Below are 54,586 nucleotides of genomic sequence, written 5' to 3' on the forward strand. Positions count from 1 at the left end.
CGAACGCTTCAGACGAGGAGTGGGAAGACCACGAGCAGGCCTACGAGGAACACATCCAGGATTATGAAGACCACCGGAAGAAGTTCGAAGACCACCGCACTGAATTCGAGGACCACGTAGCCGAGTACGACGACGCGGCGTTCCACGAGGACGACTTCCAGTTCTACGACGACCGCGAGGCGGAACACGACACCCTCGAAGACGAACACGAAGAGCAAGAAGAGAAACACGACGACGGCTTCTTTTTCGACGTGGCAATGGCGCGTCCCGCGCTGGGCTAACCCCGCTGGCTGACGGGTTGCTTATAATTCTGCGCTCGTCCCATACGATATGGGACTCGACGAGGACGCACTCGACTACCACCGCACCGACCCCCCCGGTAAACTCGAGATTTCGACGACAAAGCCAACGAACACCCAACGCGACCTGAGCCTCGCGTACTCGCCCGGGGTGGCCGCACCGTGTCTCGAAATCGAGAAAAATCCCGACGACGCCTACACCTACACCGCCAAAGGAAACCTCGTCGGCGTCGTCTCCAATGGCTCTGCGGTGCTTGGCCTTGGGGACATCGGCGCACAGGCCTCGAAACCGGTGATGGAGGGCAAGGGCGTCCTGTTCAAGCGGTTCGCCGACATCGACGTCTTCGACGTGGAACTGGACACCGACGACCCGGCGAAGATGATCGACTCGGTGGCGATGATGGAACCGACGTTCGGGGGCATCAACTTAGAGGACATCAGGGCCCCCGAGTGCTTCGAAATCGAGTCAAAACTCAGAGCGCGAATGTCGATTCCCGTGTTCCACGACGACCAGCACGGGACGGCCATCATCTCCGGAGCCGCCCTCTTGAATGCCCTCGAAATCGCGGAGAAGGATATCGAGGACGTGAACATCGTCTTCTCGGGTGCGGGTGCAGCAGCCACCGCCACGGCCAAGTTCTACGTCTCCCTCGGCGCGAAACGCGAGAACATTACGATGGTCGATATCGGCGGCATCCTCACCGAGAAACGCGCGGAAGCGGGGGAGTTGAACGAGCACAACGAACCGTTCGCAAAGGACCTGCCAGACGGCGGGCTTGAAGACGCAATCGAGGGCGCAGACGTGCTCGTTGGCCTCTCAGTAGGCGGTATCGTGAGCCAGGAGATGGTACGGTCGATGGCCGCAGACCCCATCATCTTCGCGATGGCGAACCCCGACCCAGAAATCACCTACGAAGCGGCGAAATCGGCCCGCGACGACCACGTCATCATGGCGACGGGGCGCTCTGACTACCCGAATCAGGTAAACAACGTTCTCGGGTTCCCCTTCATCTTCCGGGGCGCACTCGACGTTCGGGCGACCGAAATCAACGAGGAGATGAAAGTCGCCGCCGCCGCTGCCCTCGCCGACCTCGCGAAGGAAGACGTCCCCGACGCCGTGGTGAAGGCGTACGGTGACGACCCACTCCAGTTCGGCCCCGACTACATCATCCCGAAACCGCTCGACTCTCGTGTCCTGTTCGAGGTCTCGTCTGCGGTCGCCGAGGCCGCGATGGAAAGCGGCGTGGCGAGAACGCACATCGACCTCGACGCCTATCGCGAGCGCCTCGAAGCGCGCCTTGGGAAGTCTCGCGAGATGATGCGCGTCGTCCTCAACAAAGCCCAGAGCGACCCGAAACGCGTCGTCTTCGCGGAAGGAGGCGACGACAAGGTCATTCGGGCGGGGGCACAGCTCGTCGAACAGGGTATCGCGGAGCCAATTCTCATCGGCGACCAACGCCACATCTGGGCGCGGATGGCCGAACTCGGCCTCGACTACGAGCCAGAAATCGTCGACCCGGACGATGATTCCCTCGACGCCTACGCAGACCGTCTGCACCAGCTTCGCGCCAGAAAGGGCGTCACTCGGCGTGAGGCGGACGAACTCATCACGGACGGCAACTACCTCGGCAGCGTGATGGTCGAAATGGGCGACGCCGACGCGATGCTCACCGGCCTCACCCACCACTATCCCTCCGCGCTCCGACCGCCCCTGCAAGTTGTCGGCACGGCAGAAGATGCGAACTTCGCCGCCGGGGTGTACATGCTCACGTTCAAAGACCGGGTCGTCTTCTGCGTGGACACGACCGTCAATCTGGACCCCGACGAGGCCGTCCTCGCCGAGATTACGAAGCACACGGCGACGCTCGCCCGGAAGTTCAACGTCGAACCGCGCGCGGCGCTGCTCTCGTACTCCGATTTCGGCTCGGTGGACAACGACGGGACGCGAAAACCCCGGCGGGCCGCCCAACTCCTCCGCGCCGACCCGACGGTCGATTTCCCGGTCGATGGGGAGATGCAGGCAGACACCGCCGTCGTCGAGGAGATGCTGAACGGCACCTACGACTTCGCGAACCTCGACGAACCGGCGAACATTCTGGTGTTCCCAAATCTGGAGGCGGGGAACATCGCGTACAAACTACTGCAGCGCCTCGGCGGCGCGGAGGCCATCGGGCCGATGCTCGTCGGCATGAACAAACCCGTCCACGTCCTCCAGCGCGGCGACGAGGTCAAGGATGTGGTGAACCTCGCCTCGGTTGCTGTCGTGGACGCACAGGAGGACGCGTAACCTTCTCGACAGACTGTTTCACCACTTTGTATTCCGGTAGGTTGTCATAAACGCGGCATCGTCGTGCGGTTTCTCGCCCAATCGTTCTGTTGATGGTGTTGATTGTAATCGGAATCTAACAGTCGTGTTAATTGGTGTATCCGGTCTGTAACAATGTCCGTTAGTCGCGAAAATCTGGTCATGGCGATTCCAATTCGACCATCTGGCGCCGTGGTGGGAGCCGTCGTGCTCCTCATCATCGTCAGTTTCACCGTCGGCCTCACCGGTTTCGGTGGTCCAGATGCCACGCCGGACCAGGACCTCGTGTTCGACGACGTTGACACCCAGACGCCCACGCCAGTACCGACGACCAGACCGCAGACCACAACGGAAACCACCACGTCGACCCAGACGACCACGGAACGGCCGACTGAGACGGTGACGCCGGTGGAGACCGAACGCCCGCCGGAACCGACCACCACGCAGACGTGGACGAAGACCGTCAAGAAGAACCCGGCGCGCGACACCACGACCGAACCGCCCGTGACGACGGCAGAACCGACGCCAACGCCAACGCCGACCCCGACGCCGACGCCTGAGGAGCCACGCTACGACGAGGATACCTCGTCTGGCCACTACCAGGCGTACCTCGTGACGGGTCGCCAGTACCAGTCTTTCAACGAGACCCGTGACTGGTCCTACATCGACAACGACCGCGTCATCTACATGCTCTACGGCAACACCCACACGGGTGACACGCAGGGTGCGCAGTCGACTGCCTGGCAGAGCGAATTCATCCAGGAGTGCATCGTGTTCAAGAGCGCCGAAGTGAACGAGACGACGGTGCGCATGGACTTCTACGTCGAAGAGGGCTGTCAACCCGACCACAGCTGGTACGCGCTCGCCGTCTACCAGCTGCCGTCCGGTGCGTACAGTTCTCCCGAGAACCCAGAAATGGTCATCGTGAGCGCGAAAGCGCGCTACTTCAGCGCCGGCCACCACTACATCGTCGTGGACCTGCCCGAGAACTGACCGAATCGCCACCATCGTTTTCACCTTTTTCACGCCTCAGAGCAGGCGCTCCGCCACACTCTGCCGGTTTGTGCATAGTTGCACTCTCGAACCGTCTGCAGTGTGTGACTGTAACTCATAACTAACCGTCACGACTCGTGATTCATCCGGTCTGTAACAATATCTGTCATTGACGAGCGTCATACTATGGCGATTCCAATTCGACCATCTGGCGCCGTGGTGGGAGCCGTCGTGCTCCTCATCATCGTCAGTTTCACCGTCGGCCTCACCGGTTTCGGTGGTCCAGATGCCACGCCGGACCAGGACCTCGTGTTCGACGACGTGGACATCCAGACGCCCACGCCAGTACCGACTACGACCGAACCGAGAACGACGCAACCAGCCCCCACGACGACGACCGTCGAGTCGCACACGACGACGTCCGTGGAGACCGAACGCCCGCCGGAACCGACCACCACGCAGACGTGGACGAAGACCGTCAAGAAGAATCCAGCGCGCAAGACGACCACCGAGACGCCGGCGACGACGACTCCGGTCGCCACACCGCCGGAGCTGACGACTGAACGACCGACCGTCACTGAAACGCCGCCTGCCGTCACACCGACACCGGACGAATCCGTATTCCCTTACCAGGTGTACCTCGCAACCGGCCGCGGAATTCAACAGTTCGACCACGACCGAGGACACACGTTCACCGACCAGCGTCGATTGGTCGCGGCATACCGGGGGAACACCCACGACGGTGTCACCCAGGCCGAATCTGACCCCGCCTGGCAGAGCGAGCACATTCGCGAGTGCGTGGTCGTAGACCGCGTCGAACAGGAGCGGAGAGATGGTCAGGAGTACGTTACCGTACGATTCCACATCGAACCCGGCTGTGAGCGAGTGTACTACTCGCTCACGCTGTATCAGTGGCCACACCTCGAAGCATTGCCAATGGAGTCTGAGGAACTGGAATTCAAAGACACCGACTACCGCAAATTCGGCCCGGGGCATCACATTCTCTCGGTGAAGGTGGACAAGCGTGTTCCACCTCGCCCACCCGAAGAAGAACCTGTGACTCACTGGCAGGTGTACGTGGCCACTGGCCCTGAGATCGAGCAGTTCGACCCAGATAACGGGGTGACGTACAGTGACCAGCGGAGAGTGATACAGTCCTTCCGCGGACAATCGCAGGAGGGGCTTGCACTCGACATCGACCCGATTCCCACTGAACCGGAGTGGCAGAGTGACTACATTCGCGAGTGCATCGTCATCGACAGAATCGTAGACGAAGGGCTCCCCGAAGAAGTCAACCTGTTCGTCTTCTTCACTATCCAAGACGGCTGTGCCCCGACAACCATCTCAATCTCCTACTACGAGATGCCTGACGGTGGTCCGGGACCGATGGAAGACGAAGAATTAGTGCTCGTTCGGGCCAATCCCACTGGTGGACTGGTGCTCGGACCCGGAAAACAAATCGTCCTCATTACCGTGGCAGAAACCTAGTTGGTTTCCGCCTTCTGCCCTTCTTCATCGAGAATCCGTGCTTCCGTGGCGTCCCGGTCTTCGGGATAGCCGATGTCCGCGCGCCAGCCCTCCATTCGAATGGCGTCGATGGTTCGCCCCGAGTGGATGAGCAGGTCGATAGCCTCGCTCAGTTCGTACTCGCCGCGATTCGAGGGTTGGACGAGGTGGCAGGCGTGGAAGATGGCCGGCGTGAACGTATAGAAGCCCGTCATGACCAGGTTCGACTCTGGCTCTTCGGGCTTCTCGACGACGGAAACGATTTCGCCGTAGGCGTTGGTCCGACAGACCCCGTAGCGGGAGGCTTCCTCCCACGGGACCTCTTCGATCAAGAAGGCGGCGTCTGCGCGCTCCTCTCGCTGGCGGGCGACGACGTCCCGGAGGTTCGCGCGGAAGATGTTGTCTCCGAGGATGAGCATGAAGTCGTCGGTGATGTACTCCTCCACCGTCAAGAGCGCGTGTGCCAGTCCGAGCGTCTCTCGCTGGTGGGCGTACGTTATTGGAATCCCCTGGAAATCGTCCCCGTAGTGGCGGATGATGTCCTCTTTCTTGTAGCCGACGACGACGTAGAACTCGGTCGCCCCGAGTTCGACGAGCTGTTCGAAACAGTGTGTGAGTATCGGTTTGCCCGCCACCTCCACCATCCCTTTGGGCCGGTCTTCTGTGAGTGGCCGCAACCGCTTGCCCTCCCCAGCCGCAAGCACAACTGCCTGCATCGCGTAGAACTTCGCTCTCGCAGATTAAATATCCCACTCCAAACATAACCGTGCCAGTGAGATACGTTGAAGGGTTTCGCTGTGATATTTTAGTAAAATGAGAGTTAGCATCGTGGGGAGTGGGTACGTGGGGACGACCATCGCCGCGTGTTTCGCGGAACTCGGACACGACGTGACGGCCATCGACATCGACGAATCGGTCGTCGCCAAACTGAACGCGGGCGAACCGCCGATTCACGAACCGGGGCTCGCCGACCGTCTCGCCGAGTACGCCGGGTCGTCACTGCGCGCGACGACCGACTACACCGCCGTTCTCGACACGGACGTGACGTTTCTCGCGCTCACGACGCCCTCGAATCCCGACGGCTCTATCGACCTCTCGATCATGAAAGCCGGGACGGAATCGCTTGGTGAGGTGCTCGCCGAAAAAGACGGCTACCACCTCGTCGTCGTGAAGAGCACGGTCATTCCCGGTACGACGGGCGACGTGATTCGTCCGCTACTCGAAGCCGCCTCCGGGAAGACGGCCGGCGAGGACTTCGGCGTCGCGATGAATCCTGAGTTCCTCCGCGAGGGCTCTGCGGTGTCCGACTTTCTGAACCCGGACAAAATCGTCTTCGGCGCGGAGTCAGACCGCGACCGCGCGCTGCTCGCCGACCTCTACGACCCGCTCGTGGCACGGACGGACGCGCCAATCGTGGAGACGGGCCTGCGCGAAGCGGAGATGATAAAGTACGCCAACAACGCCTTCCTCGCGGCGAAGGTGAGCCTCATCAACGAACTCGGGAACATCTGCAAGGAGTACGGCGTCGATGCCTACGAAGTCGCAGACGCCATCGGCTTGGACGAGCGCATCGGCCCGCATTTCCTACGCAGTGGAGTCGGCTGGGGCGGTTCGTGTTTCCCGAAGGACGTGGCCGCGCTCATCGCCGCCGCGCGGGAGACGGGCTACGAACCGCAACTACTCCAGGCGGCGGTTGACGTAAACGACCGTCAGCCCGGTCGAATGCTCGCGTTGCTCGACGACCACGTCGACGTTTCAGGAAAGCGGGTCGCCGTACTCGGCCTCGCGTTCAAGCCCGGCACGGACGACGTTCGCGAGTCGCGGGCAATTCCCGCAATCGAAGGGCTGCTCGAACGCGGAGCCGACGTCGTCGCCTACGACCCGGTGGCCACAGAGAATATGCGCGAGCGGTTTCCAGACATCGAGTACGCCGCGTCTGCCGCGGACGCGCTCTCAGGCGCGCACGGAGCACTCGTCGTCACCGACTGGGACGAATTCGCCGCCCTCGACACAGAGTTCGACGCGATGGCCACGCCCGTTGTCATCGACGGTCGGCGTATCGTCTCTCCGCGCGAGGGCATCACCTACGAAGGGTTGACCTGGTAGCGAGGCGACAGAAATCCGTCTCCGTCCATTCAGGCAGCAACCGTTTCGCCCTGTTCTACTGCCGATTCTGAGACTGTCACCGTGGTTCCGTTCACCGAATAGTCACCCGCGTAGGGGACCGTGACGCGGTAGGACCCGTCCGCTGCAGTTTCGACGGTTCGTTCGTACTCGAACGTCGCGCCGGGTATCGAGACGGATGTGGTGACCGTAACTTGCGAATCGGACGCTGCACCGCCCGTTATCGTCGCGCCCGGCACGAGTCTGAACGCTTTCGTGTCGCCGCTTTCGGTACTGAAAATCGCCTGATAGTGGGCAACACCGGGGGCGGCCTCAGTCTGGGAGCCAAAGTGGTCGTGAAGCCGGCTCTGCATCGTTCCCGGCGGATAGTCCCGGTCTTCGGTCACGACGAACCCGACGCGGTTGCTGAGTTTGCCGTACCACTCGCTGGCGTTCGACCCGCGCACGAACGGCGTGTAGGTGGACTGGGCGTAGCCGTAGGAGCGCGACTCGCCGTTCACGAAGTAGTTGTACGCCCGATTCGTGCCCCACCGGGACAACACGAAGTTCTGTGGATACGCCATTCCCTCTTCTTCGGCGTAGGTGTCGATAGCCTGGGCCGTCTCGAACAGGTCTCCGTCTGCGGTTACCTGGTTCATCTTCACCGGCACCTGGACGAGGCTCAGGCTGGCGACGATGAGAAAGAGCGCGACCAACGAGGCGACGCCCCGCGAGTCCGGAATCTCGACTGACTCGGGGACGCTCGGTTTCGAGTCGCGGAAGGGGACGGGACGGCGCGCCAGGTCGACGCGCTCTGCGAGGTGGACGAAGCCGAGTCCGGCGAACACGGCGGTCACCGCCGCCATCTCGCCGACGAACCGAATCTGGAAGCCGGCGAGCACGAAGAAGTAGCCTGCGTACACGGCGGGGGCGACCCACTCTGGGCGATGCTTTCGATAACTCGCGAGCGCGGCCCACCCGACGTACGGGAGGGCGAGTGCAAGGATGAAGCCGAACAACAGGAGAAAGCCCATCGAGTCGCCGCTGAACAGCGATTCGGTCTCGACGATGTCCCGCGGGGCGACGAACAGGGCCAGCTCACTCACGAGTTTCGCCCAGTAATCGGGCAGTAGCGCCCGGAAGGCGAGGACGCCGACCACGCCGCCGACCGCTTCGAGACCGGCGAGAGCCGTCGCTGGCAGGTCGGCGCGGAAGGTGAGTTCGGCGACGCTCAGGACGAAGAGGACGGCGACGAACAGGAGGGCGGGAGCGAAGGCTACCTGTTCAGAGTGCCAGCCGAAACTCGCGTGACCGGCAGCGGCAAGGAGCGCCCCGACCAGCAGGCCGACGACGAGACCGAGATTCGACGCGAGGGGCGACTGACCGGCGCGAACGTCAGAGAGCACCCGAAACGCAACGTACAGGCCGAGTGGGACGATGAGCAGCGGGCCGGCCTCCCACGCGAGCGTCTGGCCCGCGAGTGCGACGCCGAGGGCGAGCGTTGCGGCCCACGACTTCGGGGTTGATTTCAGGTCCGCGAGGCTTCCCCGGCGGGCGAGGACGACGACGGCGAGTATGGTGAGCGCCAGCCATGGGTAGTCGAAGGCGTGGTGGTCTGCGAATCCGAGGGCCGTCCGCAGAGCGTGGCCGGGGATGAGCGCGAGCAGGAGGACGCTCGCGAGGCCGACGCGCCGGTCGTCGGTCAGTTCGACGGCGAGCAGGTAGACGAGCGCGCCGGTGACGACGGCGCTGACGACGGGGTACCACGCCATGACGGGGCCGACGGCGTCCATCCCGCCGAACAGCGACGAGAGCCACCAGAGGGTGGCGACGAACAGCGGTTCCCCCATCGCGACGGTATCCGGCATTGCCGACAGCGCGGCGAAATCGAACAGACCGCCTGCATCGACGACCAGTTTCTCTACCCAGTAGCGGTAGAAGTAGGGGTCGTTCGCGCCGAGGACGACGTGGCCGTCGCGAAATACACGGGTGACAAACAACGAGCGAACGAGCGCGAGAAAACCGAGCGCCCCGACGAGCATGCCAACAGCGCGGCGTTCGACTGTCGGGAGCGAAAGTGAGATCGCAGGCGTCGTAGATGCGGGCGTCGATTCGCCGCGCAGGGCGGCTTCGACGGCCGTCGGGTCGGCGAGGCGGTACTCGCCGTCGTGTTTCTCGACGATGTTGCGGGAGACGACTTCGCCGAACGTGCCCGAGTCGAGGGGGATGTCCGCGAACGTCCACGTCTCGTGCTGTCTGTCGATAGCCAGCAGCTGCTCCAGTGACTCGGCCACCTCCGGCCGTGAGTCGAGGAGGTCGGCAGTCGCCTCGCGCACGTCGGTCATTAGCTCGAAAATACCGGGTAACTCGAATAAATGTGCCGGGAACGTTCGACGCACGTATGACGGTTCACGGACTTGTGTCCAGTAATGCGCCAGTTCATCATCCTCGGCCACGACGCGCCGACGACCCCTGATTTCTCGCTCGACGACCTCGCCGGCGGCGCGGGCCGCCTCGACGTGCTCTGTCGGTGCGTCAACTCGGCGTTCTTCCTGTCTCACGACATTCGAAAGGACGTCCGCGTCTACCTCGTCTTGCAGGACGAACTGACGATTCGCTTCGAGGGGAGCGAACTGCGCCGACTCAACCCCGACGAACGTTCGACAGCCGCACTCATCCGCAACGCCCTCGAAGAGAAGGAGAACGCCATCGGACACATGGAAGCCGAAGCCTCTCCCGGCGTCTATCTCTCGCGACGGGGCTTCGAGCCGATTCTCGAAACCGCCGCCCGCGACGGCACCGTGGTCGAACTACACGAAGCCGGCGACCCAATCGCCGACGCCGCCGTCCCCGAGAATCCCGTGTTCGTCCTCTCTGACCACCACGACTTCACCGACGAGGAGGCCGCTTTGCTCTCGGAAGCTGCAGCCCAGCGCGTTCGCATCGGCCCGGCGGTGCTCCACGCCGACCACACCATCACCGTCGTCCACAATTTCCTCGACACCGACGGCTACTCGAAATACTAATTTCCGGAAGGATTAACAACAGCGGCGGCTATTGAAATAGCAGCGGGCCAGTGGGGTAGCCTGGTATCCTTCGGCCTTCGGGTGGCCGTAACCGCAGTTCGAATCTGCGCTGGCCCATTTTCCAGTCGCGCCGCTCACTTTCGAGCGGCGCGTCTGAAACTGACGCCGAGCAGATTCGAATCAGGGAGCGAGCGCAGCGAGCGACCGTGGTTTGGAATCTACGATTCCAAAGCAGACCAGACGTGCTCGCTTCGCTGTGCACGTCTGGGCGTGGTTCGAATCTGCGCTGAGCGACCGGGGGGTGGAAGCGTACGCTTCCGAGCAACGAGTTGCGCGGGAATTCGAAGCTGCGCTGTCACCCAATCCAGACCCCTTTACTTCCACTCCACCCTTACCAATCCCTTTTACGCGAAAGCGCCCAACGCACACTCCATGGATGGAATCGACGAGGAAATCGCCAGTGCAGACGAGAGTGCGGTCCAGCGGGACGAACTCGTCGAGGCGGTGACCGAACACGCGGGGCGGATTGCGCGGGAACTCGCGCTGCTCAAGGGTGGCGATTACGGGCAAGAGACGTTCGAGACGAGCAGCGGGGACTGGACGGTGAAGTTCGAGGCGGGGGCGCTCGACTACCTGCGATTCTCGGGGAAGAAGGGCGACATCTACGTCGTTTCGACGAAGCAGCCGCCGTCGCCGGACGACCTGCGCCTGGCGATGGAGGACTACGGGGCGTTCGTCCGGGCGTTCAACGACCACGTCGCCTCGTTCGAGGGCATGCTGGACGACGTGCCGACGGACTTTCCCGAGGTCGCTTCGACGGCGACGGTCGTCGAGGAGCGAGACAGAGTCGTTGCGCGGATTCGAGAGACGGCGAACGCGATTGCGGCCCAACTCCACCGGTTCAACGGGACGGACTACGGGTCGTGGACGGCGCGCGTCGCCGGGAAACGCTGGGAGCTGAAGTGGGAGGGCGACCGGGCGTCGTACCTCCGCGTCGGCGGCGAGGGTGGGACGTATCTGGTGTCTCAGTACGAGCCGCCGTCGGCCCCGGACGTGAAGCGTCACGCGAAGGGCTTTCGTGAGTTCGTCGAGGCCTTCAACGACCACGTGGATGAACTCGACGCGAGCCTTTCGCACGTCGAACTGTAACGAACGAGCGTGGCAGAAAATCGCACGATAATGCGGGGTTGACGCATCACGATTCTGTCCTTACGTCGCCCATAATAATGGGTGTAGCCGGACTGCTCACAGGCAATGACTGCGTTCGCTCCGAGAGGGTCCCGTCTCTCCCCCCTGTCCCCCCTGCTGTCTTCGGTGCCGGCCCGAATCGAGGTGGCGCGATAGCCCATGTCGACGCCGCCCCGCTCGCGGACCCGTGATTCGCTGCTGCCGAGCTTTCGCCAGCACACGGTGACGTGGACCGACGTGAGGTGGCTCTCGCTCGCGGTGCTCGCCGCGGCGACCATCTACGCGTCCTACCTCGCGACCCACCAGTACCCGGCGTACGTCGGGGGCCTGTACATCGCGATTTCTGACCAAATCATCGCTCACGGCTACGCGCTGCCAGAGCGCATTCCCGGCTACACCGCCGATGGCGTCCCGTTCGCGTATCCGCCGTTCATGTTCTACGTCTACGCGGTGATTCGCGACCTGTTCGGCGTCGATGCCATCACGCTCACCCGCCTCATCCCCGGAGCCGTATTGACGTTCATGATCGTGCCGTACTACTTCCTCGCACGCCATCTGCTCGACTCGAAACGGCAGGCGGGGCTCGCTTCGGTCATCTTTGCGGGTGCGCCAGCCGTGCTTCGCTGGCACCTGTCGGCCGGTGGCATCGTCCGCGCTCCCGCGGTCACCATCGCGCTGCTCGGTGCGTACACCGGGATTCGGCTGTTCCAGACGGGCGACCGTCGCTGGATCGTTCCCGGGATGGCGCTGTTCGGTATCGAAGTGCTCACGCACCCGACCTACACCGTCTTTTTCGCCTTCACCTACCTGCTCGCCTACGCCGCCTTCGACCGGTCGATTCAGGGCCTCGTCTACGGCGCAATCGTCGCCGGCGGTGGTATCCTACTGGCCGCGCCGTGGTGGCTCCAGATTTTCGCCACGCACGGACCGGACATCTTCCTGCAGGCGTCGGGAACCCACACCGGTCTCTTCGGCGGGTGGCACCGCATCTATTGGCAGTTCGTCATCCCGCTCAAGGAGAAAGACATCACGTCGGTGTTCTACCTCGCCGTCTTCATCGCCTCGGCGTACGCGCTCTACCGGAAACGCTACTTCCTCGCCGTCTGGGCGATTGGCGCGAGTTATCTCCTCGGCAAAGACCGATTCCTGTTCATCGGCGGCGCGATGCTCATCGCGTTCCTCGTCTACGACGGCGTCCTGCCCGCTATCCAGACGTTCCTCAGCGAGCGTACGTCCCGGCCTGACCTGTATCGGGTCGTCTCGGTCGCCGTCGTCGCGCTCGTCATGCTCACCGCGGTCGGCACGGGCGTCGCCTTCGCGACGAGTACGCTGCAGACCGAGTACGACCACAGCGCGGCCCAGCCAGCGACGATGGACACCTACGACCGCGAGGCGATGGCGTGGATGGAGGCGAACACCGCGTCCGACTCGACGTTCGTCGTGATGGGTGACACCGCAGAGTGGGTGCCCTTATTCACCGACCGGACGATACTCATCGGGCCATGGGGGGTGGAGTGGACTACCTCCGCGAACTACTACTGGGAAGTGGAGTACTACAAGGCCATCTCCAACTGCGGGAGCGCGAGCTGCGTGACCCAGCTGCTCGCCTTCGGCGACCGCCACCCGGACTACATCTACGTGCCGAAAGACGACTACACCGTCCGAGGCAAGGAGCGCGAGACGACGACAAATATGGAGCACTCCCTGCTGGAGTCCCCGCGCTACGACCTGGCCTACGAGAACGAGGGCGTCCTCATCTTCGAGGTGTCTCGGTCTGCGACCCAGTCCTCCGGTGACGAGACCGACGCGACATCCTCGCCGGACGGCCCCGGCCGATAGTCAGATGCGTTTTTAGGGGTGGCTGTTGTCCACTGTGACGTGACAGCTACGTCTCCTGACGCCGACCGGGCACTGTCGGTCGCTCGCGAGGCGGCGATGGCGGGCGGAAACGTCGCACTTTCCGCCTTCCGGACGCCGCTTCGGATAACGCCGAAAGCGAGCAAAATGGACCCGGTGACGCAAGCCGATATCGACGCCCAGTCTCGTGTCGTCGAAGTTATCCACGACGCCTTCCCCGACCACACCATCGTCGGCGAGGAGGGCGACCAGTTGAAAGCCATCCCCGAGACGGGCCACGCCTGGGTAATCGACCCCATCGACGGGACGAACAACTTCACCCACGGCAACCGCATCTGGGCGACGTGTCTCGCCTACGTGGTGGATGGGACCCCACAGGTCGCCGTGACCCGCCTTCCCGCTTTCGGTGACGAGTACGTCGCGGCCTCGGAAACGCTCCGCGACAACGACCCCGTGCGCGTGAGCACCCGCGACGACCCCGAGTTCTGTACCGTCTCGCTCACGTTCGGTCTCCAGCGCGAGCACCGCCCCCTGTTCGGGGACGTCTCGCGTAATCTGCTCGAAACGTTCGGCGACCTCCGGCGGTTTGGCACCGGGCAGGTTTCGCTCGCGATGGTCGCGGCGGGCGAACTCGATGGGGCCGTCTCCGCGGTTCACCTCTCGCCATGGGACACCGTCGCCGGCGTCCATCTCGTCGAACAGGCGGGCGGGAAAGTGACCGACATCAACGGCAATCCGTGGCGCTGGGACGCAGACGGCCTCGTCGCCTCGAATGGCGAGATTCACGACGACCTGCTCTCGATTATCCCCTGATTTTTCACCCCGCTCGTCTTACTCCCGACGATGACCGACGACCCGCTCGAATGGGAAACGCTCGCCTCCGAAACGGCCTACACCTGTCCCGGCTTCGACGTCACCCACGAGGACGTCCGCTTGCCAGACGGCACGGAGACGGATTTCGATTTTCTCTCAGAACCGCCCGCCGTCGTTATTCTCCCGTTTACGCCGGAGGGCGACGTGGTGCTCATCGAGGAGTGGCGACAAGCCGTAAAGCGCGTGAACAGAGGGATTCCGGCGGGCACGATGGAGCCAGCAGACGACGACCCGGCGATGGCCGCCCACCGCGAACTCGAAGAGGAGACGGGCCACGAGGCAGCCCGCGTCGAACACCTCACGACGGTCGAACCGGCCAATGGTATCGCGAACGCGGTGCATCACTACTTCGTCGCGTACGACTGTCACCCCGCGAGCGAGCAGAAGCTGGACTTCAACGAATCGATTCGCGTCGTCACCGAATCCTACGACGACCTCCTCGCCGCGGTTGGCGCAGGTGAGATTCGAGACGGGCGGGCCGTCCTCGGGACGCTCTACTACGAGCAGTTCGCCTGACCGCCATCTCCGGAACGGAATTTGTATCCCTGCTCCGTCGAAGTTTCGGACAATGCGCGATATCTTCGAGGTCCGCGACACCGACGCCGCGGGCCGCATTGGGCGACTTTCGGTTCCCCGGGCGGGCGTCACGGTGGAGACACCGGCGCTCCTTCCGGTGGTGAATCCGAACCGCCAGACGGTCGCTCCGTCTCGACTCGAATCTGAGTTCGGTGCGGAGATTCTCATCACGAACAGCTACATCATCTACAAGAGCGACCCCGTCCGCGAGCAGGCCCTCGACGTTGGCCTCCACGAACTGCTCGATTTCGACGGTGCCATCATGACCGACTCTGGCTCGTTCCAACTCGCGGAATACGGCGAGATTAGCGTCGATACCGAGGAAATCCTCCAGTTCCAGCACGACATCGGCTCGGATATCGGGACACCCGTAGACATCCCCACGCCACCGGATGTAGCCCGCGAGCAGGCAGCAGAGGAACTCGCCATCACACAGGAACGCCTCGAATTCGCCGAAACCGTCGAAGTTGGCGACATGCTCGTGAACGCGCCGGTGCAGGGGTCTACGTACCCGGACCTGCGCAAAGCGGCCGCAGAACACGCCTACGGCACCTCTCTCGACGTGTTCCCGGTCGGGGCCGTCGTGCCGCTGATGAACGCCTACCGCTTCGACGACATGGTTGACGCCATCGCCGCCGCGAAGGAAGGACTCGGCGCTGACGCACCGGTTCACCTGTTCGGCGCGGGTCACCCGATGATGTTCGCCCTCGCCGTGGCGATGGGTTGTGACCTGTTCGACTCCGCCGCATACGCTCTCTACGCCCGCGACGGGCGCTATCTCACGGTTCGCGGGACCAAGCACTTCGACGAACTCGACTACTTCCCGTGTTCGTGTCCCGTCTGCACCGAGTACACGCCCGCAGACCTCGAACAGGTGTCGAACAAGGAACGCGAACGCCTGCTCGCCGAACACAACCTCCACGTCTCCTTCGAGGAGATTCGCACCATCAAACAGGCCATCCGCCGCGGGTCGCTCATGGAACTGGTCGAGATGCGTGCGCGCTCCCACCCGGCGATGCTCGACGGCTACCGGGCGATGCTCGCCCACGCAGACCTGCTCGAAGCGTCCGACCCGGCCACAAAGGACGCCTTCTTCTATCTCTCCTCGGAGAGCGCGTACCGGCCGGAGGTCGTGCGTCACCACAAGCGGCTCGCCCGACTATCACCAGAGGGCCACGTCCTGCTCACGGAAGCAGGCTCGTCCGACAACTACGACGAGTCGTGGCGACTGCTCCCGCCGTTCGGCCCGTTCCCGCTCGCCCTGCGCGAGACGTACCCGGTCACCGCTGAGGTGCCAGACCGCATCGACGACGAGGCCTACCGACAGGCCGTCGTCGGCATCCAGAAACTCGTCGCGGCGAACCCCAACACCGAGTTCACGGTCGCCCACAAGGGCTGGCCCGCAGACATCGTTGCGGGCGTCCCTCCGGGCGTCGACGTCGTAGACTTAGAATCGATGGACAAAAGCGGTGAGGAGACGGAGGATGACCAATGACCGAGTACTTCGAGGTCCACCACCGGGACGGCGCGGCCCGCATCGGTGAACTTCGTCTCGCCGAGTCGGTGACGACGCCGGCGCTCGCAGACGACGTCGTCGTCGATGCCGGGAGTCTCTGGCCCGAGACGCGCGACCTGCCCGAGGGCGACCCGTCGAAGGTGACGATTTTACCTCACCGCGGGCTTCCGGGCGGCACGGCGGACGAAGTCGCAGACTCCTTCGCGCCTGACTACCCCGACGTGGACTTCCCGAGCGCCGCCGTCGTCTCTCAGCGCTCCGTAGACGACTTCGGGGCAGATGTGTACATTCTCTCCGAGGCCCAGCGGGTCGTCGGCCACGCCGCGGCGTTCGTGGACGCCATCGTCGCGATGAAGGAAGCCACGCCGGGCGACACCGCACTCATGCTCTCGGGCGTCGCCACCCCCGCCAACGTCGCCACGCTCGTCTACGCCGGGGTGGACCTCGTGGACGCGACGCAGGCACGCATCAAGGGAACCCAGGGGTTCTACCTCACGACCGACGGCCAGCACTTCCTGGAGGATTTAGACGAACTCCCGTGTGCGTGTGCCGCCTGCCAGCAACCGCGTGAGGAGTTCACCCGTGCCGACTGCGCGGAACACAACGTGAACGCCCTGCACGCCCAACTCGGCATCGTCCGCCAGCGCATCCGCCGGGGTCGGCTCCGCGATTACATCGAGGGGCAGGCGCGCCACGAGGCGTGGCTCACCGCCGCTTTCCGCCGGTTCGACCAGGAGTACGCCTACATGGAAGAGCACACGCCGCTGTTCCGCCGGACGGAACTGCTCGCCGCCACCGAAGACTCACTCAAGCGCGTCGAGATTCAGCGATTCGCCGACCGCGTCACCTCGCGGTACACAAACCGGTTCGACAACCCGCTCGTCCTCGTTCCCTGCTCGGCCCGCAAGCCCTACAGCGAGTCCCAGAGCCACGGCCAGTACCACGACGCGATTCAGTTCCGCGCCCACCTCGTCTCGATGACCTCGCCGATTGGCGTGGTTCCACAGGAACTCGAAACGACGTATCCCGCCCAGCACTACGATTCGGTGGTCACGGGCAACTGGTCCGAAGACGAGAAGCAGTTTGTCGCCGAGGTCCTGAAACGATATCTCCAGCGCAACGAGTACCCGCGCATCATCGCCCACGTCCCGCCCGAGGGCTACCGCGACATCGTCGAGCGCGTCGAGGCGGATCTCGGATTGGACATCGAGTATACCGTAGAGGACCACCCGACGACGCCCGAATCCATCGGGAACCTCATGCAGACGCTCGACGGTGAGTCGAAGTACCTCAAAAGCGAGCGCCAGCACAACACGCTCCGGGCGCTCGCAGACTACCAGTTCGGCGACGGCGCGGGCGACGAACTGTTCCCCGAACTCTCGATTCAGGGTCGGTATCCGAAACTCCGCGCCCACAAGAAAGACGGGACCCAACTCGCGGCGATGGTTCCCCTCTACGGGACGCTCTCCTTTACGCTCGCTGGCGCACGCCACTGGCTCGAAAGCGACGTGCCGACAAAGACCGTCGAAATCGACAACTTCGTCCCGCAAGGCTCGGTGCTCGCCCCGGGCGTCGTCACCGCGAGCGAGGACATCCGCGTCGGAGACGACGTTGTGGTCCAGGGGCCACGCGCCTTCGCCGTCGGCGTCGCGGAGATGAGCGGCCGCGAGATGGAAACGAGCACGCGCGGCATCGCGGTGCAGATTCGCCACGTCGAAGAAGTCTAACCAACCCACTTTTCACTCGTCCGTGCTACCTTCAGGCATGGACGAGGTTTCACTCACGCTGCCAGCATCTATCGTCGAGTCGCTTCCAGAAGACGGGCAGACGGCCGCACAGGATATGCAGCGGGCCGTCGAGGGCTGGGAATCCAACATCAACCGGGCCATCGCGGAGGCAGAAGACGACGCCGAGGCCGCCCGGTTCGTCCTCGAAGCCATCGATCGAATGGAGGACCGACTGGAGAAGTACGACGACTTCGTCCCCGAACTCCGGGCGTGGGGCCAGTCGCCGATTTACGCCATCGCGTGGCGCAACCTGCAGGCGTCGCTCATCACGCAGTTGTACGAACACGAGGACCTCGCCGCGGAACTCGACCGCGAGCGCAACGCCCGACTGGTCGAAGACGGTATCAGATTCGGTGGCCGGTAGGTCGGGATTTATTGCCTTCGCGCCTCTGTCTCAGGATAATGCAGGTCGAATGCCGATTTTTCGCCAATTTCCGGGAGGCAGTGGGGTCGAAAACCATCGAACGCGAATTCGACAGCAACGTGACCGTCGGGGGCGTCCTCGAAGCACTCGAAGCCGAGTTCGAGGGCCTCCAGGGAAGCATCCTCGACGACGCAGGTGACATCCTGCCACAGCTAAGCGTTCTCAAGAACGGCCGGGAAGTCCTTCACATGGCGGGGACGGCCACTGAACTCGAAGACGGTGACCGAATCTCCGTGTTCCCGCCGGTGGCGGGTGGCTGATGCGCGTCGAAAAATCGTTCCGCGGCATCTCAGAACGACTCGCGAAACACTATCTCCAGAACCTCGGCGGGGAAGTCGAAGACGAGGAGGCAAACGAAGTGGTTGGCGACGACTGGACGGCCTCGGTCTCGAGTGAGAAGGTCAGCATCGGGCCGACGGTGGAGCTGACCGAGGTCACCGTCGTCTTCGAGGGCGAGGAGGAGACGCTCGACGAACTGGTCGAGCGTTTCTCCCAGAAGGCGATGCGGGCGGGTGGGTAGATGGCCAACGGCGACCCGATAGACGGGCAGGTGTTGCTGCTCGCGGGAGCCAAAGCCAGCGTCCCCGCGCCAAACCTCGCGCCGCTCGTCGACCGCGTGCAGGCCCAAATCGGGCCGAAACTCGACGAGTTCCGCGAACGCTTCGAACTCATCTTCGAGACCGACGAGGCGGCCTACTTCTTCGTCGGCCACGAGCAGTGGGCGGTCATCGCCCACCGCGTCGACTTGAACGACCGGGAGATGGATGCCGTCCGCCGGGCGCACAACGAGCAACTCCTGCGCATGGGTCGTCGCGAAGACCGCCAGTTCGAGTTCGACGCGGCCCTCGACATCCGCGACTGCATCGTCATCGGGAAAGCCGCCGAATCCTGACGGCGACCGGGACGGCGGGACGGAAAGAATTTTACTGCCCACATCTGTCAATCAGCTATGAAGCAGTCGACGATTAATTTCGCCCTCCTCTTCGTCGGTGCCTGCGTCGCGTTGGCCGGTGTTGGCATGTTCTTCCCGTTTGCGGACATGAACTACAACGTCGATCTCATTGATGTGAGCGAATCGCCGCCAGCCCACAAATCGACGGCGTACTACGAAGAGATGGATGCCGAAGAGAAGGAGATATTCGAGAAAGTAAAAGACGGAGGGGTGGTCACGAAAAAGGAATCCTTCGGCTATCCTGAAGTGGTTAAATACCAGGGCCAGTACTACCACATACGTTACTTCTCGACGTTCGACTGGTTGAATCCGTCTACGTTCGGTCCAGCGCTAATCGCGCTCGTCGGCTCTGCCATGGCAATCATGGCAATTCGCCGGGATATGCGAGAGCGAGTCGTCTACTGAACGCTCCAGAGCAGTCGCTCAGCGGGCGAAAAATTGGAGAAGCTTGGTTGCTCAGTCGTCTGCCGGGGCCGACCCGCCAGACGAACTGACGCCCGTGCCGGGGCCGATGTCGATGCCGAGGTCGTCGAGTTTCTCGTCTGGCACCACCCCGTCGACCCAGCCGCGAGCGGTGTAGTACTCGTCTTTCATCTGGTCGAGTTCGCAAAGTTCGCCTTCGGAGGCACCCTGGCCGGGGATGGCGTCGGGGCCTTCGACGAAGCGTCCGGGCAGCGAGTCGTCTTCGCCCTTGAAGCCTGCGAGGTTGTTGTAGTAGCGCTCTAAGTTGTAGATGCGCTCGCCGGTTTCGAGCAGTTCGTCTTCGGTCACGTCGAAGCCGGTCATGCCGTTGTACTGCAGGACGTACTCTTCGATGCCCTCTGCGAAGGCGTTGAACTTGCAGATGTCGAAGGAGTCGGAGATGGCGTGGAGGTCCTGGAACGCCATCGTCAGTTCACCCTTGCCCTCCCACGCGTACGGGTCTACCTTCTCGGGCAGGCCGAGAATTTCGGCAGACGGCGTGTACGCGCGCAGGTGGCAGGCCCCGCGGTTCGAAGTAGCGTAGGCGATGCCCATGCCCTTCATGCAGCGTGGGTCGTAGGCTGGAATCGTCTGACCCTTGACCGCGAGAGAGTTTTTGTGGGCGTCCATCTCCTCTGCGATGTGGTTTGCGCCGCCGGCGAGCAGGTCCGCGAGTTTCCCCTCGCGGCGGGCGATGGCCTCGATGAGGTCGATCATCTCGTCTGCGTCGCCCCATTCGATGCCGCCGAACTCGTCGTCGAACTTGCCTTCCTCGGTCATCTCCATCGCCATGGCAATCATGTTGCCAGTCTCGATGGTGTCCAAGCCGAGGTTGTTACACTGGTCGATCATGACGGCGACTTTGTCGCGGTCGTCGTTCATGGAGTTCGGGCCGAGCGTGAACGCCGATTCGTACTCGAAGGACTCCATGCGGACGTTCATCTCGTCGCCCTTGTGCATGACCTGCACCTCGACTTCCTTCTTACAGGCGACCGGACAGGAGTGACAGGTCGGTTCGTCGACGAGGATGTTCTCGCGGACGTTCTCGCCAGAAACCTTCTCGGCGTCGATGTTCGGTTCGTCGGGACTCTCGCGCGCTTCGCTCGCCGTACTCGTGTACTTCGCGTTGCGCGTCGGAAGTCCGTCCATCTCCTCTGTGAGGTTCATCAGGACGTTCGTCCCGTAGAGCGAGAGGCCCCCCTCGTTCGGGGCGGTCACGTCGGACTCCTGAATCACCTGCATGGCCTGCTGGTGGCCCTTCTTGAACGTGTCCGGGTCCTTCGCCTTCGGCATCTTCGTCGTGGATTTGACGACGATTGCCTTCAGGTTCTTCGAGCCCATGACGGCGCCCGTGCCACCGCGGCCGCTTGCCCGGTCGTCTTCGTTGACGATGCAGGCGTAGCGAACTTGGTTCTCGCCGCCGGGACCGATGGCCATGCAACTGAAGTTTTTGCCGCGCTGGCCGTCTACCTCCTCTTCGAGTTCGTCGATGGTGTCGTGGACGCCCCAGCCCCAGAGGTGCGAGGCGTCTTTGAGCGTCACTTCACCGTCTTCGACGACGGCGTAGACTGGGTCTTCTGCTTTCCCCTCGAACAGCAGGCCGTCGAAGCCGGCCCACTTCAGGCGTGCGCCGCTCCAGCCACCGTGGTGTGAGTCGGTGACCGTGTTCGTGAGCGGTGATTTCGTGACGACCGCGATGCGGCCACTCATCACGGTCTGTGTCCCCGTGAGCGGTCCGTTCATGAACGCGAGGAGGTTGTCTGGACCGAGTGGGTCCACGTCTGGCCCCTGCTCGAAGACGTACTTCACCCCGAGGCCGCGTGCCCCGATGTACTTGCGCGCGTCCTCCTCGTCGATACCCTCGTAGTCCACCGACCCCGATGATAGGTCCACCCTGGCTACGTTGTCTTGAAAGCCGCCAATATCACTCATGGTAACGTCTCACATTTACATAGGGGCTGAGATGTGTTGGAAGTTATTACGCGAACGTAACTATATTCGGTTAATCCTCACCATCGTTGTACAGAATTGCCGCTTTCGTGAAACTCGTCGGAATTTTGTAGGACCCTCGCCTCATCTCCGTCGATGGAGCCAGTCCGTGTCCGCATTGGTCGTGCCCGATACGCGATTCCACTTTTGGTTGCGACGGTCATTTTCGCTACGTCTGTCGTCACGCCGCCCAGCGGCGCGCTCTCGCCACTTGGCCCGTTCGGCCTCGTCGGGCAGGACAAGTGGCTTCACTGCCTCGCCTACGCGGGGCAGGCGGGCGTGCTCGCAGCGGTACTCGACCGTCACCGACACGGAAGGCTCGCGGCGTTCGTCCTCACCGTCGGCTACGGCATTTTCATCGAACTCGTCCAGTACCCGCTCCCCGCCCGCGCGTTCGACCTCAGCGACATCGCAGCCAACTCGCTCGGCGCGGCCCTCGGGGTGCTGGCGTGGGTGCTGGTTGGCCGGCGGCTACTCCGTCTCAAGTAACCGGAGGACGGTGTCGGCGATGACGTCGCGTGCCGTCTCCACCTCGGCGAAGTCGATGGTCTCGTCGGGGAAGTGCGCCTGGTCGATGGTCCCCGGCCCGAACACGACGGTCGGAATGCCCGCCTCGATGTAGTGGCGTGAGTCCGCGCCGTAGGTCTCCCCGAGTGGTTCGCGATTCGGGAGGCTCGCTGCCGCCATCGCGGCCTGCAACGCCTGGTGGACTGGCTCGGCTTCGTTGATTTCGCCGGGCTCGAACTGCACGGAGAACCGCTCAAACTGGGGCGGGTGCGCCGAGAGCCACTCGCTGTCGGCGACGACCTCTGCGAGTCGCGCCTCGTACTCGGCTTCGACCTCAGCGACGGTTTCGCCGGGCGCGACGCCGATGCGAACCTCAGCGGTCAGTTCCGAGGGAACCGTAGACGCCCACGTCCCCGCGTGGACCGTCCCGAACGAGGTCGGCCACGGATTCTCGAAGCGTTCGTAGAGTGGGTGGCGAATGCGCGTTGCCCGCTCCGATTCGAGGTCCTCGAACGCCCGCCGGATGGCCTCGAAGTGCGGCAACACGGACTCCCCGCGCCAGCGTCGGGCGGCGTGGGCAGAGCGCCCAGCGAGTTCGAGGCGCTTCATGACGCTGCCCTCGACGGCGAGGACGGGACGCAACTCGGTCGGTTCGGCGATGAGCGCCATGTCGCGGTCGAACGGATACGGGTTGTCGAGCGCAGCCGCCGCCGCGCCAACGCCGCCCTCCTCCTCGCCAACGACGCTTTCGACGACCATACGCCCGTTCAGGTCGTCAGTCTCCGCCTGCAGTTTGCGGGCGGCGAAGATGCACGCCGCGAGGCCGGATTTCATGTCCGCAGCGCCGCGTGCGGTCAGCTCGTCGCCGTCCCACGTCGGCATGAAGGGATTCGACGACCACTCCCCCTCGGCGGGAACCACGTCTACGTGCCCGTTCAGGACGACGGTCGGCCCCGCGTCGGGGTCGCCGAATTCGAGCACGCCGCCGACGCTCGGGCGGTTCGCCACGTCGATTTCGTTCGGGTCGTCGGGAAACGAGGGATGTTCTGCGAGGCGAGTCGCGTCAGCGGTCCACGTATAGGTCGTAAACCCCCAGCCCTGAAGGGTCTCTTCGACCCACTCCTGGGCTGGTTTCTCGTTCGGTGCCGTCGTTTCGAATCGCAAGAGTCGTTCGACGAACTGTCGGAGGTCCATGTCGAGGTCCGGCCCAGCGTTCATTGTGTGTAAATCTTGCCGAATCGAAGAAAAGGATTCGGGTGAGTCGCAGGCGAAGCCGATTTAGCCCCTGACCCGATATTCCGGGTAATGAGTAAGCCAAGTCCCGACGTGTACGAACAGGGGCGCGGGATGGACGCCCACAACAAGGTGATGCGCGAGATTCGCGCGAAGAAACAGCGTACCTACGACCCGCACGAGCCGACGCGCGTCTGGCTGGACGAGGACAACACGCCGGGTGGCGTCTACCAGTCGCTGACCATCATTCTGAACACCGGAGGCTGTCGCTGGGCACGCGCCGGCGGGTGTACGATGTGTGGCTACGTTGCGGAGTCGGTCGAAGGTGGCAGCGTCACCCACGAGCAGTTGATGGACCAGATTCAGGTCTGTCTCGACCACGAGGCCGAGAACGCAGACGAACCAGCGGAACTCATCAAAATCTACACCTCCGGCAGTTTCCTTGACGAGCGCGAAGTCCCCGCAGAGAGCCGCAAGGCCATCGCGGAGACGTTCGCAGACCGCGAGCGCATCGTCTTAGAGAGCCTGCCCGACTTCGTCGAAGAAGACCGCGTCGCAGACTTCGTCGACGCAGGTCTCGACACGGACATCGCTATCGGCCTCGAAACCGCCACCGACCGGGTGCGCCGCGACTGCGTGAACAAGTACTTCGCCTTCGAGGACTTCATCGCCGCGAGCGAGGCCGCAAACCGCGCTGGTGCGGGTATCAAGGCGTATCTGCTGTTCAAGCCGCCGTTCCTGTCGGAGCCGGAGGCCGTAGAAGACATGATTTCTTCCATCGAACGCTGTGCGGAGTACGCCCACACCGTCTCGATGAATCCGACCAACGTCCAGCGCTACACGATGGTCAACGAACTGTTCCACAACTCCGGCTACCGCCCGCCGTGGCTCTGGAGCGTCGCCCACATCCTGCGCGAGACGGCCGACGTAGACGCCATCGTCGTCTCCGACCCTGTCGGCCACGGGCAGGAGCGCGGGGCGCACAACTGCGGCGAGTGTGACGACCGCGTCCAGATGGCAATCAAGGACTTCGACCTCAGACAGGACCCTTCGGTGTTCGATCAGGTGTCCTGTGAATGTGAGGCGACCTGGGAGCTCGTTAGGGCTCACGAAACGAGCTTCAATATGCCGCTTACAAACTGACGTTTCGTCAGTAAGCCTGTCCTACCACTTTCGTAAACTGTCCTTACCAGGTGACAGGTGGCCTATAACAAAGCCCTCTATTGTCATCCACTGTCATACGGCACGACCGGAGAGAGGTCGTTGTTGACATGGGTAGGTCGCTGTCCTCTGTCGGCGTGCCGAGAGTGTGGGGAAAATGGGACAAGCTACGAAGCGGTACGAGTTGCTCGTCTGGTCGAATGGCTGGATTGAGATACGAGACGGTGAGAACTCTGACCAATGGATCGCCACGGACCGACCGATGGAGGTCCTGCCATAACGTTCCCTGGAGTGCGGGTGGCTGCCCCGCAGTCCGCTTAGTTGAAACCCAACAACACGCCCTGACCGTCGGTCGAGCCGATATCCGGCAGCGCCGCGCGTTCGGGGTGTGGCATGAGTACCGCAACCGTTGGCACGAGCCCAGTAACTCCTGCCACATTCGCTTTTGAACCGTTCGGATTTGCTTCGTCAGTTACGTTGCCGTCTGCGTCACAGTATCGAAACAGGATACGGTCGTCTGCTTCTAACGCGGCGAGTTCGTCGTCCGTAATCTCGAATCTGCCTTCACCGTGAGCGATTGGCAGTTCGATTACTTCGCCTTCTTCGTACGCCTGCGTCCACGGCGTGTCCGCATTCTCTACGCGCAGGTAGACGTGTTCACACTGGAAGCGGGCGCTCGCGTTGGTCGTGAACATGCCCGGCGTCAGTCCGGATTCACAGCCAATCTGTGCACCGTTGCACACGCCGAGGACGGGGACGCCGTTTTCCGCGGCCTCGCGAATCTCTGCCATGATGGGCGAGCGCGCCGCCATCGCCCCGGCTCGGAGGTAATCGCCGTAGGAGAAACCACCCGGGAGCAGCACGCCAGTCGTATCCTCGGGCAGGCCGTCTTCGTGCCAGACGAGTCGCGCATCCAGTCCGAGTTCGGTGAACGCCCGCAGCGCGTCCCGGTCGCAGTTACTGCCGCCGAACTGGACGATAGCGATCACCGTTCTTCCACCTCGACCGCGTAGTCGTGGATGGTGGGATTGGCGAGCAGGCGTTCTGCCATCTCAGTCGCCTGGTCTGCTGCACCGTCGGCGTCGGTCGCGTCGAGGTCGATTTCGTACCGTTCTGCAGACCGCAGGGCCTCCAGGTCGTACCCGAGGCGCTCTAAGGCGCGCTTGGTCGTTTCGGCTTCCGGGTCGAGTACACCCTGCTTCAGCCGGACGGTGACGGTCGCGGTGTAGGCAGTCATCGGTTGAGGGTGCGCGGTCATGCGCAAAAGACCTTTTGGAACGATTTGTGTATACACATTCGTGTATACATAGTCTCGTTTGTCGACCAATAGCCATATACTTCGGCGTTGTTGAGTGCATCCAATGAACGTCTGTATGTCGGAGGTGTGCCGATGACTGGCAAACTCACCGAACTCACTGTCGTCGGCGACGACAAGACGGGTCTCATCGCCCGCGTCACGTCGTTGCTGTTCGACCACGGCATCAACATCGAGGACCTAGACCAGGCCGTCCGGAAGGGCATCTTCCGCATGACGATGCACGTCGATGCGTCGGGGATGACCACGACGAAAGACGACCTGCGAGCCAAACTGGCCGCGCTCGGTGACGAACTCGACGTGGACGTGACCATTCGCTTCCCCGCCGACCGCGAGACCAAGCAGATTGCCGTCCTCGCCACGAAAGAGTCCCACTGTCTCGAAGCCCTCCTCGGTGCGTGGGCGAACGGCGACCTCGGCGCGGACATCTCGGTCATCATCGCGAACCACTCCGCGCTCAAACCGGTCGCAGAGTACTACGATATCCCATTCTACGATATCGGCGACGAGAAGGGGACGCCCGACGAGGACGCCATCCTCTCGCTGCTCGAAGATTACGACGCAGACCTCATCGTCCTCGCGCGGTACATCCGCATCCTCTCGCCGAACGTCGTGTTCCGCTACGAGGGGCGCATCATCAACGTCCACCCGTCGCTCCTACCTTCGTTCCCCGGCGCGTCGGCCTACCGACAGGCCATCGAGGAAGGCGTGCGCATCGCTGGCGTCACCGCCCACTACGTCACGACGGACTTAGACCAGGGGCCAATCATCACCCAACGAGCCTTCTCGGTTCCTGACGACGCCGAAGTCGAGGACTTACAGCGAAAGGGCCAGCCGCTCGAAGCCGACGCGCTGCTCGAAGCCGTGCGTCTCCACCTGAACGACGACGTGACGGTTCACTGGGGGCGGACGAACCTGCGCGATGGTGCGGAAGGATACCAACTCGGACTGCCAGAAGCAGCAGACGCCGCCAACCCGGACCGGCCCGTGGACGGGCTGGCCGACGTGCTCGCAGACGACTAACGTTCCGCCGTCGGCAACGATTTGCTGAGGGCGAGTTTCTCTGTCGGCTCTTTGCCGGTTACGAGGACGACCTTCCCGGTCTGTGCGGCCTTGATGTTGTTCACGTCAGAGAGCGACGCTTCCGCCCACGACTTGACGGCTTGCTCGCGCGCTTCGGCGGCCGATTCGCTCTCGAAGACGATGAGCCACTGGCCCGGACTCTCGGTCTTCTTGAACGTCCGTGAGATGCCCCAGCCAACCGCACCCGCAAAGGTTCCCTGTTCGGGGGCCGTCTCCTCGTGCGGTTGGTGAACCACCCCGGTGAGGAAGTGGCCGTTGTTGAGCCCCTCGGTGAGCGTCCCGAAGGCCTCACTCGCCGATTTGTACTGCTCGGCTTCGTCAGCGTGGGTCGTGATGACCGTCTGAAGTCGGTCGGCCGCAGAGTCGGTATCCCCATCGACGTAGACGATGGTCTCCTCTTTGAGACCAACCGCCGCCGACGTCTCCGTGTTTGCGTAGATGTCGAACCCATCGAGCGACGTTTGCTTCGAGAACTGCCGCCCCGTCAGCCGGTCTGCGAGCGTCTCGGTTTCGAGCGACGTGACGCCGACCTTGAATCCGGGGCCGATGGTAAATTCGCTCACGTCCTGGTGCTGCAAGTCGAGTAGCGACCGCAGCGAGGAGCCGTACTTCGTGACGTTCTCCCACGTCTCCACACGCATCGCGTCCTCGTACTGGACGAATTTCGTCGGGCTGACGCGGAAAAACTGATAGTCGTCCCCATCCGGGAGCGCGGCGGGAGCGGGCAGCCACCGCCGGTAGGACCCCTCGTCCGTCCCGGGCAGCGGCGTCACCTGGTCGATACAGCCCGCGAGGCCAGTCGCTGCACCTGCACACCCGTATCGCAGTACGTCGCGTCGTGAGAGCTCCATTGCTTGTGTGTGTCCTCCCACGGGCCAGTCAGGGCAAAAGTATTCTGGCAGCCTCACTCCCAGTGGAGCGCGTGGACGCCGTAGTCCTCGTCCAACTGCAGAACCGTCTCGCGCTCGTCTGCACCGAGTACGGCGATACCGACGACGTTCCCACCAGCGGCGGAGACGAGCGCCACGGCCGCAGCTAGCTGTGAACCGGTTTCCGTCCAGTCGTCTACTACCAGCACTCGCGCCCCGTTCGAAACGCTCGTCCGGTCCAGTTCGAGGGTCTTCTCCGTCCCCGTGTAATCGACCACCGTCTCGGTGAGTCGATTCTTGGAAGCGATGGGGAGTTTCCCACCTTTTCGTATCGGGCAGAATCCCACCCCCAGTTCGCGAGCGACCGCGGCCCCGAACAGGAAGCCAAGCGCGTCGATTCCTGCGACGGCGTCTACGGATTCGGCGGAGAACGGGGCTGCGAGGTCCGTGACCACCGCGTCGAATGTGTCGGGGTCAGTGGCGAGATTGCCCGTGTGATAGCGCCCGCCGGTTCCGGTGTCGATTTGCGCAACGATATCCGGCCACTCCATGCACTGAGCAGTCGGGCGGGCGAAAAAAGCGTTCCTCAGAGGTCGCGAACTGCGGTGACGGCCTCGTCCAGCGAGGGGGCCGCGAACAGGTCGTGGCCGGTGTACGCGTTCGTGCCGGCGGCGTACATGTCTCGGACCACTGTGATAACGTCTGCTGAGAGCGGTTCGGGGGACGCCTCACAGAGCGATTTCCAGTCTGCAACGTCCCGTCGCTTCGCCTCGGCTTTCGCCTCGCTCACGGCCTCGACCCAGTCGGGCTGGGTACGCTTGTGGTACTGGCGGACGACTTCCTTCGAGAGTTGCTGGCCGTCGAAACTGAAGCGGTTCTCGTCGAACGTGCCGACCACGTCCGCGACCCGAATTTCGCCGTCGAAGTAGAGACACTCGATTTTGCCGTCCTCGTGGGTGAGGCCTGCTTTCGCGGCCTGTTCGGTCACGAGTCGGTTCACGTCGCGGGCCACGTCGGCGATGTCAGCGAGGGAGGCGACGCCGGCGATTTCGGCCGCCTCCTCGTCATCGAGGTAGCGGTCGCCTTTCTCGTACTTCGTGGAGAATTCGACGATTGGCTCGTCCAGTTCGACGACGCCCTCTGGCCACTCGTCTGCGTCGAGGCCGTGGTCTGCCGGGTCGGTCCGGCGGCGGAGGCTCGAACCCACCGGCACCGTGTTTCGGAAGATGATTTCGAGCGGGATGAGGTAGTTCTCGCCCGCAGTCTCGTGGTAGGCGTCGTAGTCGTAGGTGCGCCCGTCGTTGGGCAGTTCGGGAACCTGTGTGAGGTCGATGGCCATCTCTCGGGGCGGTTCCGTGGCGTCTGCGAGGGGCACGACTTCGTCGTCGCTGACGACGCCCCTGTAGTGCGTCGGGATTCCCTCGGCTTCGAGCAGTTCGAAGTTGAACGCGCCCATCGCACAGAGGCTCGCGCCTTTGTCGGGAATCTGGTCGGGCATCTTCCCCCAGTCGAACACGGAGTAGTCGTCGGTGAAGTAGAACGCACCGCGGCCCAGTGATTCGGGAGTGGCCGCCTCCTCGATGCGGAACTCCTTGACGCTCGTCATACCAGTACGCGTGTGGCCCCGGGTAATGAAACTTTCACTCTCGTGCCCACCTTGTCCGATTTCCTCGACAAAGTATACACGAACGCGCACACACTTCTTGCCCTACCGCAATCCCCCGTCATTATACCCTCCGAGCGAAAAGCATCCGTCCATGGCAGACGCCTACCCCACGCGAACGAACGTCCCTCGCGGGCTCTTCGACTTCGACCACCGCCCCGAGACGGACCAGTCGTTCGAAAACGCGCTCGCAAAGGCGCGGGCAGGCGACCGACTCACCGTCGCCGACGGGGTGGAACTCATCACGACTGGAACGGAGACGGAAACCATCGACCCGGGGCGGATGGAACGCGTTCTCGAAGCTGCAGACCGCAGGCGCGCCGAGGTGTGCGGAGAGGACGTCACCTTCGTCGCGAACCTGAACAACAACGTCACGACGGCGTGTAACGTCGGCTGTCTGTTCTGTAACTTCAAGGACCCCGCCGGACAGTTCGAAGCCGAGTATCAGGGGGAGATGGGCGGCTTTACGAAAACGCCCGCAGAATCACGGGAAATCGTCCGCGACGCGGTGGAGATGGGCATCTACGAGGTCTGTTCGGTCTCAGGGTTGCACCCCGGGTTCGCCCTCAACGACGAACACCACGAGATTCTCGCCGCCGCCGAGGAACCGGTGAACTACAAACCGCCATCCGCGTACAAGACCTCCCCCGGAACCTACGTCGAGCAGATGCAGGCGATGAGCGTCGATGGCGTCCACCTCCACTCGATGACGCCCGAAGAAGCCTACCATGCAAGCCGCGGAACCGACTGGTCGTACGAGAAAATCTACGGCGAACTCAAGGCTGCGGGCCTCGACAGCGTGCCCGGAACCGCAGCAGAGATTCTCGTCGACGAAGTCCGCGAAGCAATCTGCCCCGGGAAAATCGACACGCAGGGCTGGCTCGACGCGATGGAAGCCGCCGCGAACGTCGGCCTCGACACCACCTCGACCATCATGTACGGGCACGTCGAAAACGAGATGCACCGCGTGCTGCATCTCGAACAGATTCGCGACCTGCAAGACCGTACGGGGAACATCACCGAGTTCGTCCCGCTCTCCTTTATCCATCAGAACACGCCGCTCAAAGAGAAGGGAATGGTCGACGCGGGGGCGAGTCGGGCCGAAGACTTGCTCATGATTGCCGTCTCACGCCTCTTCCTCGACAACGTCGAGAACATCCAGTCGTCGTGGGTCAAGTACGGCAACGAACACGGCCTCGCCATGCTCAACGCCGGGGCGAACGACTTCATGGGGACGATTCTCTCCGAAGAAATCACCAAACGCGCCGGGGGCCAGTACGGCGAAGTTCGAACTTTCGACGAGTACGTGGACATGATAACCTCGATTGGGCGCGTCCCCGTCGAACGCTCGACCGACTACCGGCAGAAACGTCGTATCGACCCCGACGTGCGCCCCGCCGGGCCGCTGTTAGGCCCGAAGGCAGACGGCACGCCGATGTTCACGAAGAAGTCGCCGAAGGCCGACTGAGTACCCGTCGATAGCGCTCCCCTGCCTCGCTCTCCTCGCGAATCGCCTCCGTAATCTGCGCCGAGAGCCAGTGGTTCGCCGTCTCGTCTTCGGCTGGGAGGAACCGCTCGTACACGGGGAGACGCTCGCGGAGTGGCACCCCCGCATCAGCCGCGATGGCCTCCAGTTCGCGCAGCGCCGGCCACTTGTAATCTGGATTGATGTAGTCGTCCGTGACCGGGGACACCCCGCCCAAGTCGTCGATGCCACAGTCGAGCAACTCGCGGACGGGCGCCAGATTCGGCGGCACTTGCACAGAAATCTCCTCGGGAAGACAGACGCGGGCCATCGCTACGACGCGGCGCATGGTTTCGAGGGATGGGCCGTCCTGCTTCCAGCGCTCGTTCGGACTCACGTTCTGGACGATGACCTCCTGAATGTGGCCGTAGCGTTCGTGCATCGCGCGGATGGCGAGCAGGCTCTCGGCGCGGTCGCGCCACGACTCGCCGATGCCGACGAGGATGCCAGTCGTGAACGGGACGCCGAGTTCTCCGGCGGTCCGCAGGGTGGCGAGGCGTTGGCCGGGCGACTTCGCCCGAGGGCCGCCGTGGGCCTGCACCTCGGCGGTGGTTTCGAGCATGACGCCCATGCTCGCATTTACGTCTGCGACGAGCTCCATCTGCTCGCGGGTCTGGTCGCCGGGGTTCGAGTGCGGGAGCAGACCCTCGCCGAGGGCGATTTCGCAGGCTTCCCGGAGATAGCTGTGAATCGAGTCGTGGCCCCACTCCTCCAGTTGCGCGTGAATCTCGGTGTAACGATCGTCGGGGTCGTCCCCGAAGGTGAACAGCGCCTCCGTACAGCCGGCGTCTGCGCCCATGCGACACTGTTCGCGAATCCGGTCGGGCGTCATGAGGCTCGCCTGTCCGGGCACGTCGTAGTAGGTGCAGTAGGTGCAGGTGTACCGGCAGGCGGTCGTGAGGGGCAGGAAGACGTTCTTCGCGAAACTCAGCTCCGGAGCCGGGTTCACGTCGGCGGGCGTCACCGCGAGCAGTCGCTCTACGTCCGCCTCATCCAGAGTGATGTCGATGTCGTACTCGCTGGCCCCGGGTAGCATCTGTCTTCGACTCGCCCGTGGAACACAAAAAGGCTGTCACTCCCGGCAGACGCCGACGCGCCCCTGCCCCGTGTCGAGGCGAATGCCCGCGTCCACGAGCCACTCGCGGGCGGCCCCGTCGCCGTGTAGGAGTAGTTCCGCGAGGTCGACCCGTTCGTCCACGTCCGTGGCGAGGCGGTAGGAATCGAGCACCGCCCATTCAGCACCGATACGTCGGGCGATTTCTCGGTGGTCACGAAACGACGCGCCGTGGTAATCGACGGAAAACTCCGGGTGGCGGGAGACGAGCGCGTTGGTTCCGCCGCCGATACCGGGGGCGACGACCACCTCGCCCTCGGCGGAAAACAGCCGAGAGAGCGCCGCAGGCGTCGCCAGTGCGAGGTCGGCCATCACGACGGCAGTGTTGGGTTCAAGGTGCGCGTTCACCGCCGCAGAGAGCGGCCGGTCGTCGACGACCACCGACGCGTCAACGTCGAGCGGTGCCGTGGCGAGCACGACGGGGGTTCGGCCGGTTCGACGAATCGATGCGAGCACGTCCCCGAGCATCAGCCGGGAGAACTCGCGGCGCTCAGTAGGCGAGAAAAGAGACGCGAGGCGCGTCTTCGGGTCTGTTTCGTCGTAGGGGACGAGGACACGCATTTGCAGTGTGTCCGCGTTCCGCCTACAAGCGACTATCGGAGTTTGTCGTAGGTGTCCTGCTGGGACCGCCAGTAGAAGACGCCGCCGACCACAGCGAGCAGTGCGACGACGCCGACTGCCCCGTAGAGGAGCAACTGGGTGCGCTCCTGGGACTGCTTTGAGTCTGTGGCCGACTGCTCTGCGTCCTGTGCGAGGTCCACGGCGTTCTCGAAGTTGCCGTTGTTGTACGAGGAGATGGCGCGGTTGACCTGTTGTTGGGCATCCTCGTCACCACCGGCCTGTTCGATGGCCGATTCGGCGCTCGAAATCGCCTCGCGGGCCTGCTTGCTCTGTTCGGTGTAGTGGTGGGTTTCCCACGATTCGAGCTGCTCTGTGTTCTCGCCCTGCTGGCGCGAGAGCGTGGCGAGCGTGAACGACTCAGCAGGGTCGTAGGTGAATTCTTCGACGGTCGGAACCGTACCAGTGACCGTCACCTCGACGCGAGTCACGTCGTCTGCGGCCTTCACGTCGGCCGAGAACGACTGGCCGCCGTAGGACTCTTTCGACAGTTGGCTGTCGTCTAGTCCGTACTTCGTGGCCGTCCACGAGACGTTCTCCAGTTCGGTTTCGCCGCCGAGCGTCCACTCGTTGCTGGACTCCTTGTAGAGTTCCGTGAGCGTGAACGTCGCAGACACCTCAGAACCGGCCTGCGCTTCCTGTGGAACGCCGCTCTCGGCGATGGACACGGCGGCGACGGGGGCCGCAAACAGGGAGAGTGCGAGCGATACGACGAGAAGTAGATTAAAAGAGTGGTTCGAGTTCATCAGAATCATCTTCGACGAGGGATTTGAGATTCGCTTCAGACTGTCGGCGGATATCTTCGATGTTGTCTTGGGCTTCGATTGCGACTTGCTGGAGTTCCTTGATGCGCGGGACGTTGGTCACCCCAGACAGGAGGATGACGCTCGCGACGTAGCGAGATTCGGAGACGGGGTAGTCGCCACCACGGACTTCCATGCTGCCGGTCTGCTCCTCTAACCACTTGCGGCCGCGCTCGATGCCTTTCCGATTTAAGTGCTCCGGCGGGCCGCTCATGACGAGCAACGCGCGCTCTGCGCCCTCGATTTCACACGGGAGCGTCAAGCGGCCCAGTGCGGCCTTGCGCACGAGGCTGGTGATTCGGTTTGTCGTGTGGGCCGTGTCTACGGGTTCGTCGTTGCCGCCTTTGAATCGGGAGAGAAGGCCGCCAGAGGACTTCTTCTCGACTTCTTCTGCGGCGTAGCCCACGGTGGAGACGCCGCCGCCCGCGAGCGTGTTGATGATTTCACTGGAGTCGACGACGCTCTCTGCGACTTCGCCGCCGGCTTTCACTTCGCCCGCCCCGAAGAGGATGCCAAAGCGACGGACGATTTCTTCGTTGATTTCGCTGTACCCGCTTTCCATCGACTCGCCGGTCTTGCGCCAGGAGTCGTTGTCGAACACGAGGAGGTTGTCCACCTCGCGGACGAACGTCTGGAAGCTACGTGCGGCGTTCAGCGTGTAGATGCCACCTTCGTCCGCCCCCGGCAGGATGCCCAGTCCGTACACGGGTTCGGTGTAGATGCGTTTCAGGTGCTTTGCGAGCACGGGCGCACCGCCGCTGCCGGTTCCGCCGCCCATCCCCGAGATGATGAGGAACGCGTCCACCTCGTGGACGGGGATGTTGTCTATCGCACCCTGAATTTCGTCGATATCTTCCTCTGCGACCTCCGCGCCGAGTTCGTTGTCGGCACCGACGCCGTGCCCCTTGACGCGGGCCTGGCCGATGAGGACGCGCTGTTCCTGTGGTATGTTCTTGAGTCCGAGCAGGTCGGCTTTGGCCGTGTTCACGGCGACGGCGGCGCGGACGATGCCGCTCCCCGTACGCTGGTCGTACTCGAGGAACTTGTCCACGATCTTCCCTCCTGCCTGTCCGAACCCTATCATCGCGAGTTTCATAATTTGCCCATTCGTTGCAGAGAATACTGTGCCAACAATAATATAAAGTTTGTGATGCGGAAAGTACTTGCAACAAGAATATCATACCCGAAACTCGCTTACATCAGGCGGTTTAGGACGGTCGTAACCGCGTCAGAATTGGGCTACAACTCGCTCATCACAGTTGATTTATTGGTTCTCGCGGAGGTATGTTCCGAGTGTTGTTAAGTCAGATTCACTAACACCAAACGCGTTGATGTCATTTTCTGAGGTAGTGTTGTCGAGTTTGAGCGAACGGGCCTGGTCAGGGCCGAATGGGATGAACGGGAGCGGGGCGGTTATTGTCGCGCCGACCTTGACGAGCGAGAGCGGAACGGGGACGACGGACACCGATTTCCCCTTCGACTGGTAAATGAGGCGCGTCACGTCACCGAGCGTCAGCACTTCGGGGCCGCCGATTTCGTAGACGTGTCCGACGTGTGCGTCGTCGTCGACGGCGTCTGCGAGCATCGGGACGAAGTCCCCAATCCAGATTGGCTGGAATTTCGCGGTGTTGGCCCCGGGAAGCGCTGTCACGACCGGCGTGGTGAGCGATTTCGTAAAGGAGATGAACTCGCCACCGTCGCCGAATATGATGGAGGGGCGGAAGATAACCCAGTCCAGGCCGGAGTCACGGACGACCTGTTCTGCCTGTCCCTTCGTCCGGATGTAGGCGGTGGGTCCGTTCGGGTCTGCGCCGAGGGCACTCTGCTGGACGATTTTGGAGACGCCGTGTTCCTTGGCCGCCTTCACGACGTTTCGCGTCCCGCCGAGGTGGACTTTCTCGTGGCTGAGGCCACCTTTCGGCTTGAACAGCGGCGAGAGGGCGACGAGGTTGACCACCGCGTCCTGTCCCTCGAACGCGCCTTCGATGGAGTCGTAGGCGGTGACGTTCCCACGGACGGTGTTGACACCCTCTGGAAGGGCGGCGTCGTCGGGAGACCGAGCGAGGGCGGTGACGTCGTGGCCACGCGCTGTGAGTTCTTTACACAGGGCCGAGCCGACGAAACCGGTTCCACCAGTAACGAGAACCTTCATGCTCGTTGATAGGCGGGATGGACTCAAAAGGATGGCCCCTAACGATGTCCTTCGACGCGATTCGCGAACTCTTTTCTCGAGGGCGAGCAATTGCCGCATATGCTCATCACGCTCGAAGGTCTGGACGGGAGTGGGAAGACGACGGTCTGGGAGGCCCTCCACGACACCGTCCCGGACGCCGTCTTCACCCGCGAGCCGACCGATTCGTGGTACGGCGACGCCGTCTATCGGTCGATTCGCGACGACGATGCCGACCCGGTCGCGGAACTCTTTCTCTACACCGCAGACCACGCAGACCACCTCTCGCGGGTCGTCCGGCCGGCCCTGGACAATGGCAAAGTCGTCATCTCGGACCGCTATTCTGACTCCCGCTACGCCTATCAGGGAGCGACGCTCGACGGAGTCGTGAAACGACCCGTCGAATACATCCGGGGCATCCACCTGCCGTTTACCCGCGAACCGGACGCGACAATCTACCTCGACGTGGACCCGGAGACGGGTGCCGAGCGAAGCGGCGCGACCAACAAATTCGAGCAGGCGGCGTACCTCTCGGCCGTCCAGCAGAACTACGAGCGCCTGATGGACGTCTACCCGGAGCGATTCTATCGCATCGACGCCATGCAACCGCCAGAGGACGTCCTCGACGAGGCCGAGGCAATCGTAGCCGAACTACTCGCCTAGCGCAGCGTGTCCGGAACCTCGATTTCGTCGGGTGACGGCATCCAGAAGTAATCGAACGCGACCCCGAGGGCGAATGGGAGGGCGACGGCGATGGCCATCACCGCACCGGGACTGCCGAGGTCGATGCCGAGTCGTGCGACCCCGCTCAGAACGATGGTGAGGGCGATGAGGACGAGCGGGATGAGGACGAGCGCGTAGAGGGCGGTTCCCCACGTCGTCGAGAGGCGGACGCGGAAAAAGCGCGTCATCAGCGCGGCGACCAGCGAGTTGACGCCCACGATGACGAGCAATCCCACGAGCCCCAGGGTCGAGACCATGCCCGAACTAGGGACTCCGGAGGCTTTGGCGTATCGGAACGGCTTTTGCCGAATCGTGTCATCTGTTTACTATGAACAGAATCGTCGGCGAGCGTCCGCTTGCAGAGACGCCGTTTTCGCCCGACGAGGCTCGGGCGATGCTCGAAGACATGGTCAGAGCGCGGCGGTTCGACGAGCGGGCCATTGCCCTCCAGCGTCGCGGGTGGATGAGCGGCTATCCGCCCCACGCCGGACAAGAAGCCTCGCAGGTCGGCGCGGCCCACGCAATGGCCGCGGACGACTGGCTGTTTCCCACCTACCGGTCGAACGCGATGCAACTCGCCCGTGGGGTTCCCACGAGCGACCTCCTCCTCTTTCGCCGTGGACACGCCGAGTTCCACTCCGGACACGACATTCCCATCTTCCCGCAGACGGTTCCAATCGCCACCCAGATACCACACGCGACGGGCGTCGGTATGGCGGCCAAACTCCGAGGCGCAACTCACGCTGTCGTCTGTTGCTTTGGTGATGGGGCGACCAGCGAGGGCGACTTCCACGAGGGACTCAACTTCGCGGGCGTGTTCGGGACGCCGACCGTCTTCTTCTGTGAGAACAACAACTGGGCCATCTCGATGCGCCGCGACAAACAGACGGCCGCCCCGATCATCGCCCAGAAGGCCGTCGCCTACGGTTTCGAAGGTGTGCAGGTAGATGGGAACGACCCACTCGCCGTCTGTGAGACGGTTCGTGACGCGCTCACTGCTGCCCGAGCTGGCACGCCCGTCCTCATTGAGAGTCTGACCTACCGTCAGGGAGCACACACCACCTCCGACGACCCTTCGGTCTACCGAGACGAGGACGAGGCGCTTCCGGAGTGGCGGACGGCGGACCCACTCGACCGATTCGAGGCGTACCTCGGAGAACAGGGCGTCATCGACGACTCGTTTGTCCCGGCGGCGACAGCGCGGGCGAACGAGGAACTCACCGCGGCCGTCGAGTACGCGGCCTCGATACCAACCCCCGCGCGGGACAACGTGTTCGACTACGTGTATGCACAGCTCACGCCTCGGTTGTCACGACAAAAATCGGCGCTCCGCGAGTTCACCGAACGACACGGCGTCTCGACTGAATAGCTATTCGAGGGAGATGTACGTTTTCGTGTCAGAGACGCCTTCCATCGCACGCAACCCGGAGGAGACGGTATGCATTACCTCGTACACCTCCGGGGCGTCCACCTCTGCGATGATGTCGTAGTTTCCGGCGACGATGTGCGCTTCCGCCACGTGTTCCATGTCGAGGATCGACGCTAACAGTTGCTCTGACTTCCCCGCGGCGGTTTTCATCATGATGAACGCGTGGACCATAACCGACGTGTGATACCACGGGTCAAGGTAAAAAGGTTTGTCCGCGACTCCGCTGTGGGGTGGGTAACATTATTCAACCACCTCGGCGTATGGGTGCGTATGCGCTTCGTTATCATTGGTGCTGGTCGTGTCGGTCTCCGGACGGCGCGTGTGCTGAGAGAGGAAGGCCACGACGTCACGCTCATCGAGGAAAACGAGACTGCCGTGGAGCGCGCCCGCAACATGGGATTCGAGGTGGTCCAGGGGGACGGTTCCGTAGAGGAGAACCTGGAGGCGGCCGGCATCGCGGAGGCAGATGCGCTCGGAGCGCTTTCGGGAGACCTCAACGTAAACTTCGTCGCCTGCATGATTGGCAAGCACCACGGCTGTCGGACCATCATGCGCATCGACGAGGACTACCGCGAAGACATCTACCGCAAGTACGCAGACGAAGTGGACGAAATCGTCTACCCCGAGCGCCTCGGAGCCATCGGCGCGAAAAACGCCCTCGTCGGCGGGAACATCCGCGCCATCGCCGACATCGCCCAGAATCTACAGGTGGTCGAGTTGACGATAACGGACGCCTCGCCCATGCTTGGCTACTCGATTAGCGAACTCGAACTCCCCGCCCACGCCCGTCTCATCGCGTTCGGCAAGGAGGACGGTCGGCTTCGACTGCCGCTTCCGGACGACTCGCTCGAACTGCACGACCGACTGGTCGTGCTCACTGACTTCGACGTGCTAGAGGACGTTCGGCGCATCATCGTGGGCGACGCCGCCCCCGCAGCCCCAGGAGGAAACTAACATGGTACGAGCATACGTGATGGTCAAAGCGACCACAGGCGAAGCAGACCGACTGAAACAGGCAATCGAAGACATCGAGGGCGTCACGAGCGCTTCCATCGTCGCGGGAGACGTCGACCTCATCGCGAAGGTGGACGTAGAGACGCCGGCACAGGTAAAAGACGTCGCCGCGACCCGGATTCAGTCCATCCGTGGTGTCGAAGACACGCAAACCTACATCGCGATGGACTGACCCGGTTCCGGGGTACGGCTACAGCGGCGATCCGCCGCTCGATTGGTGGGCGCGCGAGACCATGTCGGCGACCGGCGGGAGATACGTGTAACCCGGAATCACGCCCTCCATGTACGTCCCCTCAACGTAGTCGATGAGTGCGTGGGCGATTTCGGGCGCGTTTCCGGCGTTGCCGTACTCGAAGCCGAAGGTGACGATTGCGTCGCCGCCGCTTCGGCGCACCTCGAATTCGCCGAGTTCGATGTTCTGGACGACCGCGCCGGGGGCGTCTTCGAGCCGGAGCTCGAAGGTCTCGAACCAGCCGTCCTCGACGACTTCGTGGACGTCGTCTTCTGTCACCGAAGAGAGCAGCGGCGCGTGTACGGTAACGAGATAGTGGAGGTCCCAGTCGTCGGTTTCAGACACCGTTACGTGGGCGTCGAATTCGGTGGCCGTCGAGACGAATCGCGACCCGTCTGCAGTGAAATCTGCGTGCTCGTCGAACGCCCGAACAGCGCGGTCTGGAACGTCGTCAGTCATTGGTCGATGTATGTGACAGAGCGAGAAAAGGGCGTTGCGTCTGAATGCAGGCGACACCGAACTCTACAACTGCTCGACGCGCTCTGCGTACCAGCCGTTCGGGCGAATCTGAATCTCGCCGTCGCTGTAAATCGCGACTTCGTGCCCCTCGATGGAGAGATACAGCGGTCCGGCCTTGTAGTGGTCGCGGTCGGGCCGGGATTTGAACAGTCGGTCCAGCGCATCCGGGTCGACGTATTCTGAGAAGCGGGGGATGACCTCGTGTAACTCCATCCCCGTCACTTCGGCCATCGCTTTCGTGACCGTGAACGTCAGGCCGTCCTCGTCCATGTCGTGATAGGCGTAGTATATTCCGTCCTCTAGACCGAGGGAGACGGACTCAGGGGTGGCATCGAGTGGCTTTGACATCCTCTCACCGAGACTAATAGTGACATATTCCCCCATCCCCAAAAGTGTATTCCATTCGAACACGATTTTCTGTCTCTGCTTGGCTCACCAGACTCTCTGTAAACTCTGATAGTAACTATTTGATACTATTCAACAGAATCTGTCACGTGAACCGCGCAAAAATCGACACTCCCCAAAGACATTCCGCAATACGGTGGCGCGATAATTGCAACCGCCCGCAGATTCGCTCCTCACGGACTATCATGTCTAGATGTTTTTATGACGGAAGGTAAAGAGCGGTGCGTTCGAGAATCACAAAAATCTCGATATTTTAATTTCTTTGATACTACGAAAGAAACAAAACTCATAATATATTTGTTGTCCTTGTCATGTTCGCCTGAAAGTGGCGGTGTCTGAAAACCCGTGTCGGCGTCGTCACCTGTGTCGCACACTGGTGGCTCCTCCGCCCGACGTGCCCATGCGACACGTGAATCCCACTCCTGTCGGCAGACAGGGAGGTGGCAGCAAGTGCGCCGAGGGAGGGGACTGAGCAAACGCTTCGCGTTTGCGAAGCAGAGAGAGCCGGAGGCTTTCCAGTGTTTGAACGCCACTCGCTCACTGCGTTCGCTCGTTTGTTCGAACCTCCTCAGTATGAGTTCTGCTGCTCACCGATTAGTTCACAGCAAGAAATGCGAGGGAGGGGACTGAGCGAAAGCGCTGCTTTCGCGAGGGTCGATGCGGCTTCGCCGCATCGGGATTTGAACCCCGGTCGCAACTCTTCGAGTTGCTCCCTGCTTCAAATCTCCTCCAGTACGAGTTCTGCTGTTCACCGATTGGTTCACAGCAAGAAATGCGAGGGAAGGGATTTGAACTTCAGTCACTCCCTGACGGTCGTTCCCTATTCAAATCCCTCGTCCGATTCGCACGGCTCTCATGTCCATTCGAGCCGAGAGAATGCGAGGGAGGGGATTTGAACCCCCGAACTCCTTCGAGAGCGGATCTTAAGTCCGCCGCCTTTGGCCTGGCTCAGCCACCCTCGCGCGACCACACTCACTCTTGTCGGGTACGGTGAAAAATGGGTTTCGGTCTGTGGCTACCAATCGACCGACAACGAACCGTCGCCGTTGGGGTCGGGTGCAATCTCTTTGTTCGTCCGCCGGTCGACGATGTGGATGACGCCGCGGTCCTTCTTCGCGGGACACACCTCCGCGGCCTTGATGTTGTGCTCCAAGTCCTCTTCGCCGATGAAGTAGGAGACTGGCTTTGCGAGAGCGGTGGTGATGTCCATCTCCCAATTCCGAGAGACCTCTGCGCATTTGCCCGCGCCGATGCACTTGTTGGCCTCGAAGATGATTTTGTAGGGCTTTTCCTCGACCGGCGGCGCATCGGCCTCCCCGATGGTGCTCGGGTCTATCGGTCCGTCGTCGCTCATTGTCGGGAAAACGTGCTGGGTGAATTTGCGTCTATCGGTAGACCTGTACCTGCTCTAAGACGACGTCCTCTTTTGGCTTGTCGCGTGGCCCGGTGTCTACGTTGCCGATTTCACGGACGACGTCCATGCCGTCGGTGACCTTCCCGAACACGGCGTGGCGGTTGTCGAGGTGCGGCTGTGGGGCGAGCGTGATGAAGAACTGCGACCCGTTCGTGTTCGGCCCGCGGTTCGCCATCGAGAGGACGCCCTCGTCGTCGTGTTTGAGCTCGGGGTGGAACTCGTCTTCGAACGTGTAGCCCGGACCGCCCGTCCCGTCGCCTTTCGGGTCACCGGTCTGAATCATGAAGTCCTCGATGATTCGGTGGAACAGGATGTCGTTGTAGAGCGGTTCGCTCATCTCTTCGCCCGTCTCCGGGTGGGTCCACGACTTCGAGCCTGTTGCGAGGCCGATGAAGTTCTCGACCGTCTCCGGGGCACGGTCCTGGAAGAGTTCGACTTCGATGGTCCCGTGGTTCGTCTGAATCTTGGCGGTTGGGTTGTCGCTCATGCCCCCAACCTAGCAACGGCGTCAGAAAACGATGCCGGTGTTAGAACGATTGGAGGTCGGAGAGAACGGCCGCCGCACTGCCGTCGTCGAGCACTTCGCGGGCCTGTTCGAGGCCGGCGTCGAGCGAATCGACGTCGCCACGGGTGAAGATACGGAACGCCCCGTTGAGGACGATTGCATCGGCGAACTGGTCGGTGCGCTCGCCAGAGAGCACTTCACGGGTGATGGTCGCCGAATCGGCGTCCACGTTCTCGACTTCGAGGTCCTCACTCGCGAAGTCCATGCCGTACTCGGCGGTCTGAATCTCGAAGTCCGAGAAGTCGCCCTCGTCCCAGACGGCGACCTTCGTCGAACCGGGGCGGATGTCGTCGTAGCCCTCCATCCCCTGGAACATGACGACGCGCGAGCGGTCCTGCGTCTCGCACTCCTGGAACGTGTCGATGATGCGCTTTGCGAAGGCGAGGTGGTAGAAACTGCCGAGGTGAACGTCCGCATTCGCGGGGTTCGCGAGCGTCTCGATGGTGTTCACGAAGGTGCGCACGCCCATCATGTCACGGCGCTCCCAGAGGCCGTGGATGCCGGGGTTGAAGTTCGGCTGGTAGTAGAACCCGAAGCCGGTTTCGTCGACCATGTCCGCGCTCTCCTGTGGCGAGAGGTCCGTGCGGACGCCGAGTTCGTCGAGCACGTGCTTGTAGGCGGTCGCCTTCTGGGTCGGGACGCGGTCGCCACTATGGACGACGACCGGAGTTCCGGCCGCGGCTGCGACGAGTCCTGCACCGACGCCGAGCAGTGCCGTCGAGTGTTTGCCGTCGTAGTTTGCCCCGCAGTCTACGGGGTCTACCTTCGGTTCTGCAACCTCGACCGACTCGTCTGTCATCACGTCGGTGAACGCGGCGAGTTCCTCTGGTGTGTTGCGCTTCCAGCGGTTCGCGAGCCAGAACGCGCCGAGCGTCGTGTGGTCCGGTTCCTGGGCCAGAATCCGGGAGAAGGCTTCGCGGGCCTGCTCGCGGGTCATGTCGTCTGCGGATTTGTGCCCCGAGCCGACGACCTCCGTCATGAGGCGCTTGAGCGGCCAATCGCCAAACTCCTGGGTCGATTTCGTCATGGTCGCGGGTTGGGAAGCCGCGAGCAAAAGCGTCCCGCTTGCGCTGGGGAAACGACCTTCGTGTCCGCCATCGAACTAATGGGCATGGTTGGCCTCACGCCCCTCGTTCCGGACACTCCGGAGTTCGAGACGGCCATCCGCCTTTACTGCGACATCTTCGACAACGACTACGACCTCGTCAGCGGGCGCTTCGAGCGCCACACCACCTATCCAGACTACCGGGGCTTTCTGGCACTCGACGGCGACGAGGTCGTCGGGTACGTCTACGGTTACACCTCCGCCCGGGGGCAGTTCTACCACGAATCGCTTCGCGCGGTCATGCCCGAAGAAGTCGCAAACGCGTGGCTCGCAGACTGCTTCGAGTTCGTCGAACTCGGCGTCGCCGCCCACGCGCGCAGAAACGGAATAGGTAGACTCCTCCACGACGCGCTCCTCGATGGCCTCCCCCACGAAACGAGCGTCCTGACCACGCACGTCGAAAACGACGCCGCTCGCTGCATGTACGAAGGGCTGGGCTGGCAGGTCATCCACCGCCCGTTCGTCCTCGACGGCGGGAGCGAGATGGTCGTAATGGGCAAACGGCTCCGCGATTAATCGAGCGGCAATTCGGCGCGCAATCCCAACTGCTCCACGCTCCACGTCCAGAGTCGCTTCTGGGCGTCGGTGTCGTACGTGTTCGACGCGCTCCTGACTGCCTTCTCGCCGTCGAAGTAATTCCCCAAAACGCCCGCCACCTCGGGAGACGCGGCGAGGTAGATGCTCGTCTGTGCCCCGCCACGCTCGGAGGTGGTGAGTCCCGGAACCAGTCGCATCGCGTTGAATCCAGCCCGCGCCATGAGCGAGGAGTTTCGCGTGAGCCCAGTCTGGGGAATCACGCCCGGGTGGAGCGCGTTCGCGGTGACACCTGTTCCCTTCAACTGCCGGGCCAACTCGTAGGTGAACAGCACGTTCGCGAGTTTCGACTGGCCGTAGGCCTTCATCCCCGAGAACGACCCTTCGAGCGAGAGGTCGTCGAAGTGCATCCGTGCACCGCGGTGGGCATCCGAGGAGACGACGACGATGCGACCTTGGATTGCGACCAGCATGTCGATGAGTTCGTAGGTGAGCAACATCGGCGCGAGGTGGTTCACGGCGAGTGTCTTTTCGACGCCAGTAGCAGTGAGTGTGCGTGTCCCCTCGAACGTCCCCGCGTTGTGGACGAGTATGTTGAGGCGGTCGTACTGCTCGCGGAACTCGCGTGCCAGTCGCCGTACCTCGTCTGGCTCGGCGAAATCGGCGATGAGGAGAGTCGCGCTTCCGTCGGTTTCGGCTTCGATGGTCGCGACAACTTTCTCGCCCGCCGCTCGATTTCGGCCGGTGATGACCACGTGCGCGCCCATCTCTGCGAGGCCGCGGGCTGTTTCGCGGCCGATGCCACTGGTCGCACCAGTGACCATGATGACCTGTCCCGAGAGGTCAACGGGTACCATGGTTTGGTTTCGGGGTTGGACGTTGATAATCCCACTCCAGACCGACAAAGGGTAATTTCCCGAGTCCTATCTGCAGACAATGAGCAGGCCGGCCGACTGGCGCGCCAGCATCGAGGACGTAGACGCCCGCCTTGTAGACGAGTATCAGAGTGGCTTCCCCGTCTGTGAACGCCCCTTCCGCGTCGTGGGCGAGCAACTCGGCATCTCCGAAGAGGAGGCCCTCCAGCGAGTGCAGACCCTCCGCGAGCTGGGCGTGTTCCGACGCTTCGGCGCGGTGCTCAACCCGCCGGTCATCGGGAGTTCGACCCTCGCCGCCGTCAAGGCCCCCGAAGACCGCTTCGACGAGGTAGCCGAGGTCATCAATAGCTACCAGCAGGTGAACCACAACTACCGCCGCGACCACGAGTGGAACATGTGGTTCGTCGTGACCGCCGGCTCCTTAGAGACACGCGACCGCATCCTCGCAGAAATCGAGGAGCGCACTGGCTGTGACGTGCTGAACCTTCCGATGCTCACGGACTTCTACATCAATCTGGAGTTCCCCGTGGTGAACGAGGATCGGTTCGCGCGCGAGAGTGGGGTTGCTTCGGAAATCGAAGCTACGAACATCTCGGAGCAGGCGACGGGCACACTCTCGAAACTCGACGCGCGCCTCCTCGTCGAAATCCAGGCCGGCTTCCCGCTCACGCTGACTCCCTACGCCGACATCGCGGCGGCAATCGACGCCACCACCGCGGAGATCATCGATGCCATCACGCGCCTCACCGAGGACGGCGCAATCAAGCGAATCGGCTGTGTCGTCAATCACATCGTCACCGGATTCGACGCCAACTGCATGGTCGTCTGGGACGTGCCCGACGACGAACTGGACGCCCGTGGCCTCGAAGCGGGTGGCCTGCCCTACGTCACGCTCTGCTACCACCGTCCGCGCCGCCCGGAGCAGGGCTGGCCGTACAACCTCTTTACCATGATTCACGGACGCGACCCTGAGGCGGTGGACGAGAAAATCGACGAGTTGGCCCGTGACGTGCTGCCGTTCGACCACGAACGTCTCTACTCGACTGCGACGCTCAAACAGACGGGTGCGCAGTACGAAGAACTGGTCGGAAGCGAGTAGTCGCGGAGAATCAAGCAAAAACCACGTTGCAAGCAATTGTCCCGCCGCGACCGAAGGGAGCGGCGGCCTTTTTCGTGAACGTTTTTGCAACGAGTGGTGCGCGAAGCGCACCCGAGTTGTAAAAAGGTTCTATCGATTCGCGGTCGTGAGCAGAACCGGCCCGACGAGCAGCAACACGAGGCCGAGCAGTGCCCAGTGGAACGGGCCGTCGACCGCCGGGATGATCATGAACAGGACCCCGAACATGGTCGTCTGGAGCGCGAGGACCTTCTGCGATTTCAGCGGAAGGACGCCCAGCGTCGCCAGGATGAACAGGAAGAAGATTGCCTGTCCCAGGTCGTACTGGAGCAGGAAATTGTCAATCACCTGCATCGGTAGCGCGAACATTCTTGGTCGATACTCCCGCCGTTTAGGCCTTTAAACTTCCGTTACCCGGTTGGACTCGAGATGTCGAGCGGCCGAATCCAGACGTACCAGATGATGAGTACCATCGTCACGTACCCCGTCGCCCAGACGGCCCGGCCGATGCCCGGATAGCCGGACGTCGTGAGGAAGTAGTCGGCGAGGCCGGAGCCAAGCACGCCCACGACGAGCACGAGCGCGAGCTTTACTTTCTCGGAAACGAGAATCGACCCCTGTGGCTGGTCCATACCGGCGGTTAGGGCTGGAAGGGCCTGAATCGCACGGTTTCCACGTGCTTTTTCGTGTGAACCAGCTAACTCTTCGTATGGACTACCGCCCGATACCCGACTCAGACGAACGGGCCTTCTTCGACATCGGTCAGTATGCCTTCCGTCCTGAGGAACACCCAACAGACGAGGCCTTCGAGGAGCGAAAGCCCTACGACCGCGAGAACCGCGGCCTCTACGACGGCGACGATTTACTCGCGATAAGCGGCTGGCACGACTTCACGCTCTCGCTGCGCGGCGAGTGGGTGCGCGTCGGCGGCGTGTCGAGCGTGGCGACCCCGCCAGAACACCGGCGCAAGGGCTACGTCCAGCGGATGCTCGCCGCGATGCTCGAGGAGTTCCGCGAAGCTGGCATCGACTACTCTGCGCTCTGGCCCTTCGAGTACGAGTTCTACCGCAAGTACGGCTGGGGGACGTGCAACAAGCGCACCCAGTGGACGTTCGAGACGGAGGCGCTCGAAGGCGTGATTCCCGCGCCGAAGGGCGAGTTCCGCCGCCTCTCGAAAGACGACATTTCGGCGCTTCGGGACCTCCACGAGCAGTTTTCGACGGGGTGGAATCTCGCCATGCGCCGAACCGAGAACTGGTGGACCCATCGCATCTTCGAATCGTCGTGGACAGACCCGTACGTGTACGGCTGGGAACTGGACGGTGAACTGCGGGCCGCAGTCGTCTACAGCGTCAAATCAGCGACCACCGGAATGGCGGAGGAGCGCACACTCCGCTCGTGGGACATGGCATATACCGACGACGAAGCATACCAGCAGCTCTTGCGATTTTTCTATCACCATCTCTCGCAGATGGACAAGATTCACCTGTTCGCGGCGGCGGATACGTCGCTGTTCGACCGGGTTCGTGACCCGCGCGCGCTCGACTGCGAAGTCGTGACCGGCCCGATGTTCCGCCTGACGGACGTGCAATCCGGTCTCTCACGGCTTCTCTATCCCGAAGACGCCGTCGGAAGCGTTGTCCTCGATGTGACCGACTCGCTCGTGTCCTGGAACGAGGGAACCTTCGAATTCTCCGTCGGGGAGGGGCGGGCGACGTGCGAACCGACGGACGCGGAGGCGGACGCAGCGGTCGATATCGCTACTCTCTCACAACTTGCTGTGGGCTATCTCACTCCCGAGGAAGCGCGTCGCTACGGCGGCCTTTCGACCGATTCAGAAACGGTGATGGACCTGCTCACGGCGGCGTTCCCGCGCTACCGAACGTACCTGCGCGAGTTCTTCTAGGCCGCGCAGGATTCTTCGACGAACGACACGAGCAGGTCGGTGAGTGTGTCTGCGTGAGGCGACTCGAAGATGCGTTGGGCGTGAGTGTCGCTTTCGAGCATCACGAGGCGCTTCGGGTCGGACGCGTTCTCGTGGAGTTGTTTCGCCGTGTCCACGAATCGTTGGTCGTCGTCTTTGCCCACGACGAACAGTTTTCGTCCCTGCAACTGGGGGGCGACGTCTACGCCACCGGCGGCGGAGATGCCCATCACACCCGCGACAGCGCCGTTTTCTGCCTGCGCGTTCGCATGGACGACCGCTTCGCCGCCGGAACTCCCGCCGACGAGAACGACGTTCGAGACGCCCGCTTTGGATTTGAGATAGGAGACTGCGCCGAGGACGGCCCCTGCCGGGTCGTCTCTCTCGTCTATCGGGAGTGCGGTGTAGCCCGCGGCGGCGAGCAACTGCGCCTGTGGTTTCCAGCTCTCGCGGTCGAGATTTATCTGTGGGACCATGACGACGCCGCAGTCGCCACTCCCGAACAGGGTACCTTCGATTTCAGCGTCTGCGGTTGAGGTGAACGTCACGTCAGCCCCCTCGAAGGAGGCGGGTTCTGGCGTGGCCGTGGTCTTCTCGGTATCTGCGTCGGTTTCCGCTTCGATTTCGGCGGCCGTCGTCTGTGCCGCCGTCTGCGTCGTGGTGGTCCCATCGTCCGCCTCTGACTCGGACGTGGTCGCATCATCGGCACCTCCCTGCGAGGAACACCCCGCAAGTGGAACGGCGAGCGCAGACCCGGACAGCACCAACAGTCGTCGTCGCGACAGATTCTTCCCGGTCATTATCGTCCTTCCGTCCTTCAATTCCGTTATTATCTGGGGCCTAAAACCGACGTTTCACGTTAGTTCATCTTTTCAGACTGTCCCAATTCGCTATCCTGGGCTCGGTTGTGCGCACCGTCCTCCCAGTCGAGGGGGTCTCGCGCTTAGCTGACGGATAATAATGGGGATACAGCCGTCAGTACCTGGTATGACACAGAAGAAATCCCGACGACGAATCCTCCAGTTGACCGGCGGCGCGGCCCTGTTCGGTCTCGCGGGCTGTTCTAGTATCGCAGACATGGGCGACGACCAGTACCAGGCTGACAACACGCCCGCGGACAACCAGTCCCAGCAGACTCAAACGCAGACGACCACGCAGGAGTCCATCGACCAGTCGCCGGACGATGGCGAAAACAACGGCGAAAGTCAGGCGGTCACCCGCAAGAGCGAGGAAATCGTCCAGCCGGCCGGGGCGGTTCTCGACGCACCAGTCGAAGACACCGACTCCACGTACGCGGTCATGGGTTCGGCAGACGCGAGCGCGAAGATGACCCTCTACGGCAACTGGAAGTGCCCGTACACCCAGGAGTTCGCCGTCGGTGGTTTCCTCGACGAGATCGTCCGTGAGTACGTCGAACCGGGCGACCTGCAAATCGAGTACCGGTCGCTCTCCTATCTCGGTGGCGAACCGTTCCTCGGCCCGGACGCCCCACTCTCCGCACAGGCTGGCCTCGCCGCCTGGAACGAGGACCCGGAGAACTACTGGACGTACTTCGCGTACGTGTTCAAGAACCAGCCACAGGAGCGCTTCGACTGGGGGACCGTCCCACAGATGAAACTGTTCGCAGAGGAAGCTGGCATCTCGAACGTCGAGGCGTTCACCTCCGCGCTCGAAAACGACGAGTACCTCTCGGCCGTCGAGGCGACCACCGAGGCCGCAGCAGAAGTCAACGTCGCCACGGTTCCACGCATCGTCTTCGAGGACGGCACGACGGTTCGTCCGACGGTCGACCCCGACGAGACGCGGTCGGAAATCGAAGCGCAAATCGACGCATAAAAAATCCGATAGTTGGCAGCAATACTTATGCCTGTGGCTAATTAACCATCAATCGCGGTTTGAAATAAACCCGCCATCCAACGTTCGCAATTCGTGCGGTCTCGCGCCGACACCTTTGCCCGGGGTGTCGCCGCACATCTCTCTCGCACGCGCGACGTTGACGCGGGGGTCGGTGGCCGTCACGCCCGTGACTGGACCGCCGACCATCGACCGAACGCGACGTATCTGCCCGGTACGTCGTCTTCGTGTCCGCGTGGCTGTTACTGTTCTGTCACGTGGGCGGGCCGGAACGCTCCGCCGGACGAACTTTGCCCGGGTTCGTCTGGCAGCACCCACGTTCGGCCTGCCCACCACCACGCTTTCGACGCCCGAGAGCGAGTGCCACGTCTCCTGACCGATTTAGCCTGCTGATAATTAAAGGGGTAGAGACGCAGGCTCAGTACATGCGAGTTGCCGAGGCATACGAGTTGAGCGGCCGCGTGACCGATACCATCGGAAATGCGGTCATTACCGAGCAAGAATTTCTTGACACCGTTCTCACTGGACTGCTGGCCCGCGGGCACGTCCTGTTAGAGGACGTACCCGGGACGGGCAAGACACTCACCGCCCGGAGTCTGGGGAAAGCCCTCGGACTGTCGTTCTCGCGTATCCAGTTCACCCCCGACCTGCTGCCGGCCGACGTGACGGGCACCCACGTCTTCAACGAGAAGACCCGCGACTTCGAGTTCAAGAAGGGACCCATCTTCGCGAACGTCGTGCTCGCCGACGAAATCAATCGTGCGTCCCCGAAGACGCAGGCCGCCCTCCTCGAAGCCATGGAGGAAAAGCAGGTGACGGTTGACGGTCAGACCCACAAGCTTCCCGACCCATTCTTCGTCATCGCGACGCAGAACCCGGCGGAGCGAAACGAGGGAACGTTCCCCCTGCCGGAAGCCCAGAAAGACCGCTTCATCATCAAGACGAGCATGGGTTATCCCAGCCGCGACGGCGAGCGAGAACTGCTTGCCCGCCGTGAGTCTCGCGACGCCCGCAGTCCGAGCGTCAACACCGTCTGTGACCCACAGGAAGTCCTCGACCTCCAGCGCGTCTCAGAGCAGGTGCGCGTCGAGAAGGACGTCCAGGATTACATCGTCGACCTCGTGCGAGCGACCCGCGAGGACGAGCGGGTGACCGTCGGTGCGTCTCCGCGTGCGACCCAGCGTCTGTTCGAGGCGGCCCGCGCCCGCGCCGTCCTCGAAGGCGAGGAGTACGTGACGCCCGACCACGTCAAACGCGTCGCCCACCCCGTCCTCGACCACCGCATCGTGCTCACTGCTGATGCGCGAGTAAACGGCGTCGAAAAGTACGACGTCATCGAGACGGTGTTGTCGTCGGTGGACGTGCCGACGATTACCTATGCAACGCGATAGTCAGGACGAGCACTGCGGCGAGTAAGCCGAGCAACGCGGCGAGCGGGACACCGGGCGTCCCGAACCCTTCGACTGCTTTTGTGGCGAGATACGCGACGACCCCCATCGCGACCGTCCCGGCGAGGTGGGTCACTTCGACCTGTGCGGTCTTCGCACCCCGGCCGAGTTGCGTCCCGAGCGTGATACTGTGGTCTGCGGCGTCCCACGCGACGACGACGGCGATGGTGGCGAGCAGGAAGGTCTGCAGGTCGCCCATCTGGACGACGCCAGCCATGATGACACCGGCGAGCAGGACGAAGCTCCCGGCTTTCACGAGCCAGCGCGACCCCTTGCGGACCGGAACGACGCCGAGACCCAGCAACCACGCGCCGAGCAGCGTCGGCCCGACGACGACCATGTAGCGTGGACTCGGTGCGGCGGCGAACCCACGGGCGACGCCGACGAAGGCGACTACGGCTCCGACGAGGACGATGGTCCGGCCCGTCCAGCGATAGCTCCGGGTGCGGACCTCGTCACCGAGGCCGCCCACGACGTGGCCGACGAGGATGAACGCGAGCGCCATCGTGATGGCGTCGAGCGCGGAGAGGATGAAGAACGCGGGGAGGAGCGCGGCGAGCACGGCCGCCAGACTCGCGATACGAGTCGGCTTGCGGATTGGGCCGCTCATTGTCGCCACCTCCCGATGTCCTCGAGGGCGGCCTCGAGTGCGCGGTCTGGGTCCCAGTCGATGACCGGGATGTCACCGGCGCGCAACTGGCGAATCCGCTGGTCGCGCTCGACGTGGGCGACCTTGCTCCCGAGCGTCTCGCCGCCGGTGACGCGCGGACTGAGCACCGTCACGCGGTGGCCGTGGGCGTCGAGACGTTTTACCTCCTCTACGATGTCGTCGTCCACGAGGGGCGAGATGACGACCAGTTGGGTCGTCGCGGCGAGTTGCGTTCGCAGTTCGGTGAACTGCGCAGAGTCGTAGTCTTCGCGCGCTGGCGGCCGCGGCGCGAGCGTGGCAGAGGTCGCGAGCAGGGTCTTTCCGCGGGTACGCTGTTCGCGGCCAGCACCCGGTTCGAGGAAGGTAAACTCCCGACCCACGGCGGCGAGACCGACCTGGTCGCGGGAGGCGAGCAGCGACTCGAACAGCTGCTCTGCGGCGTAGCGGGCGAAGGCGACTGCATGCGGGTCGTCTTCGTTGGCCCGCCGATAGGACTGCTCGCGGGCGTCTACGAGGACGACGACGCGCGCCGCACGTTCCTGGCGGAACTCGATAGTGGAGAGTTCCCCCGTCCGGGCGTGTCGGTTCCAGTCGATCTGGTGGATGGAGTCGCCGGGGCGGTACTCGCGGGTCTGATGGAACTCGACGCCACTGCCGCCGTCTGCGGTGAGGATGCGCCCCGAGAGTTGACTCGTCTGCTGGCGAAGCGGCATCTCTGTCACGTCAGCGTCACAGCGAAGTTCCGTCTCGGTGGCGACCGTCGTCTCCACCTCGCGCGCCCCGGCGATGTCGTTCAGGACGACCGTCGCGGGCGTGAACGGGTGGGCACCGCGTTTCGCGGTAATCGTGTACGTGAACGTGGTCTCTCGCCCCGGTAGAAGCGTCGCGCTGTGTCGGGGCGTTCCCTCGCTCACGGTGAGCGTTTCCGGAACACCATCGACGATTCGCACGTCGGGAAGAATCGACGACCCCGTATTCCTGAGGGTGGTCGTCACCTCGACCGGTTCGTCGTGGTCGGGCGAGTCGGTGTTCAACCGGCGTTCCAGTTCGAGCGTGCCCGCTGGCGTCCCGGTCACCCGGGGGTAGACGAGGTAGACGACGCCCACGACAGAGACGAGCAGGAGCAGCGGACGGTTCGCGAGGAGGCCACCCATCGCCGCGAGGAGCGGAATGGCGGCAACGCCACGCCAGCGTTTGGTCTCACGCAGCACGGCCACCACCTCCAGTGCGCCGGACGATTTCGGCTGCCGTGTGGCGCGCCCCGCGCTGGGACAGCGTCTCGAACCTGACCAGCGTCGAGAATCGCCGCAGGATTCCTGGCGAGGGAGCCTGACTCCCGAGGAAGTGGGCCGCGTACGGGTCGTCGGTCCACGTCCCTCGGTCGATTCGGTCCTCGGCTTCGGCTTTCGTACACCCCATCTCGGACTGAACGAGTCGAGTCGTCGTCGCTTTCAACTGCTCGTAGGCCGCCGTCCGCTCCTCACGATGGGTCAGCGCCCACAGCCCGGAGTTCGTGAATAGGTCGTCGTAGTGGTCGCCCGCGAGCGGGACGTTCGTCACTTCCTCTGCCTCGGGTGGCGTGGTGTGGTCGCGCGCGCCGTTTCGAGCCGAGACGGTCACGGCCAGCGTGAGGAGGACCGCGACGAGTGCCACCACCACGAGGACCAGATAATCGTTTCCGAGGAGGGCAACGAGCGTCCCGACTGGGATGGCGCTCGCAATGCTCGGGTTCGTCGTCGCGAGGTAGCCACCGACGAATGCGACGACGCCGAGAACGCCGAAGAAGAAGCGTCTGAACGTCATTTGCTGGCCACCCGATTCGCTCTGAGTTGTTCCTGGACTCGCGACGCGAGGTCGCGGTCTACGTCGGTTAGCTGTGCGCCTCCGTACCGAATCCGTTTGAACGTCTGTGTCAACTCCATGAGTGCGTCGTCGTCGAGTTCGACCTGTCCGCGCACCGCCGCAGCGACCTCGTCAGGCGTCATGGCTTTTCTGCGCTCGTACGGGATGACGCTCGCCACTTCGTGCCACGCTTCGTACACCTCGTTATCCGGCCGGGCGACGACGGTCGCCGTGGTTTCGGTCGTCGAATCGCGGTCTGCGGTCTCCAGCCACGCGGCGATGGTCTTTCGTTTCTTCACGACCACCGCGAGCACCGCGCCGATGAGGATGAACGGCAGGATGCTCATGAGCAGGGCGAGCAGTTTGTCGAGGAGACTCTCTTCGAGGATTTTCGGTCTGGACCCGGAGTTTTGTGCCTCGACGGTTTCGTCGCTCGGCTTGTTCTGCTGGTCGTCACCGTTGCCGGGTTGGGGTTGGGCCTCCGCAGTCTTCTTTTCACTCTCCTCTGCGGGCGTCGCCGTCGAGTCGGGGTCCGCTGTCTGGACGTTGTCGCCCTTGAACTCCTCTGCCTCCTGTGGATTGATGGGGAGTTTGTCGTAGTCGATGTCGATGACGTCCTCGGGTTTCGTCTCGATGGTGTCGTCGAGGGTCGTCGAGGCGAATCCGACAGAGAGGATACAGAGCACCGCAACCACCGCAGAAAGGATTCTGTCCGTATCCATTACTATCTGGCCTCGTGAGGTGTGCCTCGCCGCGCGGACGGTCTCATTATCGCAGGCCACGAATACTACGCCCATTATTATGAAGTCGATAATCGGTCAACTCGCCGAAACCGTGCGACGACTCAACAATGTGGTGTGTTCACAACTCACTCGAAACGAACTGCCCCTGGTAGGATGATACTGACACCATAACAACTTTGTGGTACCAATGAATCGGTGAGGGTGGCCAGTAATTCACGCGAGAATTACTGTCATCGAACCACGAATGTCCGGTTTAACGGTAATTACGGGCCGGTAT

The 54,586-nt window shown here is 62.8% G+C and carries 59 protein-coding genes and 2 tRNA genes (1 of these 61 running past the window's edge); 31 read left to right on the top strand and 30 right to left on the bottom strand.

Annotation, left to right across the window (positions count from 1 at the left end):
• The 4 genes from P1M51_RS01410 to P1M51_RS01425 form a co-directional block, all read left to right on the top strand.
• Positions 1-281: the 3' end of a hypothetical protein gene (locus P1M51_RS01410; protein ID WP_276274799.1), read on the top strand. 517 nt of this gene lie to the left of the window's left edge; 281 of the gene's 798 nt are visible here — the last part of the coding sequence; the start codon falls outside the window, past its left edge; it ends in the stop codon at positions 279-281.
• Between the two features lie 49 nt (positions 282-330).
• Positions 331-2,586, top strand: coding sequence for an NADP-dependent malic enzyme (locus P1M51_RS01415; protein ID WP_276246404.1), 2,256 nt, complete (start codon positions 331-333; stop codon positions 2,584-2,586).
• A 153-nt stretch (positions 2,587-2,739) separates the two neighbouring features.
• Positions 2,740-3,597: a hypothetical protein gene (locus tag P1M51_RS01420; protein WP_276246405.1), complete on the top strand. Its 858-nt coding sequence runs from the start codon at positions 2,740-2,742 to the stop codon at positions 3,595-3,597.
• A 186-nt stretch (positions 3,598-3,783) separates the two neighbouring features.
• Positions 3,784-5,085 (top strand): hypothetical protein, encoded by a 1,302-nt coding sequence (locus P1M51_RS01425; protein WP_276246406.1) that lies wholly within the window; start codon positions 3,784-3,786, stop codon positions 5,083-5,085.
• Here P1M51_RS01425 and aglF read toward each other — a convergent pair.
• The gene (gene aglF, locus P1M51_RS01430) at positions 5,082-5,819 is read right to left on the bottom strand and encodes a UTP--glucose-1-phosphate uridylyltransferase AglF (RefSeq protein ID WP_276246407.1); all 738 of its coding nucleotides are present in this window, start codon (positions 5,817-5,819) and stop codon (positions 5,082-5,084) included. The genes P1M51_RS01425 and aglF overlap by 4 nt on opposite strands.
• 97 nt (positions 5,820-5,916) lie before the next feature.
• Here aglF and aglM point away from each other — a divergent pair, with 97 nt between their 5' ends.
• Positions 5,917-7,209 (top strand): UDP-glucose 6-dehydrogenase AglM, encoded by a 1,293-nt coding sequence (aglM, locus tag P1M51_RS01435; RefSeq protein ID WP_276246408.1) that lies wholly within the window; start codon positions 5,917-5,919, stop codon positions 7,207-7,209.
• A 29-nt stretch (positions 7,210-7,238) separates the two neighbouring features.
• Here aglM and P1M51_RS01440 read toward each other — a convergent pair whose 3' ends face one another.
• The gene (locus P1M51_RS01440; protein WP_276246409.1) at positions 7,239-9,551 is read right to left on the bottom strand and encodes an STT3 domain-containing protein; all 2,313 of its coding nucleotides are present in this window, start codon (positions 9,549-9,551) and stop codon (positions 7,239-7,241) included.
• Positions 9,552-9,635: 84 nt separating this feature from the next.
• Here P1M51_RS01440 and trmY point away from each other — a divergent pair, with 84 nt between their 5' ends.
• The 13 genes from trmY (at position 9,636) to P1M51_RS01505 (ending at position 19,810) form a co-directional block, all read left to right on the top strand.
• On the top strand, positions 9,636-10,232 hold the full coding sequence (gene trmY, locus P1M51_RS01445; protein WP_276246410.1) for a tRNA (pseudouridine(54)-N(1))-methyltransferase TrmY: 597 nt from the start codon (positions 9,636-9,638) through the stop codon (positions 10,230-10,232).
• Between the two features lie 44 nt (positions 10,233-10,276).
• Positions 10,277-10,349: transfer RNA gene (locus P1M51_RS01450), tRNA-Pro, on the top strand.
• A gap of 315 nt (positions 10,350-10,664) precedes the next feature.
• A complete protein-coding gene (locus P1M51_RS01455) occupies positions 10,665-11,381 on the top strand; it encodes a hypothetical protein (RefSeq protein ID WP_276246411.1) in 717 nt (238 codons plus the stop codon).
• Positions 11,382-11,579: 198 nt separating this feature from the next.
• A complete protein-coding gene (locus P1M51_RS01460) occupies positions 11,580-13,259 on the top strand; it encodes a glycosyltransferase family 39 protein (protein ID WP_276246412.1) in 1,680 nt (559 codons plus the stop codon).
• 39 nt (positions 13,260-13,298) lie between these two features.
• Positions 13,299-14,090 carry an inositol monophosphatase gene (locus tag P1M51_RS01465; protein ID WP_276246413.1) on the top strand — a complete coding sequence of 264 codons (792 nt, stop codon included), beginning with the start codon at positions 13,299-13,301 and terminating at the stop codon, positions 14,088-14,090.
• Between the two features lie 30 nt (positions 14,091-14,120).
• Positions 14,121-14,666 (top strand): NUDIX hydrolase, encoded by a 546-nt coding sequence (locus P1M51_RS01470; protein ID WP_276246414.1) that lies wholly within the window; start codon positions 14,121-14,123, stop codon positions 14,664-14,666.
• Positions 14,667-14,718: 52 nt separating this feature from the next.
• On the top strand, positions 14,719-16,221 hold the full coding sequence (tgtA, locus tag P1M51_RS01475; RefSeq protein WP_276246415.1) for a tRNA guanosine(15) transglycosylase TgtA: 1,503 nt from the start codon (positions 14,719-14,721) through the stop codon (positions 16,219-16,221).
• Entirely contained in the window at positions 16,218-17,969 is a 1,752-nt protein-coding gene (arcS, locus tag P1M51_RS01480; RefSeq protein WP_276246416.1) for an archaeosine synthase subunit alpha, read from the top strand. The genes tgtA and arcS overlap by 4 nt, the downstream gene beginning before the upstream one ends.
• A gap of 37 nt (positions 17,970-18,006) precedes the next feature.
• The gene (locus P1M51_RS01485) at positions 18,007-18,393 is read left to right on the top strand and encodes a hypothetical protein (RefSeq protein WP_276246417.1); all 387 of its coding nucleotides are present in this window, start codon (positions 18,007-18,009) and stop codon (positions 18,391-18,393) included.
• A 38-nt stretch (positions 18,394-18,431) separates the two neighbouring features.
• Positions 18,432-18,713, top strand: coding sequence for a ubiquitin-like small modifier protein 1 (locus P1M51_RS01490; RefSeq protein ID WP_276246418.1), 282 nt, complete (start codon positions 18,432-18,434; stop codon positions 18,711-18,713).
• On the top strand, positions 18,713-18,973 hold the full coding sequence (locus P1M51_RS01495; protein WP_276246419.1) for a hypothetical protein: 261 nt from the start codon (positions 18,713-18,715) through the stop codon (positions 18,971-18,973). The genes P1M51_RS01490 and P1M51_RS01495 overlap by 1 nt, the downstream gene beginning before the upstream one ends.
• Positions 18,974-19,345, top strand: coding sequence for a hypothetical protein (locus P1M51_RS01500; RefSeq protein WP_276246420.1), 372 nt, complete (start codon positions 18,974-18,976; stop codon positions 19,343-19,345).
• 57 nt (positions 19,346-19,402) lie between these two features.
• Positions 19,403-19,810 carry a hypothetical protein gene (locus P1M51_RS01505; protein WP_276274800.1) on the top strand — a complete coding sequence of 136 codons (408 nt, stop codon included), beginning with the start codon at positions 19,403-19,405 and terminating at the stop codon, positions 19,808-19,810.
• A 51-nt stretch (positions 19,811-19,861) separates the two neighbouring features.
• Here the strand turns inward: P1M51_RS01505 and P1M51_RS01510 are convergent, their stop codons facing one another.
• Positions 19,862-21,799 carry an aldehyde ferredoxin oxidoreductase family protein gene (locus P1M51_RS01510; protein ID WP_276246422.1) on the bottom strand — a complete coding sequence of 646 codons (1,938 nt, stop codon included), beginning with the start codon at positions 21,797-21,799 and terminating at the stop codon, positions 19,862-19,864.
• Between the two features lie 153 nt (positions 21,800-21,952).
• Here P1M51_RS01510 and P1M51_RS01515 point away from each other — a divergent pair, with 153 nt between their 5' ends.
• The gene (locus tag P1M51_RS01515) at positions 21,953-22,345 is read left to right on the top strand and encodes a VanZ family protein (RefSeq protein WP_276246423.1); all 393 of its coding nucleotides are present in this window, start codon (positions 21,953-21,955) and stop codon (positions 22,343-22,345) included.
• Here P1M51_RS01515 and P1M51_RS01520 read toward each other — a convergent pair.
• Complete coding sequence (locus P1M51_RS01520; protein ID WP_369685110.1) at positions 22,328-23,557, bottom strand: M20/M25/M40 family metallo-hydrolase; 1,230 nt, start codon at positions 23,555-23,557, stop codon at positions 22,328-22,330. The two genes, P1M51_RS01515 and P1M51_RS01520, sit on opposite strands and share 18 nt — an antisense overlap.
• Before the next feature lie 111 nt (positions 23,558-23,668).
• Between P1M51_RS01520 and P1M51_RS01525 the strand changes: the two genes are divergently transcribed.
• Positions 23,669-24,739 (top strand): archaeosine biosynthesis radical SAM protein RaSEA, encoded by a 1,071-nt coding sequence (locus tag P1M51_RS01525; RefSeq protein WP_276246425.1) that lies wholly within the window; start codon positions 23,669-23,671, stop codon positions 24,737-24,739.
• A 335-nt stretch (positions 24,740-25,074) separates the two neighbouring features.
• Here the strand turns inward: P1M51_RS01525 and purQ are convergent, their stop codons facing one another.
• A complete protein-coding gene (gene purQ, locus P1M51_RS01530) occupies positions 25,075-25,746 on the bottom strand; it encodes a phosphoribosylformylglycinamidine synthase I (protein WP_276274801.1) in 672 nt (223 codons plus the stop codon).
• Positions 25,743-25,994 carry a phosphoribosylformylglycinamidine synthase subunit PurS gene (purS, locus tag P1M51_RS01535; protein WP_276246427.1) on the bottom strand — a complete coding sequence of 84 codons (252 nt, stop codon included), beginning with the start codon at positions 25,992-25,994 and terminating at the stop codon, positions 25,743-25,745. Before purS ends, purQ begins: the two co-directional genes overlap by 4 nt.
• A 153-nt stretch (positions 25,995-26,147) precedes the next feature.
• Here purS and P1M51_RS01540 point away from each other — a divergent pair, with 153 nt between their 5' ends.
• Positions 26,148-27,095, top strand: a complete 948-nt coding sequence (locus tag P1M51_RS01540; RefSeq protein WP_276246428.1) for a formyltetrahydrofolate deformylase — start codon at positions 26,148-26,150, stop codon at positions 27,093-27,095.
• On the opposite strand, the gene P1M51_RS01545 is transcribed toward P1M51_RS01540, so the two are convergent.
• From P1M51_RS01545 to P1M51_RS01555, 3 genes are read right to left on the bottom strand one after another with little or no spacing between them, the layout of a single operon-like run.
• On the bottom strand, positions 27,092-28,006 hold the full coding sequence (locus P1M51_RS01545) for a hypothetical protein (RefSeq protein ID WP_276246429.1): 915 nt from the start codon (positions 28,004-28,006) through the stop codon (positions 27,092-27,094). The two genes, P1M51_RS01540 and P1M51_RS01545, sit on opposite strands and share 4 nt — an antisense overlap.
• 53 nt (positions 28,007-28,059) lie before the next feature.
• Positions 28,060-28,575, bottom strand: coding sequence for a phosphoribosyltransferase family protein (locus P1M51_RS01550; protein ID WP_276274802.1), 516 nt, complete (start codon positions 28,573-28,575; stop codon positions 28,060-28,062).
• 35 nt (positions 28,576-28,610) lie between these two features.
• Positions 28,611-29,630, bottom strand: coding sequence for a phosphoribosylaminoimidazolesuccinocarboxamide synthase (locus P1M51_RS01555; RefSeq protein ID WP_276246431.1), 1,020 nt, complete (start codon positions 29,628-29,630; stop codon positions 28,611-28,613).
• 151 nt (positions 29,631-29,781) lie between these two features.
• Here P1M51_RS01555 and cofH point away from each other — a divergent pair, with 151 nt between their 5' ends.
• Positions 29,782-31,155 (top strand): 7,8-didemethyl-8-hydroxy-5-deazariboflavin synthase subunit CofH, encoded by a 1,374-nt coding sequence (gene cofH / locus P1M51_RS01560; protein ID WP_276246432.1) that lies wholly within the window; start codon positions 29,782-29,784, stop codon positions 31,153-31,155.
• On the opposite strand, the gene cofG is transcribed toward cofH, so the two are convergent.
• The 5 genes from cofG to P1M51_RS01585 form a co-directional block, all read right to left on the bottom strand.
• The gene (cofG, locus tag P1M51_RS01565) at positions 31,127-32,248 is read right to left on the bottom strand and encodes a 7,8-didemethyl-8-hydroxy-5-deazariboflavin synthase subunit CofG (RefSeq protein ID WP_276246433.1); all 1,122 of its coding nucleotides are present in this window, start codon (positions 32,246-32,248) and stop codon (positions 31,127-31,129) included. The two genes, cofH and cofG, sit on opposite strands and share 29 nt — an antisense overlap.
• 36 nt (positions 32,249-32,284) lie before the next feature.
• Positions 32,285-32,887, bottom strand: coding sequence for a 2-phospho-L-lactate guanylyltransferase (cofC, locus tag P1M51_RS01570; protein ID WP_276246434.1), 603 nt, complete (start codon positions 32,885-32,887; stop codon positions 32,285-32,287).
• Positions 32,888-32,919: 32 nt separating this feature from the next.
• Entirely contained in the window at positions 32,920-33,690 is a 771-nt protein-coding gene (locus P1M51_RS01575; protein ID WP_276246435.1) for a hypothetical protein, read from the bottom strand.
• Positions 33,668-34,843, bottom strand: coding sequence for a tubulin/FtsZ family protein (locus tag P1M51_RS01580; protein WP_276246436.1), 1,176 nt, complete (start codon positions 34,841-34,843; stop codon positions 33,668-33,670). The genes P1M51_RS01575 and P1M51_RS01580 overlap by 23 nt, the downstream gene beginning before the upstream one ends.
• 168 nt (positions 34,844-35,011) lie before the next feature.
• Positions 35,012-35,899, bottom strand: coding sequence for a complex I NDUFA9 subunit family protein (locus P1M51_RS01585; RefSeq protein WP_276246437.1), 888 nt, complete (start codon positions 35,897-35,899; stop codon positions 35,012-35,014).
• 99 nt (positions 35,900-35,998) lie between these two features.
• Here P1M51_RS01585 and tmk point away from each other — a divergent pair, with 99 nt between their 5' ends.
• Positions 35,999-36,580, top strand: coding sequence for a dTMP kinase (gene tmk / locus P1M51_RS01590; protein ID WP_276246438.1), 582 nt, complete (start codon positions 35,999-36,001; stop codon positions 36,578-36,580).
• Here tmk and P1M51_RS01595 read toward each other — a convergent pair.
• Positions 36,577-36,897, bottom strand: a complete 321-nt coding sequence (locus P1M51_RS01595) for a hypothetical protein (RefSeq protein WP_276246439.1) — start codon at positions 36,895-36,897, stop codon at positions 36,577-36,579. The two genes, tmk and P1M51_RS01595, sit on opposite strands and share 4 nt — an antisense overlap.
• A 71-nt stretch (positions 36,898-36,968) precedes the next feature.
• Between P1M51_RS01595 and P1M51_RS01600 the strand changes: the two genes are divergently transcribed.
• Complete coding sequence (locus tag P1M51_RS01600) at positions 36,969-38,009, top strand: thiamine pyrophosphate-dependent dehydrogenase E1 component subunit alpha (RefSeq protein WP_276246440.1); 1,041 nt, start codon at positions 36,969-36,971, stop codon at positions 38,007-38,009.
• Here the strand turns inward: P1M51_RS01600 and P1M51_RS01605 are convergent, their stop codons facing one another.
• Positions 38,010-38,240 (bottom strand): Lrp/AsnC family transcriptional regulator, encoded by a 231-nt coding sequence (locus P1M51_RS01605; protein WP_276246441.1) that lies wholly within the window; start codon positions 38,238-38,240, stop codon positions 38,010-38,012.
• A 99-nt stretch (positions 38,241-38,339) separates the two neighbouring features.
• Here P1M51_RS01605 and P1M51_RS01610 point away from each other — a divergent pair, with 99 nt between their 5' ends.
• Both P1M51_RS01610 and P1M51_RS01615 read left to right on the top strand, forming a co-directional pair.
• Positions 38,340-39,023, top strand: a complete 684-nt coding sequence (locus P1M51_RS01610) for a TrkA family potassium uptake protein (RefSeq protein WP_276246442.1) — start codon at positions 38,340-38,342, stop codon at positions 39,021-39,023.
• Between the two features lies 1 nt (position 39,024).
• Positions 39,025-39,255 (top strand): Lrp/AsnC family transcriptional regulator, encoded by a 231-nt coding sequence (locus P1M51_RS01615; RefSeq protein WP_276246443.1) that lies wholly within the window; start codon positions 39,025-39,027, stop codon positions 39,253-39,255.
• Positions 39,256-39,273: 18 nt separating this feature from the next.
• On the opposite strand, the gene P1M51_RS01620 is transcribed toward P1M51_RS01615, so the two are convergent.
• The 6 genes from P1M51_RS01620 to P1M51_RS01645 all read right to left on the bottom strand — a co-directional run bounded on the left by P1M51_RS01620 (position 39,274) and on the right by P1M51_RS01645 (position 43,245).
• Positions 39,274-39,774 carry a DUF5813 family protein gene (locus P1M51_RS01620; RefSeq protein WP_276246444.1) on the bottom strand — a complete coding sequence of 167 codons (501 nt, stop codon included), beginning with the start codon at positions 39,772-39,774 and terminating at the stop codon, positions 39,274-39,276.
• Positions 39,775-39,837: 63 nt separating this feature from the next.
• Positions 39,838-40,182: a HalOD1 output domain-containing protein gene (locus tag P1M51_RS01625; protein ID WP_276246445.1), complete on the bottom strand. Its 345-nt coding sequence runs from the start codon at positions 40,180-40,182 to the stop codon at positions 39,838-39,840.
• 934 nt (positions 40,183-41,116) lie between these two features.
• Positions 41,117-41,201, bottom strand: a tRNA-Leu gene (locus P1M51_RS01630).
• A gap of 53 nt (positions 41,202-41,254) precedes the next feature.
• The gene (locus P1M51_RS01635) at positions 41,255-41,593 is read right to left on the bottom strand and encodes a ferredoxin (RefSeq protein ID WP_276246446.1); all 339 of its coding nucleotides are present in this window, start codon (positions 41,591-41,593) and stop codon (positions 41,255-41,257) included.
• Between the two features lie 31 nt (positions 41,594-41,624).
• Positions 41,625-42,140, bottom strand: a complete 516-nt coding sequence (locus P1M51_RS01640; RefSeq protein WP_276246447.1) for a peptidylprolyl isomerase — start codon at positions 42,138-42,140, stop codon at positions 41,625-41,627.
• A 40-nt stretch (positions 42,141-42,180) separates the two neighbouring features.
• Complete coding sequence (locus P1M51_RS01645; RefSeq protein ID WP_276246448.1) at positions 42,181-43,245, bottom strand: anthranilate phosphoribosyltransferase; 1,065 nt, start codon at positions 43,243-43,245, stop codon at positions 42,181-42,183.
• A 60-nt stretch (positions 43,246-43,305) separates the two neighbouring features.
• On the opposite strand from P1M51_RS01645, the gene P1M51_RS01650 reads away from it, so the two are divergent.
• Positions 43,306-43,839, top strand: coding sequence for a GNAT family N-acetyltransferase (locus P1M51_RS01650; protein WP_276246449.1), 534 nt, complete (start codon positions 43,306-43,308; stop codon positions 43,837-43,839).
• Here the strand turns inward: P1M51_RS01650 and P1M51_RS01655 are convergent.
• Positions 43,836-44,714, bottom strand: a complete 879-nt coding sequence (locus P1M51_RS01655) for an SDR family oxidoreductase (protein ID WP_276246450.1) — start codon at positions 44,712-44,714, stop codon at positions 43,836-43,838. The genes P1M51_RS01650 and P1M51_RS01655 overlap by 4 nt on opposite strands.
• A gap of 79 nt (positions 44,715-44,793) precedes the next feature.
• Between P1M51_RS01655 and P1M51_RS01660 the strand changes: the two genes are divergently transcribed.
• Complete coding sequence (locus P1M51_RS01660; protein WP_276246451.1) at positions 44,794-45,831, top strand: Lrp/AsnC family transcriptional regulator; 1,038 nt, start codon at positions 44,794-44,796, stop codon at positions 45,829-45,831.
• 129 nt (positions 45,832-45,960) lie between these two features.
• Here P1M51_RS01660 and P1M51_RS01665 read toward each other — a convergent pair whose 3' ends face one another.
• Both P1M51_RS01665 and P1M51_RS01670 read right to left on the bottom strand, forming a co-directional pair.
• Positions 45,961-46,218 (bottom strand): hypothetical protein, encoded by a 258-nt coding sequence (locus tag P1M51_RS01665; protein WP_276246452.1) that lies wholly within the window; start codon positions 46,216-46,218, stop codon positions 45,961-45,963.
• 41 nt (positions 46,219-46,259) lie between these two features.
• Positions 46,260-46,481, bottom strand: coding sequence for a hypothetical protein (locus P1M51_RS01670; protein WP_276246453.1), 222 nt, complete (start codon positions 46,479-46,481; stop codon positions 46,260-46,262).
• Between the two features lie 77 nt (positions 46,482-46,558).
• On the opposite strand from P1M51_RS01670, the gene eis reads away from it, so the two are divergent.
• Positions 46,559-47,755 carry an enhanced intracellular survival protein Eis gene (eis, locus tag P1M51_RS01675; RefSeq protein ID WP_276246454.1) on the top strand — a complete coding sequence of 399 codons (1,197 nt, stop codon included), beginning with the start codon at positions 46,559-46,561 and terminating at the stop codon, positions 47,753-47,755.
• Here eis and P1M51_RS01680 read toward each other — a convergent pair.
• Positions 47,752-48,573, bottom strand: coding sequence for a S9 family peptidase (locus P1M51_RS01680; RefSeq protein ID WP_276246455.1), 822 nt, complete (start codon positions 48,571-48,573; stop codon positions 47,752-47,754). The two genes, eis and P1M51_RS01680, sit on opposite strands and share 4 nt — an antisense overlap.
• Before the next feature lie 187 nt (positions 48,574-48,760).
• Between P1M51_RS01680 and P1M51_RS01685 the strand changes: the two genes are divergently transcribed.
• On the top strand, positions 48,761-49,609 hold the full coding sequence (locus tag P1M51_RS01685) for a thioredoxin domain-containing protein (protein ID WP_276246456.1): 849 nt from the start codon (positions 48,761-48,763) through the stop codon (positions 49,607-49,609).
• A gap of 443 nt (positions 49,610-50,052) precedes the next feature.
• Entirely contained in the window at positions 50,053-51,018 is a 966-nt protein-coding gene (locus tag P1M51_RS01690) for a MoxR family ATPase (protein WP_276246457.1), read from the top strand.
• On the opposite strand, the gene P1M51_RS01695 is transcribed toward P1M51_RS01690, so the two are convergent.
• From P1M51_RS01695 to P1M51_RS01710, 4 genes are read right to left on the bottom strand one after another with little or no spacing between them, the layout of a single operon-like run.
• Entirely contained in the window at positions 50,999-51,685 is a 687-nt protein-coding gene (locus P1M51_RS01695; RefSeq protein WP_276246458.1) for a hypothetical protein, read from the bottom strand. The two genes, P1M51_RS01690 and P1M51_RS01695, sit on opposite strands and share 20 nt — an antisense overlap.
• Positions 51,682-52,935, bottom strand: coding sequence for a DUF58 domain-containing protein (locus tag P1M51_RS01700; protein ID WP_276246459.1), 1,254 nt, complete (start codon positions 52,933-52,935; stop codon positions 51,682-51,684). The genes P1M51_RS01695 and P1M51_RS01700 overlap by 4 nt, the downstream gene beginning before the upstream one ends.
• Positions 52,925-53,527 (bottom strand): hypothetical protein, encoded by a 603-nt coding sequence (locus P1M51_RS01705; RefSeq protein WP_276246460.1) that lies wholly within the window; start codon positions 53,525-53,527, stop codon positions 52,925-52,927. The genes P1M51_RS01700 and P1M51_RS01705 overlap by 11 nt, the downstream gene beginning before the upstream one ends.
• Positions 53,524-54,288, bottom strand: coding sequence for a DUF4129 domain-containing protein (locus tag P1M51_RS01710; RefSeq protein ID WP_276246461.1), 765 nt, complete (start codon positions 54,286-54,288; stop codon positions 53,524-53,526). Before P1M51_RS01710 ends, P1M51_RS01705 begins: the two co-directional genes overlap by 4 nt.
• Between the last annotated feature and the right edge of the window lie 298 nt (positions 54,289-54,586).

Source organism: Haladaptatus sp. QDMS2 (assembly GCF_029338295.1).
Classification (GTDB): Archaea; Halobacteriota; Halobacteria; order Halobacteriales; family Halococcaceae; genus QDMS2.

Bases quoted from the DNA above. Each gene is read 5' to 3' on its own strand.
- P1M51_RS01575 (WP_276246435.1), bottom strand. From the start codon at position 33,690: ATGAACTCGAACCACTCTTTTAATCTACTTCTCGTCGTATCGCTCGCA.
- P1M51_RS01660 (WP_276246451.1), top strand. From the start codon at position 44,794: ATGAGCAGGCCGGCCGACTGGCGCGCCAGCATCGAGGACGTAGACGCC.
- P1M51_RS01615 (WP_276246443.1), top strand. From the start codon at position 39,025: ATGGTACGAGCATACGTGATGGTCAAAGCGACCACAGGCGAAGCAGAC.
- P1M51_RS01670 (WP_276246453.1), bottom strand. From the start codon at position 46,481: ATGGACCAGCCACAGGGGTCGATTCTCGTTTCCGAGAAAGTAAAGCTC.
- tgtA (WP_276246415.1), top strand. From the start codon at position 14,719: ATGCGCGATATCTTCGAGGTCCGCGACACCGACGCCGCGGGCCGCATT.
- cofG (WP_276246433.1), bottom strand. From the start codon at position 32,248: ATGCTACCCGGGGCCAGCGAGTACGACATCGACATCACTCTGGATGAG.
- P1M51_RS01635 (WP_276246446.1), bottom strand. From the start codon at position 41,593: ATGAGCGACGACGGACCGATAGACCCGAGCACCATCGGGGAGGCCGAT.
- P1M51_RS01655 (WP_276246450.1), bottom strand. From the start codon at position 44,714: ATGGTACCCGTTGACCTCTCGGGACAGGTCATCATGGTCACTGGTGCG.
- P1M51_RS01695 (WP_276246458.1), bottom strand. From the start codon at position 51,685: ATGAGCGGCCCAATCCGCAAGCCGACTCGTATCGCGAGTCTGGCGGCC.
- P1M51_RS01690 (WP_276246457.1), top strand. From the start codon at position 50,053: ATGCGAGTTGCCGAGGCATACGAGTTGAGCGGCCGCGTGACCGATACC.
- P1M51_RS01510 (WP_276246422.1), bottom strand. From the start codon at position 21,799: ATGAGTGATATTGGCGGCTTTCAAGACAACGTAGCCAGGGTGGACCTA.
- P1M51_RS01600 (WP_276246440.1), top strand. From the start codon at position 36,969: ATGAACAGAATCGTCGGCGAGCGTCCGCTTGCAGAGACGCCGTTTTCG.
- purS (WP_276246427.1), bottom strand. From the start codon at position 25,994: ATGACTGCCTACACCGCGACCGTCACCGTCCGGCTGAAGCAGGGTGTA.
- P1M51_RS01545 (WP_276246429.1), bottom strand. From the start codon at position 28,006: ATGGAGCTCTCACGACGCGACGTACTGCGATACGGGTGTGCAGGTGCA.
- P1M51_RS01645 (WP_276246448.1), bottom strand. From the start codon at position 43,245: ATGACGAAATCGACCCAGGAGTTTGGCGATTGGCCGCTCAAGCGCCTC.
- P1M51_RS01610 (WP_276246442.1), top strand. From the start codon at position 38,340: ATGCGCTTCGTTATCATTGGTGCTGGTCGTGTCGGTCTCCGGACGGCG.
- cofC (WP_276246434.1), bottom strand. From the start codon at position 32,887: ATGCGTGTCCTCGTCCCCTACGACGAAACAGACCCGAAGACGCGCCTC.
- P1M51_RS01710 (WP_276246461.1), bottom strand. From the start codon at position 54,288: ATGGATACGGACAGAATCCTTTCTGCGGTGGTTGCGGTGCTCTGTATC.
- P1M51_RS01460 (WP_276246412.1), top strand. From the start codon at position 11,580: ATGTCGACGCCGCCCCGCTCGCGGACCCGTGATTCGCTGCTGCCGAGC.
- P1M51_RS01585 (WP_276246437.1), bottom strand. From the start codon at position 35,899: ATGAAGGTTCTCGTTACTGGTGGAACCGGTTTCGTCGGCTCGGCCCTG.
- P1M51_RS01580 (WP_276246436.1), bottom strand. From the start codon at position 34,843: ATGAAACTCGCGATGATAGGGTTCGGACAGGCAGGAGGGAAGATCGTG.
- P1M51_RS01485 (WP_276246417.1), top strand. From the start codon at position 18,007: ATGGACGAGGTTTCACTCACGCTGCCAGCATCTATCGTCGAGTCGCTT.
- P1M51_RS01455 (WP_276246411.1), top strand. From the start codon at position 10,665: ATGGATGGAATCGACGAGGAAATCGCCAGTGCAGACGAGAGTGCGGTC.
- P1M51_RS01620 (WP_276246444.1), bottom strand. From the start codon at position 39,774: ATGACTGACGACGTTCCAGACCGCGCTGTTCGGGCGTTCGACGAGCAC.
- P1M51_RS01500 (WP_276246420.1), top strand. From the start codon at position 18,974: ATGGCCAACGGCGACCCGATAGACGGGCAGGTGTTGCTGCTCGCGGGA.
- P1M51_RS01470 (WP_276246414.1), top strand. From the start codon at position 14,121: ATGACCGACGACCCGCTCGAATGGGAAACGCTCGCCTCCGAAACGGCC.
- aglM (WP_276246408.1), top strand. From the start codon at position 5,917: ATGAGAGTTAGCATCGTGGGGAGTGGGTACGTGGGGACGACCATCGCC.
- P1M51_RS01520 (WP_369685110.1), bottom strand. From the start codon at position 23,557: ATGGACCTCCGACAGTTCGTCGAACGACTCTTGCGATTCGAAACGACG.
- P1M51_RS01440 (WP_276246409.1), bottom strand. From the start codon at position 9,551: ATGACCGACGTGCGCGAGGCGACTGCCGACCTCCTCGACTCACGGCCG.
- P1M51_RS01505 (WP_276274800.1), top strand. From the start codon at position 19,403: ATGAAGCAGTCGACGATTAATTTCGCCCTCCTCTTCGTCGGTGCCTGC.
- P1M51_RS01640 (WP_276246447.1), bottom strand. From the start codon at position 42,140: ATGAGCGACAACCCAACCGCCAAGATTCAGACGAACCACGGGACCATC.
- P1M51_RS01665 (WP_276246452.1), bottom strand. From the start codon at position 46,218: ATGTTCGCGCTACCGATGCAGGTGATTGACAATTTCCTGCTCCAGTAC.
- arcS (WP_276246416.1), top strand. From the start codon at position 16,218: ATGACCGAGTACTTCGAGGTCCACCACCGGGACGGCGCGGCCCGCATC.
- aglF (WP_276246407.1), bottom strand. From the start codon at position 5,819: ATGCAGGCAGTTGTGCTTGCGGCTGGGGAGGGCAAGCGGTTGCGGCCA.
- eis (WP_276246454.1), top strand. From the start codon at position 46,559: ATGGACTACCGCCCGATACCCGACTCAGACGAACGGGCCTTCTTCGAC.
- P1M51_RS01495 (WP_276246419.1), top strand. From the start codon at position 18,713: ATGCGCGTCGAAAAATCGTTCCGCGGCATCTCAGAACGACTCGCGAAA.
- P1M51_RS01415 (WP_276246404.1), top strand. From the start codon at position 331: ATGGGACTCGACGAGGACGCACTCGACTACCACCGCACCGACCCCCCC.
- cofH (WP_276246432.1), top strand. From the start codon at position 29,782: ATGGCAGACGCCTACCCCACGCGAACGAACGTCCCTCGCGGGCTCTTC.
- P1M51_RS01705 (WP_276246460.1), bottom strand. From the start codon at position 53,527: ATGACGTTCAGACGCTTCTTCTTCGGCGTTCTCGGCGTCGTCGCATTC.
- P1M51_RS01425 (WP_276246406.1), top strand. From the start codon at position 3,784: ATGGCGATTCCAATTCGACCATCTGGCGCCGTGGTGGGAGCCGTCGTG.
- P1M51_RS01515 (WP_276246423.1), top strand. From the start codon at position 21,953: ATGGAGCCAGTCCGTGTCCGCATTGGTCGTGCCCGATACGCGATTCCA.
- trmY (WP_276246410.1), top strand. From the start codon at position 9,636: ATGCGCCAGTTCATCATCCTCGGCCACGACGCGCCGACGACCCCTGAT.
- tmk (WP_276246438.1), top strand. From the start codon at position 35,999: ATGCTCATCACGCTCGAAGGTCTGGACGGGAGTGGGAAGACGACGGTC.
- P1M51_RS01595 (WP_276246439.1), bottom strand. From the start codon at position 36,897: ATGGTCTCGACCCTGGGGCTCGTGGGATTGCTCGTCATCGTGGGCGTC.
- P1M51_RS01525 (WP_276246425.1), top strand. From the start codon at position 23,669: ATGAGTAAGCCAAGTCCCGACGTGTACGAACAGGGGCGCGGGATGGAC.
- P1M51_RS01490 (WP_276246418.1), top strand. From the start codon at position 18,432: ATGCAGGTCGAATGCCGATTTTTCGCCAATTTCCGGGAGGCAGTGGGG.
- P1M51_RS01685 (WP_276246456.1), top strand. From the start codon at position 48,761: ATGACACAGAAGAAATCCCGACGACGAATCCTCCAGTTGACCGGCGGC.
- P1M51_RS01550 (WP_276274802.1), bottom strand. From the start codon at position 28,575: ATGGAGTGGCCGGATATCGTTGCGCAAATCGACACCGGAACCGGCGGG.
- P1M51_RS01420 (WP_276246405.1), top strand. From the start codon at position 2,740: ATGTCCGTTAGTCGCGAAAATCTGGTCATGGCGATTCCAATTCGACCA.
- P1M51_RS01555 (WP_276246431.1), bottom strand. From the start codon at position 29,630: ATGACGAGCGTCAAGGAGTTCCGCATCGAGGAGGCGGCCACTCCCGAA.
- P1M51_RS01680 (WP_276246455.1), bottom strand. From the start codon at position 48,573: ATGACCGGGAAGAATCTGTCGCGACGACGACTGTTGGTGCTGTCCGGG.
- P1M51_RS01605 (WP_276246441.1), bottom strand. From the start codon at position 38,240: ATGGTCCACGCGTTCATCATGATGAAAACCGCCGCGGGGAAGTCAGAG.
- P1M51_RS01540 (WP_276246428.1), top strand. From the start codon at position 26,148: ATGACTGGCAAACTCACCGAACTCACTGTCGTCGGCGACGACAAGACG.
- P1M51_RS01625 (WP_276246445.1), bottom strand. From the start codon at position 40,182: ATGTCAAAGCCACTCGATGCCACCCCTGAGTCCGTCTCCCTCGGTCTA.